Genomic DNA, 56896 nt, shown 5'->3' on the forward strand with positions numbered 1-56896 from the left:
ATTTCGATCCGGCCGCCATCGCGGGTATCTATCGCCACTATGCCTCCGTCGTGTCGGTGCTGACCGACGAAAAATATTTTCAGGGCAGCTTCGACTTTCTGCCCGTCGTCAGCGCGGCGCTGACCCAGCCGGTGCTGTGCAAAGACTTTATTATCGACCCCTATCAGATCTATCTGGCGCGCCACTATCAGGCGGACGCCATTCTGCTGATGCTCTCGGTGCTGGACGATGAGAGTTATCGACAGCTGGCCTCGCTGGCGCACAGCCTGAAAATGGGCGTGCTGACCGAGGTGAGCAACGAGACGGAGCTGGAGTGCGCTATCGCGCTGGAGGCGAAGGTGGTGGGCATCAACAACCGCGATCTGCGCAATATGTCGATCGATCTCGACCGCACACGTCAGCTGGCACCACGCCTGTCGCATGGCGTGACGGTGATCAGCGAATCGGGCATTCACAACTATGCCCAAGTGCGGGCGCTGAGCCACTTAGCCAATGGCTTCCTGATCGGCTCGGCGCTGATGGAAGAACCGGATCTAGCCGCCGCGGTGCGCCGCGTGCTGCTGGGAGACAACAAGGTCTGCGGCCTGACCCGTCCGGAAGACGCGCGCGCCGCGTATGAAGCAGGCGCTCTTTACGGCGGCCTGATTTTTGCTGAGGGGTCGCCGCGCCGGCTTGACCGCGCGCAGGCGCAGCAGGTTATCGCTGGCACGCCGCTGCGCTATGTCGGCATATTCCGCAATGTCGCAATAAGTGACGTTGTCACGCAAGTCGAAGCGCTGAAGCTCGCCGCCGTCCAGCTGCATGGCGATGAAGATCGCGATTTTGTCGCACAGCTGCGCGTCGCACTGCCTGCTCACGTCGCGATCTGGAAGGCACTGAGCATTAAAACCGCGCTGCCCGCGCGTGATTGGCCGCACGTCGACCGCTACGTGTTCGATAACGGCCAAGGGAGCAGCGGCGCTCGCTTCGACTGGTCGCTGCTGCAGGACCAGGATCTCACCAACGTGCTGCTGGCGGGCGGCCTGAGCGCGGACAACTGCGTCGAGGCGGCGCGTCTTGGCTGCGCCGGCCTGGATTTCAACTCCGGGGTGGAAAGCGCGCCAGGCATCAAAGACCCGGCCAAAATCGCGGCGGTTTTCCGCATGCTGCGCGCCTACTGAACTGACTGGTCAGGCTTGCCGCGAGGAAGATGACACCATGACACTACTGAATCCTTATTTCGGCGAATTTGGCGGCATGTATGTGCCGCAGATCCTGATGCCGGCGCTGCGCCAGCTGGAAGAAGCCTTTGTCGACACGCAGAAAGATCCGGCGTTTCAGGCGGAGTTTACCGACTTGCTGAAAAACTATGCTGGCCGTCCGACCTCGCTGACGCTCTGCAGCAATCTGACCAAAGGCAGCAAAACCCGCCTCTACCTGAAGCGCGAAGATCTGCTGCACGGCGGCGCGCACAAAACTAACCAGGTACTGGGCCAGGCACTGCTGGCGAAGCGCATGGGCAAAAACGAGATCATTGCCGAGACCGGTGCTGGACAGCACGGCGTCGCGTCGGCGCTCGCCTGCGCGCTGCTCAGCATGAAGTGCCGCATCTATATGGGCGCGAAGGATGTGGAGCGCCAGTCGCCCAACGTGTTTCGTATGCGCCTGATGGGGGCGGAAGTGATCCCGGTGCACAGTGGATCCGCCACCCTGAAGGATGCCTGCAACGAGGCGCTGCGCGACTGGTCCGGAAGCTACGAAACCGCGCACTATATGCTCGGCACGGCGGCCGGTCCCCACCCGTTCCCGACCATCGTGCGCGAGTTCCAGCGCATGATCGGCGAAGAGACCAAAGCGCAGATCCTGGAAAAAGAGGGGCGCCTGCCGGATGCGGTCATCGCCTGCGTCGGCGGCGGATCCAACGCCATCGGCATGTTCGCCGATTTTATCGGTGACGAAGGGGTCAGGCTGATTGGCGTGGAGCCTGCGGGCCACGGCATTGAAACCGGCGAGCATGGCGCGCCGCTGAAGCATGGCCGCGTCGGCATCTACTTCGGCATGAAAGCGCCGATGATGCAGACCGAAGAGGGGCAGATCGAGGAGTCCTACTCTATCTCCGCTGGCCTCGATTTTCCCTCCGTCGGGCCGCAGCATGCGCACCTCAACAGCACCGGGCGTGCCGACTACGTGTCGATTACCGACAACGAAGCGCTGGCGGCATTTAAAACTCTCTGCCGCGCCGAAGGCATTATTCCGGCGCTGGAGTCCTCGCACGCCCTTGCGCACGCGCTGAAGCTGATCCGCGAAAATCCCGAGAAGGAGCAGCTGCTGGTGGTGAACCTGTCAGGCCGCGGCGATAAAGACATCTTCACCGTTCACGATATTTTGACTGTACAGGGAGAAATCTGATGGAACGTTATCAATCGCTGTTTAAACGTCTGCAGGCGAACCAGGAAGGCGCCTTTGTGCCTTTCGTCACGCTGGGCGATCCGACCCCCGAACTGTCGCTGCAGGTGCTCGACGCGCTGGTCGCGGGCGGCGCGGATGCGCTGGAGCTGGGCATCCCCTTCTCCGATCCGCTGGCAGACGGTCCGACCATTCAGAACGCCACGTTGCGCGCTTTTGCCGCGGGCACCACGACTGCACGCTGCTTCGAGATCCTCAGCCAGGTGCGCCAGAACTATCCCGATCTGCCCATCGGTCTGTTGATGTACGCTAATCTAGTGTTCGCCAACGGCATAGACGCCTTCTATGCACGCTGCGCCGAAGCGGGCGTCGACTCGGTGCTGGTGGCAGACGTGCCGGAAGAAGAGTCGGCGCCGTTTCGCCAGGCGGCGCTGTGCTACGGCATCGCGCCGATCTTTATCTGTCCGCCCAACGCCAGCGACGATCTGCTGCACGAAATCGCCTCGCACGGCCGCGGCTATACCTACCTGCTGTCGCGCGCGGGCGTGACCGGCGCCGAGAACCGCGCCAGCAGCCTGCCGCTGCAGCGCCTGATCGACAAACTGCGCGAGTACAACGCTGCTCCGCCGCTGCAGGGATTCGGCATCTCCGAGCCGGCGCAGGTTAAAGAGGCCCTCGGCGCGGGCGCGGCGGGCGCCATCTCCGGCTCCGCCATTGTGAAGATCATCGAGCAGCATCATGCACAGCCGGACGAGATGCTGGCGAAGCTGACCGCCTTCGTCAGCAGCCTGAAGGCCGCCACGCGCTGATCCTTTTATGCCTTATCGCCGCACATAAGGCATGGTTTTTCACTCTTTTTTACATCCCGACGTTGCCGATTTCGCTTTTCCCGTCCATACTCATTTTGCTTTTTGCTCCGTTATGGTAACGGCGCATCTTGTTTGAGACAGGGAGAAGAGCAATGAAACTGTTTAAAGTCCTGGCAGGCATGCTGACCACAATGATGGTGGCGCTGACTCTGAGCGCCTGTGCGCCTACCGCGAAGCAGGAAGGCACCGGCGGTTATATCGACGACACGGTGATCACCACTAAAGTCAAAGCGCAGTTACTTAACGACGACCAACTTAAATCACGTGAAATTAACGTCGAGACCTTCAAGGGACGCGTGCAGCTAAGCGGATTCGTCAGCTCGCCGCAGATGGCCAGCCGTGCGGTGGAAGTAACGCGCACCGTGAAGGGTGTGACCTCTGTAGTCAACAATATGCAGATTAAGTAAGATCAAAAAGGCCGCGAGTCGCTCGCGGCCTTTTTGTTAGAAGCGGTAGCCTGCGCCGAAGAAGAAGACCCAAGGGGCGATGCGCGTGCTGATATTGTGCTACTCCCCGCCCGCCTTGAATTTCACTTCGGTATCGATATCCATATACCAGAGCGATGCGTTCAGCATCCAGTCGCGGTTGATCTGATAGTCAAGCCCCACCTGACCCGCTACGCCCCAAGAATCTTTCACGCTCAGATCGCTTAAGCCCGCGTTGCGACCGGTCTGGTTGAAGTCGGCATCGTAGAAAGCGGCATAGTTAACACCGACGCCCACATACGGACGCACCCTTTCTGCAGCTGTCAAAAAAGCAGCACTGCGCCATCAGGGTCGGCGGCAGCTGGCGCACCGTGGCCAGCGCGCCGATGGCCGCCAGGCCAACCTTGTGGCGGAACGGCGTCGCCGCCAGCAGCTCCACGCCGATATGATCGGTCGCCATCCAGGTAAAGGTCAGGCCCTGCTGGGTATTGTTGCTGACGTCGAACGACCCCATGCCGAGACGTTGTCGGAGCCTTCGGTAGGACGCACGGTCGCGCTGCCCACGCGCATAAAGAAATCGCCCGCCTCGTGCGCCAGCGCCAGTTGAGGTAATGCCATTGCCAGTAAAAACGCGCATTTTGTCAGTTTCATGATCACGCCTTTGCACCAGAAAAAATCGAAAAATTATGGTGTGATGTTGTTGTGGGCAACGTTCTAGCGCGATTTAAGCAAAATTGCATATCAATCAATCGAGTTTAAGCACTTAAAAAAACAATGGATTGACTTAGGTCAATTTTACTGACTCAGGCAGTCCGCCAATTCCGCTTGAAGAAATTTATCTGCGTGATTATTTTGCTGTTTCCCGTGTTGATTTTGGTTCGATGACTCAAGGAGTGGCGGGCGATCAAATGAGCGATAATCTTAACCCTTGTATGACCTGCGGCGCCTGCTGTGCCCATTTTCGCGTCTCTTTTTACTGGGCCGAAGCGGATGACGCCGGCCGATGCATGCCGGTCGCGCTGACGGAGCCTCTGAGCCTGATGATGCGCAATATGCGCGGCACCAACGACCGCACGCCGCGCTGCAGGGCGAGCCGGGCGGCTGCGTCTCCTGCGGCATCTATGCGCAGCGTTCGTCGCCCTGCCGGGAATTCGCCATGTTCGGCTAGGGGGACGTACTGAATGAAGCCTGCGATCGCGCTCTGCGCGCGCTACGGTCTGCCGCTCCTTTTTCACCCTTCTTTACCTTCCATGACAGAAAGTTATCGCGCGGCGGGTGCCAGCGCCGGGTCAGACCATGTACAATCGCCAAGTTAATTAACCCGGTTCCATCAAGGAGAATACATGACTATCACGGCAAGCTCGTTATACCGTGACACAGGAAATTTCTTCCGCCATCAGCTGCTGACCATCGTGCTGATGTCGTTACTGACCGCGTTTATCACGGTCATTCTGGTGCACACCTTTACGCCCGGCAGCAAACAGATGGCGCAGCTGCAGCAAGGCGACAGCAGCGCCTCGTCGCTGTTCGAGCTGGTGCAGAACATGTCGCCGGAGCAGCAGCGCATTCTGCTGCGTGCCTCGGCGGCGGGCACGTTCGCCGTGCTGATAGGCAACACCCTGCTGCTGGGCGGCATGCTCTGCCTAATCCAGCTGGTTTCCGCCGGTCAGCGCGTCAGCGCGCTGCGCGCCATTGGCGCCGCCGCGCCGCTGCTGCCGAAGCTGCTGCTGCAAACCTTTTTGATTACGCTGGTGGTACAGCTGGGCTTTATGGTGCTGATGGTGCCGGGCGTGATCCTTGCGATTCTACTGTCGCTTTCACCGGTGATCCTCGCCAGTGAAAAGCGCGGCGTGCTGGCCTCAATGCGCGCCAGTAGCCGTCTCGCGTGGAAAAACGTCAGGCTGATCGCGCCGGCGATTATCCTCTGGCTGCTGGCGAAAATGGCCATTCTGTTCGCCTCGTCGTCGCTGACCGCACTGCCGGACAACATACTGGCGGTGGCGATCACCGCCATCGGCAACCTGATTTCGGTGCTGCTGGTAATCTATCTGTTCCGCCTTTATATGCTGGTCCGCTAAGTCCGCCGCGCCTGCGGGCGCGCGGCTTCTGATTTTGCCTTAACTGGAATGTCTATGAAGCAGTTACTCGATTTCTTTCCTTTAGTGGTCTTCTTTATCTTCTATAAGCTGTACGACATCTTCGTCGCCTCCGGCGCGCTGATTGCCGCCTCCGGCCTGGCGCTGGTGGCGAGCTGGGTGCTCTATCGCAAGGTGGAGAAGATGACCATCGTCACCTTTGTGCTAGTGGCGGTGTTCGGCACCCTGACGCTGGTTTTCCACAACGATGAGTTTATCAAGTGGAAGGTGACGGCGATCTACAGCCTGTTCGCGCTGGCGCTGCTTTACAGCCAGTTCTTTATGGCACAGCCGCTGATCAAAAGCCTACTGGGCAAAGAGATCCAGCTGCAGGAAAGCAGCTGGCGTCGTCTCAACGTCGCCTGGGCGCTCTTCTTCCTCGCCTGCGGTCTGGCGAATATCTACGTCGCCTTTTGGTTGCCGGAGGCCTTTTGGGTTAAATTTAAGGTGTTCGGTCTGACCGTCCTTACCCTAATCTTCACCCTGCTCAGCGGACTCTACATTTGGCGACGGATACCGCAACAAGAAGAAAAATAACAAGCCCAATCTTGCCGGGCACGGCTGGCGCAGCGCGCCTTCACCTGCATAAGAAGCGAAGCAATGGACGACAAACAGCAATCATTTTCAATAAGCGTTAATAAATGGTCAGAAATTAGCACCGTTTAACCCCGTCTGCGGCAATGCCATCTTTCGTTTGCACTCTTATTGACAATACTTTACCGTGTTGCCAAAACAGAATGAGCCAATGGGAGCTTGAACATGCTGTACATCATTTATGCCGAAGATAACGCTGATTCTCTGGAAAAACGCACTTCGGTGCGCCCCGCCCATCTGGCGCGCCTGCAACTGCTGCAGGATGAAGGCCGTCTGATCGTCGCCGGTCCGATGCCGGCCGTCGACACCAACGATCCCGGCGTGGCGGGCTTTACCGGCTCCGCTATTATCGCCGAGTTCAGTTCGCTGGAAGCAGCACATTCTTGGGCCGAAGCGGACCCCTACGTCGCGGCGGGCGTCTACAGCAACGTTACCGTGAAGCCCTTCAAACGCGTCTTCTGATCGCTGAACCGGTAAGCTATCGATGGCTTCTGCAGCAGCAGAAGCCATTTTTATTTCCCCTGACGGAGCAGGCAACATGAAATGGCTGATTATGGCGCTGCTGGCGCTGGTTATCACACTGATTATCGGCGCCCTGCTGCTCTGGCGCCGTTATGGCTGGCGGCAGAAAAAGCACCTGATCGTGATGCTGATTGTGATAGCGGCGGCGCTCCAGCTGGTGAATGTGGTGCTGGTAACGAAAGGCACTTGAAAAAAAGCCGCCTTTTCAGGCGGCTTTTTCACATATTCTGCGTGATAAAGAGTATCGAACGGCGCTGCTGCTGCGCCATCTGGTGGCGAATGGCATGAATACGGCTGTAGCGACGCGACTGCCCCTCTAACCAGCAGGCGCGGCGGCGATGCGCCTGACGAAAAATTCTCCAGCGGGACACTTCATTTCTGCTTTTTTTCATAACTTCTCTCCAGCTTTACTCTCACGCGGCCGCATTATAAACATCTGCGCGCCAATGCCAACTCGGATCTCTTATCGAACCGCAACGGCGATTTGGGGTTTCACTGCTGCCTGACAGCACGTAAACTTCTCAGATCAAGCGCGAACAGGATATCCACTTAATGAGCACTTTTTATACATTAATCAGCTGGTTGCTGCTGTTTGGCTACTGGTTGCTGATTGCTGGCGTCACGCTGCGCATCCTGATGAAGCGTCGCACGGTGACCTCGGCGATGGCCTGGCTGTTGATTATCTACATCATTCCGCTGGTGGGCATCATTGCATACCTCTCCTTTGGCGAACTCCACCTGGGCAAGCGGCGGGCGGAGCGCGCGCGCACCATGTGGCCCGCGACGGCAAAGTGGCTCAACGATCTGAAGCAGCGCAGCCACATCTTTGCTACCGAACACAGCGACATGGCGCGCTCGCTGTTTCAGCTGTGCGAGAACCGTCAGGGCATCGCCGGGGTAAAAGGCAACCAGCTGCAGCTGCTCACCAGCTCAGATGACGTGATGCAGGCGCTGATCCGCGATATCCAACTGGCGCGCCACAATATTGAGATGGTGTTCTATATCTGGCATCCCGGCGGGCTGGCGGATGAGGTAGCCGAGTCGCTGATGGCCGCCTCGCGGCGCGGCGTGCACTGCCGCCTGATGCTCGACTCCGCCGGCAGTGTCACCTTTTTCCGCAGTCCGTGGGTCGGCATGATGCGCAACGCCGGCATTGACGTAGTAGAGGCGCTGCAGGTCAGCCTGCTGCGCGTGTTTCTGCGCCGCATGGATCTGCGCCAGCACCGCAAGGTGGTGCTGATCGACAACTATATCGCCTATACCGGCAGCATGAACCTAGTAGATCCGCGCTTCTTCAAACAGGAGGCGGGCATCGGCCAGTGGATCGATCTGATGGCGCGCATGGAGGGGCCGGTGGCCACTACCATGGGCATCGTCTACAGCTGCGACTGGGAGATCGAGACGGGCAAACGCATTCTGCCGCCGCCGCCCGACGGCAATATCATGCCCTTTGAGCGCGAGAGTGGCACGGTACAGGTAATCGCCTCCGGCCCCGGCTTTCCGGAAGATATGATCCATCAGGCGCTGCTGACCGCCGTCTACGCCGCGCGCGAGCAGCTGATTATGACCACGCCCTACTTTGTGCCGAGCGACGACCTGCTGCATGCCATCTGTACGGCGGCGCTGCGCGGCGTCGAGGTCAGCATTATCGTGCCGCATCATAATGACTCGCTGCTGGTAGGCTGGGCGAGCCGCGCCTTCTTCAGCGAACTGCTGGAGGCGGGCGTGCGCATCTACCAGTTCGAGGATGGCCTGCTGCACACCAAGAGCGTGCTGGTGGATAGGCAGCTGAGCCTGGTCGGCACTGTTAATCTCGATATGCGCAGCCTGTGGCTCAACTTTGAGATTACGCTGGCGGTGGACGACGCCGGCTTCGGCAGCGATCTGGCCTGCGTGCAGGATGACTATATCGCCCGTTCGCGTCTGCTGGATGCCGCGCGCTGGTCAAAACGTGCCTGGTGGCAGCGCATCGTCGAACGACTGTTTTACTTCTTTAGCCCTTTACTGTAAAACGAGCGGAAATTGCAACGCGCCCGATGGGCTGACAGGACCGAACATGGATTCAAACAACCGTCTTACCAAAGATGAAACGCTGGAACAGGCCTACGATATTTTTCTCGAACTGGCCGGCGACAATCTCGATCCGGCGGAGATCATTCTTTTCAACCTGCAGTTTGAAGAGCGCGGCGGCGCCGAGCTGTTCGATCCGTCGGAAGACTGGAAAGAGCATGTCGACTTCGATCTTAATCCCAACTTCTTCTCTGAGGTGGTGATCGGTCTGGGCAACGCGGACGGCGAGCAGATTACCGACGTCTTCGCGCGCGTGCTGCTCTGCCGCGAGAAAGACCACAAGCTGTGCCATATTCTCTGGCGCGAATAACATTCGACAGATAAACAGGAGACCGCATGGCGGAAGCTCTCCTCCAGCAGCGGCCACGTTTTGGCGCACTCCGGACCGGTGATGGGACAGCGCGTGCGGAACACGCAGCCCGACGGTGGATTGATCGGCGAAGGCAGCTCCCCCTCTGGCAGCTGGATCTGCTTGTTCTTCTCCAGATCGGGATCGGCACCGCTGACATCAGCGCGCGCGTATAAGGATATGCTGCGGGTTGTTGTACACCGTGTCATAGGTGCCCAGCTCCACTGCATGGCCGAGATACATCACCAGTATGCGGTCGGAGATATGCTTCACCACCGCCAGGTCGTGCGCGATAAAGATCATCGACAGCCCCATTTCGCGCTGCGCAGCTGCTGCTGCAGGTTCACCACCTGCGCCTGAATCGACACGTCGAGCGCCGACACCGGCTCGTCGCAAATAATCAGCTTCGGCTCGAGGATCAGCGAACGGACGATGCCGATGCGCTGGCACTGGCCGCCAGAGAACTCATGCGGATAAAGGTTGATCAGGTTCGGCAGCAGGCCCCCACCTTCATCATCATATTTTTGACGCGCTCTTTGATCCCCTGATGCGCCATCTCTGGATGATAGGTGCGCAGCGGCTCGGCGATGATATCGCCGATGGTCATGCGCGGGTTCAGCGAGGCGAACGGATCCTGTAAAATCATCTGGATATAGCTGCGCGCCTTGCGCCACTCCGCCTCGCTCTGGCCGAGCAGATCGCTTCCCAGCCACGCCACGCGGCCGTCGGTCGCCTTGACTAGGCCGATGATGGCGCGCGCCAGCGTTGATTTGCCACAGCCGGACTCGCCCACCACGCCTAAGGTTTCGCCCTCATAGAGGCGCAGGCTGACGCTATCCACCGCCTTCCGCGATTAGGGACAGCTCTGCGGCAGGCGCAGCAGGTTCGGCGGGTTGCCGGGAATGGTGGTCAGGCTTTCCCCTTCCGCATCCAGACGCGGCATGGCGTTCAGAAGGCCGATAGCGTAAGGGGGCGCCTGCTGGTAGAAGACGTCGCGCGTGCGGCCATACCCCATGGTGCGCCCGGCATACATCACCAGCACTTTGTCGCAGATGCCCGCCACCACGCCGAGATCGTGGGTGATCATGATAATCGCGGTATTGAACTCGCGCTTCAGCTCGTTGAGCAGCGTCATAATCTGCGCCTGCACGGTAACGTCGAGGGCAGTGGTCGGCTCGTCGGCGGTCAGCATTCGGCCGACAGAGCAGTGCCATGGCGATCATCACGCGCTGGCGCATGCCGCTGGAGAACTCGTGCGGGAACATTTCCTACAGGTTGAGGATCTCCTTGCCGTTGAAGAGCCGCCGATGCGGCCGTTTTTCGCCAGCAGTCCCATCAGCGCAAAGGCTGTCTGCGACTTGCCGGAGCCGGACTCGCCGACGATGCCTAGGGTTTCGCCGGCACGTAGCGAAAAGTTCAGGTCGTTGACCGCGGTAACGTTGCCGTCGTGCGTCTGGAAGGTGACGCGCAGATCCTTCACCTCCAGTAACTGGTCGCTTCCCGCGCGGGCCGCCATCGCTGGCTGGAATTCATGGATAGTCATCGGGAAACTCCTTAAAGATCTTTCGGGTCGAGGGCGTCACGCAGGCCATCGCCGATAAAGTTGAAACAGAACAGCGTCACCACTAGAAAGCCAGCCGGAAACAGCAGCAGCCACAGCGAGACCTCCATCGAGTTGGCGCCGTCGCTGAGCAGCGCGCCCCAGCTGCTGAGCGGCTCCTGAGTGCCGAGGCCGAGGAAGCTCAGGAAGGATTCGAACAGGATCATGCTCGGCACCAGCAGCGAGGCGTAGACCACCACCAAGCTGAACACGTTCGGCACGATATGGCGCAGCACGATGCTGCCTGTGGAGACGCCGCCGACGTGCGCCGCTTCGATAAACTCTTTGCGCTTTAGGCCCAGCGTCTGGCCGCGCACGATACGCACCATGTCGAGCCACGACACCATGCCGATCGCGGCGAAAATCAGCAGGATATTGCGCCAGAAAAAGGTCACCAGCAGGATGACGAAAACATAAACGGAAAGGAATTCAGGATCTCCAGAATACGCATCATAACCGAGTCGGTTTTGCCGCCGAGGTAGCCGGCAATCGAGCCGTAGAGCGTGCCGACAATCACCGCGATCAGCGCTAAAGCGATGCCGACCATCAGCGAAATACGGCCGCCGATGGCGACGCGCACCAGTAGATCGCGCCCCGAGGAGTCGGTGCCGAACCAGTGGCCAGAAGTGGTTGTCCGGCGCGGCTGACATCATGCCCCAGTCGGTGTCGTCATAGGCGAACTGCGAGAACAGCGGCGCGAAAATCACGAACAGTGTAATCACCAGCAGCACCAGCAGGCTGATCAACGCCGCGCAGTTATGGATAAAACGGCGGCGCGCATCCTGCCACAGGCTGCGCCCTTCCACTTCCAGCTTTTCGCTGAAGGCATCCAGAGCGTCGCTGTTTTTCTTACTCAACATCATCGCGAGCTCCTCTCTCAGTAACGGAGTTTCGGATCGATTACGGCATAGAGCACGTCGACGATCGCGTTGAAGATAATGGTCAGTACGCCCACCAGAATGGTCAGGCTCATCACCAGTTCAGCGCGCCGTTGACAAACAGCTAGCCGATGCCCGGCAGGCCATAAATCGACTCGATCACCATCGAGCCGGTGATAATGCCGACAAAGGCCGGGCCGAGACAGGAGAGCACCGGCAACAGCGCGGGCTTGAGCGCATGCTGCACACGATACAACGCAGCGGCAGGCCTTTGGCGCGCGCGGTGCGGATATAAAGTTAGAATGCATCACCTCAATCATCGAGCCGCGGGTAATGCGTGCGATGCTGGCGATATAGGCGAGCGAAAGCGCGCCACCATCGGTAGCACCGCACCATATAGCGCAGCTGGCCGCCGGGCAGCTATTTCAGGGTAATGGCGAACAGTAGCACCAGCAACAGCGCCACCACAAAACTGGGTATCACCACGCCGGTCATGGCGAGCCCCATAACCCCATAGTCCCACAGGCTGTTCTGCTTCAACGCCGCGATCACCGCCAGCACAAAGGCCGCGAGGCCGAGCTTGGGGACACCGGGAAGGCGTGCGCGACCAGGTAGTTAACCGAGTAGTCTTTGTATTTGAACGACGGCCCGAAGTCGCCGTGCGCCAGCTGGATAAGGTAGTCCAAGTATTGCTTGCCGATGGGATCGTTGAGGTGATACTTCGCCTCGATATTGGCCATCACCTCGGGCGCGAGTGTGCGTTCGCCGGTAAAGGGGGCTGCCGGGCGCCAAGCGCATCATAAAGAAGGAGATGGTGATGAGCACGAAGAGCGTGGGATGGGAAACGCTTCAAGCAGTCGACGCAGGATGAATTTTAACATTGCCATATCTACAGGCTTATTGCTTCACAAAACGTACAAAGTACATAAAGGCGGCGCGCCAGGCGCCGCCATTGCCGGTAGCCTGAGTGCTATTAGTATTTGATAATGTAAAAGTTCTTGTCGAGCGTCTTGTCCAGCGGATCTTTGCCGGTGTAGCCGCCAACGTAAGGCTTCACCAGACGCGCGTTCACGTAGTAGTAAACCGGTACGATGGTGCTGTTCTTGTCCATGATTTGCTCCGCTTTGGCATAATGCGCTTCACCAAGATTTTTTCGTTGATCACCCTGTCGCTGAGCAGATAGGCGCCGTTGCCGACATAGCCAGGCATCGCCCCACTTTTCCACCGTTGCTGCGTTGACCGGCGACATCGCCGTGTTCGCCAGCATGAAAATAAAGTACGGCACCGGCTCGCTGAGGGTAACCTGCAGATGACGATCGTCCAGCGCCTTCATCCCAAGGCTCTCCGGCCCAGAATAGCGTCAATCTGGCTGATATGCGCCGCCTGCAGGTAGCTGGCGTAGGGCGAAGCGGTTTTTGGATCGGCAAGGCGTCGCCAGCTGTAGACAAAATCGCGCGCGGTCACCGGATCGCCGTTGCTCCAGCGGGCGTTATCGCGCAGGGTAAAGGTCCAGACTTTGCCGCCCTCGTTTTGCCAGCTCTGCGCCACACCCAGCACGATCGCGCCGTTATTGTCGGTAGTGACCAGCCCTCCTTCTAGCAGATTCGAAATAATGCGCGACTCCGGCACACCTTCATTTTTTGCGGATCTAGCGTCGATACTTCCGTGCTGTTATTAATCACCATCTGCTGCGTGACGGCTAATACTGTTCCCGGTGGTACCGCGGCGGCGTGCCCGGCACCGGAGGCCATTATCAAAGCGAGAACCAGCGGCGTTATCTTCCATTTCATCAAAAAAGTTAACCTTATTCATAAACCCTTTAGCCCATAAGCAAGAAGTGTTCTCACTTTGAGACCAAATGGAAAAAACTTGTGCGCCGAAAATTAGCAGAACGCTAGGCCCGCCGACAAAGTAAAATAACAAAAATGTTAACTAATTCTCTTTTATCATGTCTCCATGACAAAAGGTAGCGTTAATTTTTACGCTGAGATAATGTCTAGCATGATGTTAATCAAGGCTATTTTAACAGGCGGCGTCGCTTACGCTTTGTTCTGCGCGCTTTTTTGTCGCCTTTGCGCAACCCTTATGCGGTTTTCTGATTTGGAAAGATAAAAGCGTCTGTTCACGCGCCCGGCGCTATTTTTTGTCACAGCATTTGCACGATGGGCACATTTTTATGGTGTGAAAATATTCACATAGCGGCGGCGTTTTTTATGCGCCCGTGAGTTAAGAAACAAAGCTAATAACGGCAGGGCTGAGTTAAGCAACAGGAATAAAAACGCGGTAATGGTGCAAAAGTTTTACACTTTTGCACCAAAATAATGCAAAGGCAATTTCCAGCTGAAAATTAAGCGGCCATCAGGCCCGGGAAAAGCGCCCGAATACCGGTAACGACAAATTCGATGCCCAGCGCCATCAGCAGCAATCCCATAATACGTGTAATCACGTTGATGCCGGTCTGGCCGAGTAAGCGCACCATCAGAGGCGCGGCGCGGAACAGCAGCCAGCAGCAAAAGGCGAAGAGCGCAATCGCCACGCTGAAGCCCAGCAGGTTTTGCCAGCTGTGGTAGCGCGTGCTCCAGACGATAGTGGAGCTAATCGCGCCCGGCCCCGCCATCAGCGGCAGGGCGAGCGGCACCACGCCGATGCTCTCTCGGATCGCCGTTTCCGACTTCTCCTGCTTGTTCTGCTTATCCTCACCCAGCTTGCCGCTGATCATTGACATGGCGATGGTGACCACCAGAATGCCGCCCGCAATGCGGAAGGAGTCAATGGAGATGCCAAAGATATGCAGAATGGCGTCGCCGAGAAACAGCGAGGTCCAAAGAATAACCGCCACCGCCAGGTTGGCGGTCATATTGGTTTTATTGCGTTCTGCCACCGCCTGGTAGCTGGTCATGCTGATAAACACCGGAATAATGCCGACGGGATTCACCAGCGCGAACAGGCCAACAAAGAATTTGATATAGCCCGAAAGATCAAGCAAAGCAGGGTTCAAGGTTCGCTCCGATGAGAAAAGGGAAAACGCGCTTAATTTACGCAAAAATCGGCCGGTTAACCAGCCACAGGAACAGAAAATTCTGCTGTGACAGCGCCGCAGCGCGAGGCGGTTATGCCAGAGGAACGCGTGGGCGAAGAGGAAAACGGGCACGTCCGGCGCGTTAACATTCATGAACAATGTAGGGGCGCCCTTCTGGATCGAGCCGCCAAACAGTTCGCCGCGGAAGTCGGTGCGCAGCCCATAGCAGAGCACCGGAATATCGAGATCGTCCACGACGTCGGAGAGCGCCTTGACCTGCTCACGCGTCAGAAACTGACACTCATCTACCAGCACGCAGTGAACGGGCTGGCGCGCATGCTCTGCGGTAATCTCCTCATCCAGACGCGTTTGCGTATTAAACAGCGCCGCCAGCGATGAGAGGCCAATACGCGAACTGACTTTACCGCTGCCTAATCGATCGTCGATTTCGGAAGTGTAAACCAGCGTTCTCATTCCGCGTTCCTGATAATTGTAAAAAGACAGCAATAATACTGTGGATTCACCGGCATTCATTGCGGAGTAATAAAAATAGAACTGAGCTATTAACAGGGTTTCTCAAAGCATTGCTGACCTAATGTGATGGCAGAATTCTACCACAGCCTCGCGAAATTATGCCGTCGATTATATTACGCAAATTGCTTACAATTTCGTCACTCCCATTCGCAGAGGAAAATCGCTTCGGCTTTTTTTTAATCTTGCCTACGGCGGTTATCTTATTTTGATTAAAGGTCAAAAAAGAAATTAATTATCACTATTTTTCGCCTGCTTTATTTTTACTATTGCAGTAATTTTTCGCCAACACTATTATTAGCTAGCATAACACCGCTTCATTAATATATTCAGAGAACTGAACAATGAGCGAAGCCCTAAAAATTATTAATAATATCAGCACATTACTCGCACAGGCTAGAGAGTGTTCACTTGAAACGCTGGAAGAAATGCTGGAAAAACTCAAAGTCGTGGTTAATGAACGCCGCGAAAAAGAGAGTCATGCAAAAGCGGAAACCGAAGAGTGCGCGCGTAAACTTGAGCAATACAGAGAAATGCTGCTGGACGATGGAATCGATCCCAATGAACTGCTGAGCACAATATCTGAAACCAAAGCGCAGGAGAAAACTAAACGCGCTGCACGCCCGGCGAAATATAAATATGTCGATGAAAACGGCGAAACCCGCACTTGGACCGGCCAGAGACGCACGCCAGCCGTAATCAGAAAAGCAATTGAAGAACAAGGTAAACAGCTGGACGATTTCCTGCTGCAATAATTACAGGGCTTCTGATATTTGGGTCACCATTGAGTGCGTGACCCACAGAATTATCCAAGGAAAGGAAAGGAAAGGAAAGGAAAGGAAAGGAAAGGAAGCGAGCGCTTCCTTTTTTCAGACCTTATAAAATTCCCGATACCACTCGACGAAGCGTTTTACGCCCTCTTCCATGCTGGTGTGCGGTTTAAAACCGATAGTGTCGAAAAGCGCCTGCGTATCGGCGTTGGTCTCCAGCACATCCCCAGGCTGCATCGGCAGCATGTTCTTTTGCGCGGTCACGCCCAGCGCTTTTTCAATCGCTTCGATATAGGTCATCAGACTGAGCGGCTGGCTGTTACCAATATTATAGACGCGGTAAGGTGCTGAACTAGTTGCCGGCGAACCGTTCTCAACCGTCCAGCTCTCATCTTTTTGCGGGATGACATCCTGTAGCTGCACGATTGCTTCGGCGATATCGTCGATATAGGTAAAGTCGCGCTTCATCTCGCCGCGGTTATATACGTCAATCGCTTCGCCCACAATCATGGCGCGCGTAAATTTAAACAGCGCCATATCGGGACGTCCCCACGGACCGTATACGGTAAAAAAGCGCAGCCCGGTAGTTGGCAGCTGATAAAGATGCGAATAGGTGTGCGACATCAGCTCATCGGCTTTTTTCGTCGCCGCATAGAGCGATACCGGATGATCGACGCTGTCATCGGTGGAAAACGGCATCTTGCGGTTCAGGCCATATACGGAGCTGGAGGAGGCGTAGAGCAGATGCTCGATTCTATGGTGGCGACAGCCTTCAAGAATATTTAAGTGGCCGATCAGATTCGCGTCGGCATAGCCGTGAGGATTATCGATGGAATAGCGTACGCCCGCCTGGGCGCCCAGATGAATAACGCGTTGAAAAGCATATTGCTCGAACATCGCGGCAATCGCGGCGCGATCGGCCAGCTCCATCTGGATAAAGGTAAAGCCAGGGTGCGAGTTTATTAGATCGAGCCGGGCCTGTTTCAGACTGACATCATAGTAATCGTTAAGATTATCTATGCCGACAATCTGGTGACCGGCGGCAAGCAAGCGTTGAGTGACATGGAATCCAATAAATCCTGCGGCGCCGGTGACCAGAATGTTCATAAATCCCTCGTTAATTACGCAATTTGAATAGACGCTCCGCGGCCGATTGCATAATAAACGAAACCGCGTTTGCTGATACGTTCTGGATCATACAGGTTACGACCATCAAAAATCACGGGTTGCTTGAGGCAATTTCTAATAACATCGAAATCAGGCACGCGGAAATTCTGCCATTCGGTACAGATAACCAGTCCATCCGCGCCCTGCAGCGCCGCCTCTTTGGTGCCCATCAGCTTCAGATCGCTGCGGTGGCCATAGATACGCTGCGCTTCGTCCATCGCTTCCGGATCGAATGCCTGCACGTTCGCGCCCGCGTCCCACAGCGCTTCCATCAGCACGCGGCTGGACGCTTCACGCATGTCGTCGGTATTCGGCTTAAACGACAGGCCCCAGAGCGCAAAGGTTTTGCCGCTTAAATTATCGCCGAAGTGGCGTTTGATAAAGGTTGGCAGTTTGTTCTTCTGGCTGTCGTTGACATCTTCTACCGCCTGCAGCAGGCGCGGCTTATAGCCAATGGATTCAGCCGTGCGGATCAGCGCCTGCACATCTTTCGGGAAGCAGGAGCCGCCGTAGCCGCAGCCAGGGTAGATAAAGTGGTAGCCGATACGCGAGTCAGAGCCGATGCCCTGACGCACTTTCTCGACGTCCGCACCCAGGCGCTCAGCCAGGTTAGAAATCTCATTCATGAAGCTGATTTTGGTCGCCAGCATGCAGTTCGCCGCGTATTTGGTCAGCTCCGCGCTGCGGATATCCATCACGATCATGCGATCGTGGTTACGGTTGAAGGGCTCGTAGAGTTCACGCAACAGCTCTTCGACTTCTTCGTTATCCGTGCCCACAACGATGCGCTCAGGACGCATACAGTCGTTAACGGCTGCGCCTTCCTTGAGGAATTCTGGGTTAGATACCACGTCAAAGGTCAGGTTAACGCCGCGATCGCGCAGGGTCTCTTCTATTACGCTACGCACTTTATCCGCCGTTCCCACCGGAACCGTGGATTTATCGAGCACAACCTTGTGATCGTTCATATGCTGCGCGATGGTGCGCGCAACTGCGGTCACATATTTAAGGTCAGCCGAACCGTCCTCATCTGGCGGCGTGCCCACGGCGATAAACTGCATGACGCCGTGATTGACACCCTCTTCCGCGTCGGTGCTGAACTTAAGGCGACCCACCTCGTAGTTCGACATCACCAGCGGCGTCAGACCGGGTTCGAAAATAGGGATGATGCCTTTTTTCAGATTTTCGACTTTTTTCGCGTCGACATCAATGCAGAGAACGTCATGTCCGACTTCGGCCAACACCGCAGCCTGAACCAGACCGACATAGCCGATACCAAATACAGTGACTTTCATCGAGTTATCCTGTGTTTATGAATTACTTTTTATTGCCAACTGAGCTATCGAGCCACTGAAAAAAGTCACTGCCCAGCACCGGATGGCGAACACCGTACTCAACAAATGCCTGCATATAACCAAGTTTGTTACCGCAGTCATGGCTTACGCCTTTGAGGTGGTAGGCTTCAACTGTCTCTTTTTCCATCAGCATGGAGATGGCGTCGGTCAGCTGAACTTCGCAGCCTGCGCCCGGTGGCGTTTTTGCCAGCAGCGGCCAGATGTCTGCAGAAAGAACGTAACGGCCAACAACGGCAAGGTTGGAAGGCGCTTCAGACGCTTTCGGTTTTTCCACCACGCCCACCATCGGTGCGCTGTCGCCTGGCTGCAGTTCTGCGCCCTGGCAGTCAACCACGCCGTAAGCGGTCACATCGGCAACCGGCTCAACCATGATCTGGCTGTGGCCTGACTCGTCGAAACGGCTCAGCATTTCCGCCAGGTTGTCTTTGGTCTGGTTGGATTCATATTCGTCGATGATGACGTCCGGCAGGATAACCGCAACCGGCTCGTCGCCAATCAGCGGATGTGCGCACATGACCGCGTGGCCCAGGCCTTTCGCGATGCCCTGACGCACCTGCATGATGGTGACGTGCGGTGGGCAGATGGACTGGATTTCATCCAGCAGCTGACGCTTTACGCGTTTTTCCAGCATCGCTTCCAGTTCGAAGCTGGTATCGAAATGGTTTTCAATCGAGTTTTTAGAAGAGTGCGTAACTAGCACAATTTCGTTAATCCCTGCTGCGATGCACTCGTTAACGACATACTGAATTAACGGCTTATCAACCAGCGGCAACATCTCTTTCGGAATCGCTTTGGTGGCAGGGAGCATACGGGTGCCTAAACCTGCTACCGGGATTACCGCTTTTTTTACTTTGGACTTATAGGCAGACATTAAGATACCTCTGTTATAGGCCGTGTTAATACTTTAATATGTCGGTTGAAATTCGAAAATGAGTATATCAGTTACCATCGAACGGATTTATCCTGGAAGGCATCAATCCGCAGAATTTAAGACTATTACTCAAGTGTAATAGCTAAGCTCTGGACCTATCTCCAGCCCCCCCGAAGGAATTAAATTAATTCGCTTATTCTTCAGTCGATAACATCAGACGGATCCTGCCGCCAGCGCCCCAGACGTGGCACTGCCAGCTGTCAGCGTGTTGGCTGATTTGGTTAAGATGAGTGCTTCCCATAGTGCCAAGGGGAACCCCATTGCTGAGTTGAATTTGTTGGGCGTGAACGTGAAGCATGGCGTTTAATCCCGCCGAAACCAGAATCAGGTTTTTATACGCGCAATGGTAATAGCCGACCAGCAGCGGAAACTGTCCGTTGAGATTGGCCTGCCGCAGCAAAAGATTGACCTGACGCAGCAGCCCGTTTAATTCCGGCAGCTGCTGTTTTTGTCCCGAGAGCTGCTCCTGAAGCATCCCGTTGAATAATGCACGCAGCAGCAGCGCGGCCAGCACACCGTTGTCGCCGGCGCGCGTTACGTCGAGACAGTAGAACGCAAGATCCTTATCGGAAAGCGCAGCGATATCCAGCACCAGCCCTGGCTGCTCCGCCATGGTGAGCTGACGATAGTTGATGCGACAGTTGGCGATGGTCTGCTGCACCGGCGGCTGTAGCTGCTTCAGTAGCTTGGCCGCGGCGGCGGGATCGCGCACCAGCGCGTCCCAGTCCTGAAACAGCCGCTCATCCTCCTCCACCTTGGAGGTAAACATAGAAGGATAGAGACATTCATACACCGCTTCGCGGAAGCGCTCGAAATTTTTCAGCGGTTTAAGCAGCACGTCCTGCACGCCCAGACGCAGCACATGCGCGATATCCGCCATGTTTTCCGTCGCGGAGATGATCAGAACCGGCACGCTGTTACCGCGCGTGCGGATATGTTCAATAAACTGAATGCCGTTCATGCGCGGCATTTCCAGATCGCAGATCACCAAATCCACATCCTGCTGCTGCAGATGGGCGATCCCGTCAATGCCGTCACCGGCTTCTAACGTGCTGGCGCCCAGCGCCAGCAAGAAGTTGTTTACCATAGAACGGAAAACGACCTCATTTTCGACAATGAGTATCTTTTTGCCGATTAGTGGTTTCTCCATTCTTTCCCCCTACCTGCCAGATCAATCAATAGTGGTTCATAAAACGCAGTTGCGCCTTTCAGAATTAGCCGAAGTAACCCCTGTGAATGAACAACCTGATTATCTGTTTCGTACAGCGGTAATAGTTCATCCATTTTTTCTCAACGGCGGCCTTGCCTGCCTCGATAGCCTCACCCGCGCGATGAAAGTCCAGCGTCGATATCTGCGGACAGAACGGTTAAATCAGTACATCTGGCGGATCGCCTGCCATTCGGTTGCGCTTCAAGCGATTTTCCAGCACCTAGATAGATGTCGACATGATCTCCATCGTACCCGGTGTTTGCGTCGCGCGCCGCTGGGTCAGGCCCACCAAGCGCTGGCCGATTTTTTAGCCTAGCTTTGCTCGGCTGCGGACATCGCATCGCTGCCACTCTGTGGCGTCATCGACAGCATATCTTGCTGCATCAGGTGCGCATCGTGCTGCAGGTCGACGGCGATAACAATATCTGCGCCTAACGCCCGTGTAAGCGAAACGGGTACGGGATTCACAACGGCGCCGTCGACCAGCCAGTAACCATTGTAGCCGACGGGCGGCAATAAGCCTGGCATACTACAGGACGCGCTCACCGCCTGATGCAGATCCCAGTCAGCCAGAGCTCGCGCCCGGTGCTCAGGTTAGTGGCCATCACGCCAAAACGTCTGGCGCTGCCCTCCAGGGTAGCATGCGATAAGCTGACGAACATGGTTAAATACACGCTTGCCGCGCAGCAGAACGCCGCGTTGCTGACAGGGAGGCCACTTTTACGCACCGGGCCCCCTGCCGCCCCCGAGAGCTGTTTACCGCGGTGCGCCGGGTTTCCCCGGCGCACCTCTTAACTCAGCATATTACGAATCAAATAGTGCAGAATGCCGTCGTTGCAGTGGTAGTAGCTCAGCTCGTTGCCGGTATCGATGCGGCAGCGCGTTTCCAGCACCTCTTGCGTGCCGTCCGGGCGCGTCATCGTCACCTTCACCGTGCAGCCAAGCTGCAGCTGCGACAGATTATCGACGTCAAATAACTCCTCGCCGGTCAGACCGAGCGTTTTGCGCGTCACGCCAGGCGCGAACTCCAGCGGCAGAATGCCCATGCCGATCAGGTTAGAACGGTGAATACGCTCGAATGACTCAGCGATCACCACGCGCACGCCCTGCAGGCGCGGCCCTTTCGCTGCCCAGTCGCGGCTGGAGCCGAAACCATACTCTTTACCAGCGATGACCGTTCCCTCTTGCTGATATTTCATCGCCGCGTCGTAGATAGCCAGCTGCTCGCTGCTGGGAATACGGCGGGTATAGCCCCCCTCCATACCCGGCACCATCTCATTGCGCATACGGATATTGGCGAAGGTGCCGCGCATCATCACCTCATGGTTGCCGCGACGCGAACCATAAGAGTTAAAGTCAGCGCGATCGACGCCGTTTTCCATCAGGTAACGGCCTGCCGGACTGTCCGCTTTGTGCTGCCCGCCGGGGAAATATGGTCGGTGGTGACAGAGTCGCCCAGCATCGCCAGCCAGTTGGTTTTCATTAGCGGATGGATACGGCCTTCGAAGTTGCGCTCGTCGACCTGCAGCGTTTCCTGACTCTGCTCGCGTAGGGTTTCCGACATAGCTCCTCCTTTTCTAATCGTGTTCGCGTTAACCTCAGAGAGAACAAGGTTTATATTAAAGATAGACTACATTTTCTTTAACGTTTTGATTACAATACGAAATGCTAAACTTTTCAGGCAGCCAAACGACAATGCCCCGCAGATTGTGCGGGGCGTTATTAAAAGAAGGTGTTTATTACAGCGCGTTTACAGGGTCATCCGTACCGCCGCTGCCCAGAAGTCGAAAGAGAAGGCATAAATGCTGAACCCACGTCAGTCGAATCACGTCCCAGTAGCGAAAGGCGCTGACCCACTTTTTCATCTGCGGCAGACAGTTATTAACGTAGGCGGCACCCACCAGCGAGCCAACGGAACAGCCCGCCACCACGTCGATCTCGATGCCTGCCCGCGTCAGCGCATTGATTACCCCAATATGCGCCTATCCTTTGGCCACTCCTAAGCCCAGCGCCAGACCAATTTTAACCTGTCTCATTTCCCCTCTGCCGCCGACGTCTCCGCGTGGATTCGCAGCGCCTGGTCGGCTACCATATGCGCTAACCCGTTTTTATCGCTCACGCTATACCGCCTATGTCAGACAGGATGCCGCTTGGCTGCTCGCCAGCGGGCATCCCAGCAAGCGCATACCCGATATGGCGCAGCGATTGTCTGAAAGTTTTGCCGGTACCGAATGGCTAAGCCTGAATGTAACCTGTTGTAATCATATAAGCCACGAGAATGAGGCTTTCGTAACTTTTCTTGCGCGTTACCGCGAAAATATGCAGACAGGCGCCATCCACGAGCGTTCTCGCTTTCTCCGCGAGGATCAACGCTGGTACTATGTCGACGGAACGGTGCCTCAGGTGGGGCGCAACGATCGCTGTCCCTGTAGCGCCGATAAAAAATACAAGAAATGTTGCGGCTGACCAGCACAGCGGCCCAACAGTTTTACCCATTCGCTTTGACAGGACTCTGATCGAGATGCAAGCGCAAACCATGCAAAGAAAAGTTTTACGTACCATTTGCCCTGACGCGAAAGGTCTGATCGCTAAAATCACCAATATTTGCTACAAGCACGAGCTAAACATCGTGCAAAACAATGAATTCGTTGATCATCGCACCGGGCGCTTTTTTATGCGCACCGAACTTGAAGGCATTTTCAACGACAATACGCTGCTGGCCGATCTGGACAGCGCGCTGCCGGCAGGCTCGATGCGCGAACTGCACAGCGCCGGTCGCCGTCGCGTAGTGATTCTGGTCACCAAAGAGGCGCACTGCCTGGGCGATCTGCTGATGAAAAGCGCCTTCGGCGGGCTGGATATGGAAATCGCCGCGGTGATCGGCAACCACGACACCCTGCGTTCGCTGGTAGAGCGTTTCGATATTCCTTTCGTGCTGGTGAGCCATGAAGGGCTGACGCGCGAAGAGCACGACAACCGTATGGCGGATGAGATCGACCGCTACCAGCCCGACTATGTGGTGCTGGCGAAATATATGCGCGTGCTGACGCCAGCGTTTGTACAGCGCTACCCGAACCAGATCATCAACATCCACCACTCGTTTCTGCCCGCCTTTATCGGCGCGCGTCCCTATCATCAGGCCTACGAGCGCGGCGTGAAGATTATCGGCGCTACGACGCACTACGTGAACGACAATCTGGATGAAGGTCCGATTATCATGCAGGATGTGATTAACGTCGATCACAGCTACACGGCGGAAGAGATGATGCGCGCCGGGCGCGACGTTGAGAAAAACGTACTGAGCCGCGCGCTGTATAAGGTGCTGGGTCAGCGCGTCTTTGTTTACGGCAACCGCACGATTATTCTGTAACCGCACAGGCGCTGGATTGTCTGAGAATCCAGCGTCGCGGGTAAAAAGTGGGCAAACGATTCACATTTTGCCGCTGGGCGCTTTACACCCTGAATGCATTTGGTATGATGCGCCCCGCTTTCAGGCGCAATAATTCAGGCCAGTGGTGGGATTCCCGAGCGGCCAAAGGGAGCAGACTGTAAATCTGCCGTCACAGACTTCGAAGGTTCGTGTCGAGCGCAGCGCGGCCCGCAGGGTGAGGCGCAAGGCGCCGAATCATCCTTCTCCCACCATCCTGTATATTCTCCTGTATTACATTCCCTCTCCTTTTCTACCCGAAAATACGGGGAATTTCAGATAAGCGGGTTGGTGCCGAGCACCTTCTCGTCGCGCGCGCACACTGCAGCATCACGCCCTCTGACTTTACCACCGCACCCTCGCTGTAGCTGCGATTGTCGAAAATGCAGAACTGCTGGCAGCTGAGCGCGCTGTTCTGCCCCTGGCTCCAGACCTCTGGCGGCAGTCAACCACCACATCGGCGCTGCCGCCGCTGTTGTAGGATTGCTGACGCGCGTCGTGCGGCGCGAGGCCGTAGCTGCCCCGCCGACCAGCGCCAGCGCTAATCCGAGTCCGACGCAATAACGCATTACTGGCTCCCCTTCACTTCTCGTTTGATGGTCTTTTTAAAACGTCTCTTTTGCCCAGACGAGGGCAAGCCGCGAAACGCCATCGCGCCCGGCTGCTCGCGCGCCTGCTGGATCAGGCCCGTCAGGGTGCTGACCAGCGGCTGCATAAATTTGTCGTAGCGGCACGCCTTTTCACTGATGCGCGTTAGGGTGGACTCCCACTGCGCCGTCATATCGGGGCGCGCAGCCATTTCCGGCAGCGAGTGGATCAGCGCCCGTCCCGCTCCGGTCGACTGGATGGCGCGCCCTTTTTTCACCAGAAAGCCGCGGCGAAACAGCAGCTCAATAATCCCGGCGCGCGTCGCCTCCGTACCTAATCCATCGGTCGCGCGCAGCACTTTCTTTAAGTCTTTATCCTGCACGAAGCGCGCGATGCCGGTCATTGCCGACAGCAGGGTCGCATAGGTAAAGGGGCACGGTGGCTGCGTCTGTTTCGCCAGCACCTCGCCGCACTCGCACATCAGCACGTCGCCCTTCGCCACTACCGGCAGCAGCGTGCCGTCATTCTCCTCGTCGCGCTCTTTGCTGCCCAGCAGGGCGCGCCAGCCCGCCTCGGCGAGAAAGCGCGCTTTGGCGACAAATTTGCCGCCGGCGATATTCAGCTCTATCACGCACTTGCGGAAAACGGCGTCCGGACAGAACTGCATCAGATACTGACGCGCGATCAGCGCGTAGACGTTTTGCTCATTTTCTGTAAGCCGCACCGCGCTGGCGCGCGCGGTGGGAATAATGGCGTGGTGGGTGTCGACTTTTTTGTCGTTCCAGCAGCGGCTGCGGCGATCGGCGCTGAAGTCATCGGGCGGCGTCATGCTGCCCGCATGCGCCTGGATCGCCTTCAGCAACGCGTGACGCCCGGCAAAGTGCTCTTCCGGCAGATAGCGGCAGTCTGAGCGCGGATAGGTGACCAGCTTGTGGGTTTCATACAGTTTCTGACAGGTGTCCAGCACCGTCTGCGCGCTCAGTCCGTAGCGCTTCGCCGCCTCAATCTGCAGGCTGGAGAGAGAGAACGGCAGCGGCGCCGCCTCGCTTTCTCGCTTGTTGTTGTAGCTGGTGACGTTGGCCGGATGGCCGGCGATGCGCGCCACCACGTGGTCGGCCAGCGCCCGGTGCAGCAGCCGTCCCTCCTCGTCCTGCCACGGCTCGCAGGCATCGCTCGGCACCCAGCTGGCGAGAAAGCGCTGCTCATCCGGCGTGACGATATGCGCCTTCACCTCGAAATAGTCTTTGGGAATAAAGTTTTCGATCTCTTCATCGCGGCGCACCACCAGCCCGAGCACCGGCGTCTGCACGCGGCCAACCGACAGCACACCGTCATAGCCGGCGCTGCGTCCCAGCAGCGTCCAGGCGCGCGTCATATTAATGCCGTAGAGCCAGTCGGCGCGCGCGCGCGCCAGCGCGGACACGCACAGCGGGATAAACTCGCGGTTTTCCCGCAGGCGTCTCACCGCGCGCGTCACCGCCTGCGGATTGAGATCGTTGATCAGGCAGCGCTGCACGCGGCTGCGCTTGTCGGCGGGCAACTGCAGGTAGTCCAGCACTTCATCCACCAGCAGCTGGCCTTCGCGATCTGGGTCGCCCGCATGCACCACTTCGCTCGCCTGCCCCAGCAGCTTCTCGATCACTTTAAGCTGTTTCGCCACCGACGGGCGCGGCTGAAGCTGCCACTTTTGCGGGATGATCGGCAGGTCGGCCAGCGACCAGCGCGCATAGCGGCTGTCATAGCTGTCCGGCTGCGCCTGCTCCAGCAGATGGCCGACGCACCAGGTGACGATCTGATTGTCGCCGCAGGCGATAAAGCCTTCGCCGCGGCGATGCGGCTTGGGCAGCACATCGGCGATCGCACGGCCAAGACTGGGTTTTTCCGCAATAAACAAACGCATAGGTCAGAGAGATCCTTTACTTCAGGCAGGGGACAGGGGGCCATTGGGCGGCGCATCGCAGGCGCTGCGCTATTTTAGACGTTTCTGGTGTCGGAGGTAAGCATCGGCAGGTTACTTCTGGATCGGTCGCACAGGATCCTCGCAACCCACCCGGCGGCGAAAAACGGGGTGCCGTGCGCTAGAAGCTAGAAGTAGCGCACGAACGGCGTGGTGTCGGGTGGACTACGGTGGTGCTGGATTTAAGCTGCGGCGTGCCCAAGTAGAGAAAGCCGACGATCGCATCCTGTTCGCGACAGCCGAACGCGCTGCGCCAGATGCCGTTAAAGCCCTGCGCCGCCGCTGCCATCTGCATCGCTATCACGGCGCAGCTCGCCGACACCAACTGCTCCCAGCGCGGCACCTTCGGGTGCGCTTCGCCGTGCGCAATAACGGTGATGATCATCGGCGCGCTATTAGGGAAACTGCGTCGCCTTCTCGATTGCTTTCTCCTCCAGCTGCGCCTCGCGCGCCGCCTGCGCCAGCAGTGCACTCAGCCGATCGCGTCCCTCGTTTTCGACGATGACGAAGCGCCAGGGCTGCAGCGTACCGTGGTCCGGCACGCGCATCCCGGCGCGGATGATATTTCCAGGCTTTCGCCAGCGGGCGCAGGCTCAGCCAGTCGCGAAGCGGAGCGGCGATTGACCAGTAATTCAAGTGCATTCATGATTTTCTCCTAATGTGGTAACGTGTTGGCTAATCTTGGCACAGCCTGATCTTTTGTAACAGTCCGCCGCAATTTCCTGCTGACATTTCCAACGCCGCTCTTTAGGATGAGGCCGTAATGGAAGGCGGAGCCGCACGGCGACCGCGTTCCGCTAGCGAATATGGAGAGTCTGATGCGCACACTGTGGCGAATAATTGCCGGCCTGTTTAGGTGGAGCTGGCGCGTGCTGAATTTTATCCGGGAATGTATTCTTAACCTCTTCGTGATCCTTTTGATTCTGGTCGGCGTGGGGATCTGGCTGCAGGTCAGCGGATCCGGCAGCAGCTCGACGCCGGTGCAGCAAGGCGCGCTGAAAGTCGATTTGACCGGGGTGCTGGTGGATAAGCCGTCGGTCAGCAACAAGCTGAGCAAGCTGGGCCGTCAGCTGCTGGGCGCCAGCATCGACCGGCTGCAGGAAAACTCGCTGTTTGACGTGGTCGACGCCATCCGTCAGGCGAAAAGCGATAAAAATATCACCGGCATAGTGCTGGATCTGCGCGATTTCGCTGGCGGCGATCAGCCGTCGCTGCAGTATGTCGGCAAGGCGCTGCGCGAGTTCCGCGACAGCGGCAAGCCCATCTTCGCGCTGGGGGACAGCTACAGCCAGGCGCAATACTATCTCGCCAGCTACGCCAGCAAAATTTACCTCTCTCCACAGGGCACCGTCGATCTGCACGGCTTCGCCACCAACGGCCTCTACTATAAGACGCTGCTGGACAAGCTGAAGGTCAACTCCCACGTTTTCCGCGTCGGCACCTATAAGTCCGCCGTCGAGCCGTTCCTGCGCGACGACATGTCGCAGGCGGCGCGCGAGGCAGACAGCCGCTGGGTAGGCCAGTTGTGGCAGAACTACCTCAACACCGTCGCGGGTAACCGTCAGATTACGCCGGAGCAGCTCTTCCCCGGCGCGGCGGTGATCATTGCCGGACTTCAGGCGGTGAACGGCGATACCGCCAAATATGCGCTGAACAACAAGCTGGTGGACGTGCTGGACAGCCGCGCGGCGGCCGATCAGGAGCTGGTGAAAACTTTCGGCTGGGATAAGGCTAGCAACGACTATCACAGCGTCAGCATCTATAACTACAGCGACTACAGCGTCAAGCAGCCGACGCAGCGCGACGGCAATATCGCCGTAGTGCTGGCGAGCGGTGCAATCATGGACGGCGAAGAGACGCCTGGCAACGTAGGCGGCGATACCACCGCCGAGCAGATCCGCGACGCGAGCCTCGATCCGAAAATCAAAGCGCTCATCCTACGTGTCAATAGCCCAGGCGGCAGCGTAACCGCCTCTGAGGCGATCCGCGAAGAGCTGGCGGCGGCGCACGCGGCCGGCAAGCCGGTGGTGGTCTCCATGGGCGGCATGGCGGCGTCAGGCGGCTACTGGATCTCGACCCCGGCGGACTATATCGTCGCCAACCCCAGCACCCTTACCGGCTCGATCGGCATCTTCGGCGTGATCAACACGCTGGAAAACAGCCTGGATTCCATCGGCGTGCACACCGACGGCGTGGTGACGTCGCCGCTGGCAGACGTCTCGTCGACTAAGGCGCTACCGAACGAAGTGCAGCAGCTGATGCAGCTAACGATTGAAAACGGCTACCGCAACTTCGTCGGTCTGGTGGCCGCATCGCGTCACAAAACCCCGGCGCAGATTGACACCATCGCGCAGGGCCACGTCTGGACCGGCAGCGACGCGAAAGCCAACGGTCTGGTGGATGCGCTGGGCGACTTCGACGACGCGGTGAAGAAGGCGGGCGAGCTGGCGAAGGTTGCCAACCCGCAGCTCACCTGGTATCAGGATCAGCCCAGCATGTTCGATATGCTGCTCAGCCAGGTTAACGCCTCGGCGCAGGCGGTGCTGCCGAATTTGCTGAAGGTCTGGCTGCCGACGCCAGTGCGCGACGTGATGGGTGCCATGGCGGCGCAGCCCGGCCTGCTGAATAACCTGAACGATCCGCAAAATCGCTACGCCTTCTGTCTGAACTGCGGCGAAGTGCGATAAAGCTCGCAGCCCGAGCCCGGTCACCGATCGGGCTACTTTCCCCCCTCTTTCCCCTTATAATGCGCGTTTTACGGCAAGTCTGAGTTTCTGATGCAAAAGAAAAATATCTATGTCGCCTATACCCTATACCGGCGGCACCATTGGCATGCAGTGCTCTGCGCAGGGCTATATTCCGGTTTCTGGCCATCTGCAGCAGCAGCTAGCGAATATGCCGGAATTTCATCGCCCTGAAATGCCATCTTTTACGATTAATGAAGACCATCCGCTGATCGACTCCTCCGATATGACGCCGGAAGACTGGCAGGCGATCGCCAAGGATATCCGCCAAAATTATGATCGTTACGATGGATTTTTTATTCCGCATGGAACCGATACCATGGCGTTCACCGCCTCGGCGCTGTCGTTCATGCTGGAGAACCTGGCGAAGCCCATGATCGTCATCGGTTCGTAGAACCCACTGGCGGAGCTGCGCTCCGACGGCCAGCAAAACCTGCTGAACACGCTCTACGTCGCCGCGAATTACCCGATTAATGAAGTCTCGCTGTTTTTCAACGATCCGCTCTATCGCGGCAACCGGACGACCAAAGCCCACGCGAACGGCTTCAACGCTTTTGCGTCGCCGAACCTCTCCGCGCTGCTGGAGGCGGGCATTCATACTCGCCGCCTGAATACGCCGCCTGCGCCGCAGGGCAACGGCCCGCTGAAGGTACACACCATTACGCCGCAGCCTATCGGCGTAGTGACCATCTGTCCGGGCATTTCGGCGGATGTGGTGCGTAACTTCCTGCGGCAGCCGCTCAAGGCGCTGATCCTGCGCTCTTACGGCGTCGGCAATGCGCCGCAGAACGCGGAGTTTCTCGCCGAGCTGCAGCAGGCCAGCAACCGCGGTATCGTGGTGGTGAATCTGACCCAGTGCATCTCCGGCAAGGTGAATATGGGCGGCTACGCTACCGGCAACGCGCTGGAGCACGCCTGCGTGATCAGCGGATTTGATATTTGATTTAACCCTGGAAGCCGCGCTGACTAAGCCTCACTTTTTACTAAGCCAGGACCTTTCCTGCGACCAGATTCGCGCCAGGATGCAGCAAAATTTGCGCGGTGAACTGACCGAAGACTAATTCTGATCCACCTGTTATGAAGCAGGCCCTCATTATCATCGATATACAAAACGATTTCTGTTCGAGCGGCCCGATGGCTGTGCGCGAAGGCGATATGACCGTCGCGGTCGCCAACCGCTACGCCCGTAAATTCCGCGTGCGCGGCAAAGGCAAATATGTGCTGGCGCTGCAGGACTGGCATAGCACTAACCATGGCAGCTTCGCTTCCCGTCTCCGGCGAGCCGGTCTACCCGCTGGGCGAGCTGAACGGCCTGGCGCAGATCTGGTGGCCGGATCACGGCATTCAGGGTTCAACCGACGCCGAGTTGCATCCCGATATCGATCGTAGCCTGATCGATGCGGTGTTTCACAAAGGACAGGATATCGACGTCGACAGCTATAGCGCCTTTTTCGACAACGGCCACTGCCGGAAGACCGAGCTGGACAGCTGGCTGCAGGCGCGCGGCATTACCCACCTGGTGATGCTGGGCATCGCTACCACTACTGCGTTAAGTATAGCCGTGCTGGACGTGCTGGAGCTGGGCTATCAGGTCACGGTGGTGAAAGAAGGCTGTAGCGGCGTCAATCTCAATCCGGAAGACAGCGAGATTGTGTTCGCGCAGATAAAGGCGCAGGGCGCCGTGCTGATTTAACAAACTAGGCCGACGGAACGTCGGCCTGTTGCTTAGTGCAGGTTAATGCGCGTCACCTCGGACTCGATGCCGAAATCTTCCTTCAGCTCGCGCCTCGATTTGGTCACCATTTCCCCGCCCTTGCCGATGGTCATATGCTGAGGTGCCTCGTTATGGCGCGCCTGATATAGCATCACCAGCTGCATGCAGTTGTCGCGCTGCACCTGCGTCAGCGCCACACCGTCCGGCCATTTGCCGGTTTCGACCGCCGCCGACAGCCGCGCGTAAACTTCCGGCGTCATGGCGTCGAGCATCGCGTCAAGTTGCTCTTTCATCGGTTACCCCCTGCGTCTGATCGCCCTGTTCGTCTGTAAAAATCAGCGACGCCGGGTTCATACAGTAGCGTTCGCCGGTCGGCTGCGGGCCGTCGTGAAAAACGTGCCCGAGGTGCGCATCGTCGCTGACCGGCTTATAGAAGCTCGGCCAGCCGCAGGAGTCATATTTTGTTTCGGAAAGAAACAGCGGCGCATTGCAGACTAGGCAGTAATAGATGCCTTCCTGTTTGTTTGTTGTGCAAAAGCGCGTCGCTGAACGGCGGCTCCGTGCCGCGATTCTGGGTTACATAGCGCTGCATTTCAGACAATTGCGAAATTTTTGCTTCGGGTGCGGTTTGTTTAGCCATTTGCGTGCTTCCGGAGAGTGTCATTCTGAAAATTTCGACTAGTATTCTAACAAACGAATAACATCGCCGGACCTTTATTTCGTGCTCAGCGGCTGGAATTTGCCGCGACAGCACAAATTTGTGATTCCGTTCACCTTTTGCCAGCAGCATCCCTTTATATTCATATTCAGCAATCGAGTTTTCGCAGCGCCTCAACGCAGTTGTTGCGCGAACGGTTGCGCAACAAATTATTCCTGTCGGGCGGATTGACCTGTCGCAACGATTGACACGATTCCGCTTGACGCTTGGTAAGGTTTTTGTAATTTTACAGCCAATCTTTTTATTCACTAACAAATAGCTGGTGGAATATATGACTATCAAAGTAGGTGTCAACGGTTTTGGTCGTATCGGCCGTATCGTTTTCCGTGCTGCTCAGCAGCGTTCTGACATCGAAATCGTTGGCATCAACGACCTGTTAGACGCCGACTACATGGCATACATGCTGAAGTACGACTCAACGCACGGCCGCTTCAACGGCACCGTTGAAGTACAGGACGGCGCGCTGATCGTTAACGGCAAAAAAATCCGTGTTACCTCTGAGAAAGACCCGGCTAACCTGAAGTGGGACGAAGTGGGCGTTGACGTGGTTGCTGAAGCGACCGGCATCTTCCTGACCGACGAAACTGCGCGTAAACACATAACTGCTGGTGCGAAGAAAGTCGTGCTGACCGGTCCGTCTAAGGATGACACCCCGATGTTCGTGCGCGGCGCAAACTTCGACAAATATGCGGGTCAGGACATCGTTTCTAACGCTTCCTGCACCACCAACTGCCTGGCGCCACTGGCAAAAGTCATCAACGACAAGTTCGGCTTCGTTGAAGGCCTGATGACCACCGTTCACGCCACCACCGCTACCCAGAAAACCGTTGACGGCCCGTCTCACAAAGACTGGCGCGGCGGCCGCGGCGCATCTCAGAACATCATCCCGTCTTCTACTGGCGCAGCGAAAGCCGTGGGCAAAGTCCTGCCGGAGCTGAACGGTAAACTGACAGGTATGGCGTTCCGCGTACCGACTCCGAACGTCTCTGTGGTTGACCTGACCGTGCGTCTGGAAAAAGCCGCTTCCTATAAAGAAATCTGCGAAGCGATCAAAGCGGCTGCCGAAGATGAAATGAAAGACGTACTGGGCTACGTGGAAGACGACGTGGTTTCTACCGATTTTAACGGCGAAGTGCTGACCTCTGTATTCGATGCCAAAGCTGGTATCGCGCTGAACGACAACTTCGTGAAGCTGGTTTCCTGGTACGACAACGAAACCGGTTATTCCAATAAAGTTCTCGACCTAATCGCGCTGGTTGCTGCTAAATAAGCCAATATGTCTCGACAGACAACAAGGGCGACTTCGGTCGCCCTTTTTTATCGTAGCAACAGGAAGGATTCGGCCATGCAAGATAAAATTTTCTCCCTGCCCGTAGTGAAGCAGATCACCCCTTATCTGTCGCAGCGCCAGCTGGGCGAGCTGCCGGTGATCGTGGTGAGCCATCCCCAGTTTCGCGCCGCCGTCACGCTGCAGGGCGCTCACCTTATCGCCTGGCAGCCAAGCGGAGAAAAGCCGGTAATCTGGCTGAGCGAGAAGTCGCCCTTCGCGGCGGCGTGCCGATCTGCTGGCCCTGGTTCGGTCCGGCTTGCGAACCGGCGCACGGCTTTGCCCGCAATCAGACCTGGACGCTGTCGGCCCACGACGAAAACGTTATGCTGACGTTCGTGCTGGAAAGCAACGCGCAGACCAAAAAGCTCTGGCCACATGACTTCACCCTTTTTGCCCGTTTCCGCCTGGGCAAACACTGCGAAATCGAACTGGAAGCGCACGGCGACTATCACGCCACCGGCGCGCTGCACAGCTATTTCCATGTGGCCGATATCGCAGGCGTGGAGGTGAGCGGGCTGGGCGGGCACTTTATCGACAAGGTGGACAACAACAGCGAGCTCACCTCCGACGGCAAACAAACCTATCCTGGCCGCGTTGACCGGGTGTTCACCCAGCCGGAAGACTGCGCAACGATTCAGGATAAGCAGGGTCAGCGCATCATCGAGGTTTACCATCACCATCACAGCGACGTGGTGACCTGGAATCCCGGCGTGGAGCTCTCCTGCAGCATGGCAGATATGGCTAACGACGGCTACAAGAGCATGGTCTGCATCGAGAGGGCGCGCATTACTCGCCCGATGGAAAGCGCGGGCGAAAAGCCGGCGAGACTGGCCACCACCTTCCGTCTGCGCAAGCGGGCGTAACACGTTACCCGTCTGAGCGGGCTTAAGGCGGTGCTGTGCAAGCGGCCGTGACGAATTGCCAGCCTGAGCAGACGTAACGCGCCGCATCCGCCCTGCCCTCAGCGCAGATGAAAAAAAGAGCGAGTAATCGCTCTTTTTTATGCGGCCTGTGGGACTTAGCGGCTGGTATCCAGCGCCGGGAAGCTTTTGACCAGATCGTTGATCGCCTTCATCTGCACCAGGAACGGCTCAAGCTTGTCGAGCGGCAGCGCCGACGGGCCGTCGCACTTGGCGTGGTCCGGATCCGGATGCGCCTCGATAAACAGGCCGGCAATGCCGACCGCCATACCGGCGCGCGCCAGTTCGCCGACCTGCGCGCGACGGCCGCCGGACGCGGCGCCAAACGGATCGCGCGTCTGCAGCGCATGGGTCACGTCGAAGATAACCGGACTGTTGTTGGTGACCTTTTTCATCACGTTGAAGCCCAGCATGTCGACCACCAGATTGTCATAACCGAAGTTGCTGCCGCGATCGCACAGGATCACCTGGTCGTTGCCGCCCTCGGCGAACTTATCGACGATATTGCCCATCTGGCCCGGGCTGACGAACTGCGGTTTCTTGACGTTGATCACCGCGCCGGTTTTCGCCATCGCCTCAACCAGGTCGGTCTGGCGCGCCAGGAAGGCGGGCAGCTGGATCACGTCCACCACGTCAGCCACCGGCTGCGCCTGAGCGGCCTCGTGCACGTCGGTGATGATTTTCACGCCGAACGCCTGCTTCAGATCCTGGAAAATCGTCATGCCCTCTTCGAGGCCGGGGCCGCGATAGGATTTGATGGAAGAGCGGTTCGCCTTGTCAAACGACGCTTTGAACACGTAGGGGATACCGAGCTTATCGGTGACCTTGACGTAGTGCTCGCAAATACGCATGGCGAGATCGCGCGATTCCAGAACGTTCATGCCGCCAAACAGCACAAATGGCAGATCGTTAGCGACCTTGATATCGCCAATAGTAACGACTTTCTGAGTCATGCCCTTTCCTTAACTTTGTGGGTGCGCTTAGTGCAGCGTCACCTGTTTTTGTTCAATTGCGTGAATTTGCACTTTGATCATTTCGCTGACCGGATCCTCGGGACACTGCTCAACGAAGTAGGTTAAATCGTTTAGCGCAATATGTTCGCACTCCAGCTGCGCATAGATCAAACCACGGTCGCGGATTTCATATGGATCGTCAGGATCGATCTGCAGCAGCACCTGACTGACGCCGAGCGCCAGCTCCATCTGCTTCTCCTCCATCAGCGCCGCCTTCATTGTGTCGAGCATCTTACGCATCACGCTGATGGTCTTCGCCTCATCCAGATCGTCATCGTAGAGTTTCGCCGTCGGGCTGATATTGCCCTTCAGCCACACTTCCAGCGTATGCGTATCTAGCGTCTCGCCGTTGAACGGGTTGATCAGCCACATCTCGCCGTCTAACCAGTCGGCGCGCAGGATAAGCTGCGTCGGGAAAATCACCGGCATCAGCGGAATCTCGAGCTGCTGCGCGATATGCAGCAGGATGACGCCCAGCGACACTGCCGCGCCCTGGCGTGTCTTCAGCACTTTATCCAGCCACAGCGCATCGGAGAGGTTGTAAACGCCGCTGGCGCCGCCGAATCTCCACTGGAGGTAAAACAGTTCCAGCAGCTTCTCCAGCTGCATATCGGCGTCCTGTTCGCTGCTGACGTACTGACGCGCTTCCGCCACCAACGACGCCAGCTGCGCCTGCACGGAGGAGGTAGGAAAATCGGCGCGGATCGCGAGCGTCGCGCCGATCACCGCTTCGCACAGCGGTGTCTGGCTAAAATCTAATTGTTCGGTCGAGGTCATACTATCCCCAATAACGGCATTTTGGTCACCGCCAGCTTAATCACTGTCATCAGCGCGACCAGCGCAATCAGGAAAGCGATCCAGCGAGTGCGGCTGGTACGCGGGCGACGACTCAATGCCACGGAACCTAAGGCGATGTAGATGATAACGCCTAAAAGCTTCTCCGTCAGCCAGCTTCCTTGCGGCGTGAAGGGGTAAAAATGCGTAATCAGCACCAGCAGCACGCCGCTGAGCAGTAAAACGGTGTAGTTAACGTGAGGAGTAATACGCACCCAGCGGCGCTTCAGCGCGGCCGAGCCGCTGCGCAGCCAGTAAAAGCGCAGAATAAACAGGGAGATGCTGATAAATACCGTCAGCAGATGCAGTTGCTTAATCAGCGGATAGTAGCGGCCATGATGCGTCCTTATCAAAATGGGGTTTGACCAAAAGTCACACGGGGGTTGCCGCCGTAGTCATTGACGCTGGCGACCTGAAGAAATCCCTGCTGCTGCATCAGGTGACGCACCGCCGCGTCCTGTTGCCAGCCATGCTCCAGCAGCAGCCAGCCGCCGGCCGTCAGCCACTGCGGCGCTTGGGCGATCAGTTGGTGCAGGTCCATCAGCCCGGCCTTGTCGGCCACCAGCGCGCTGAGCGGCTCAAAGCGCACGTCGCCTTGCGTCAGGTGGCGATCCTGGGCGTCGATATAGGGAGGATTGCTGACCACGACGTCAAAGCGCGCGGCAGGCAGGTTATCGAACCAGTGGCTGAGCGCAAACGCGGCGTTGGGGATGGCCAGCCGTTCAGCGTTGCTTTGCGCCAGCGCCACAGCCGCCTCGATGCGATCGACGCCCAGCACCTCGCAATCGGGGCGTTCGCTCGCCAGCGCCAGCGCAATCGCGCCGGTGCCGGTGCCGAGATCGAGAATGCGCGACGGCGCGGCGGGAATGCGCGTCAGCGCCTGCTCCACCAGCACTTCGGTATCGGGGCGCGGGATTAGGGTGGCGTTGGACACGCGCAGCGGCAGCGACCAGAACTCACGCTCGCCGATCAGGTGCGCTACCGGCTCGCCGCGCACGCGCCGCGCCAGCAGCGCCTCAAGGCGCGCCAGCTGCTCGGGCAGCAGTTCGGTTTCGCCGAACGCCACCAGCCAGCTGCGCGATTTTCCGGTGACGAAACCCAGCAGGATCTCCGCGTCGCGCTTCGGGCTGTCGCCCCCCTGCAGGGGGGCGACAGCCTGTTTCAGCCAGCGTTGATACTCCATTACTCCTGACCAGCCAGCGCGGCCAGCTGATCGGCCTGATGCTCCTGCACAATCGGCTCAATCAGGTTGTCCAGCTTGCCTTCCATGGTTTCGTCGAGACGATAGATGGTGAGGTTGATACGGTGGTCGGTGACGCGGCCCTGCGGAAAATTGTAAGTGCGGATACGATCGGAACGATCGCCGCTGCCCAGCAGGTTTCGGCGCGTGCTTGCTTCCGCCTCGTGACGCTTCGCCATCTCCGCGGCGTGAATGCGCGCGCCCAGCACCGCCAGCGCTTTGGCCTTGTTTTTGTGCTGCGAGCGCTCATCCTGGCACTCCACGACGATGCCGGTCGGCAGGTGGGTAATGCGGATGGCGGAGTCGGTGGTGTTGACGTGCTGACCGCCCGCGCCGGAGGAGCGGAACGTATCGATTTTCAGATCGGATGGGTTAATATCCGGCAGTTCCGCTTCCGGCAGCTCCGGCATCACCGCGACGGTGCAGGCGGAGGTATGGATACGGCCCTGCGACTCGGTTTCCGGCACGCGCTGCACGCGATGTCCGCCCGATTCGAACTTCAGGCGACCATAGGCCCCCTCGCCCGTCACGCGCGCGATCACCTCTTTGTAACCGCCGTGCTCGCCTTCGTTGGCACTGACGATTTCCACGCACCAGCGGCGGGCTTCGGCGTAGCGGCTGTACATGCGGAACAGATCGCCGGCGAAGATCGCCGCCTCGTCGCCACCGGTGCCGGCGCGCACTTCAATAAAGCAGGCGCGCTCATCGTCGGGATCTTTCGACAGCAGTAGCACCTGCAGCTGCTGCTCCAGCTGCTCGCTCGCTTCGTGCGCCTGCTGCAGCTCTTCCTGCGCCATATCGCGCATCTCCGCGTCGTCCAGCATCAGCTGTGCGGTGTCGATATCTTCCTGCGTCTGCTGCCACGCTCGGAAACATTGGGTCACGTCGGTTAACTGGGCATATTCGCGCGAGAGCGCGCGGAAACGGTCCTGATCGGCAACAACGCTAGCGTCGCCGAGCATCGCTTCCACTTCTTCGTGGCGCTCCTGCAGCGCTTCCAGTCTGGCAACAATAGAGGTTTTCATGTCGTGATGGGATTCTCGTCACAGAGGGCAACAGCCCCGCAGTCTACTCGAGACCGAGGCTGTCGCGAAGCAATTGCAGGCGTTCAGTGTCGCCGTCGCGGGCGGCCTGCTGCAGAGATTTGGTTGGTGCGTGAATTAAACGGTTGGTCAGCTTATGGGCCAACTCCTGCAGCACTTTCTGCGGATTGGCGCCCTGCTGCAGCGCGGCCAGCGCACGCGATTCGAGATCGGCACGCACGCTTTCCGCCTGCGAACGGTATTCGCGAATGGTCTCGACCGCGCTCTGGGCGCGCAGCCAGGACATAAATTCGCCGCTTTCCTGCACCACGATGCTTTCAGCCTGCACGGCGGCGGCTTTGCGCTGCGCCATATTTTGGTCGATAATCGCCTGCAGATCGTCCACGCTGTAGAGATAGGCGTTGGGCAGCTTGCCTACTTCCGGCTCGACGTCTCGCGGCACGGCGATATCCACCAGCAGCACCGGCTTGTTGCGGCGCGCCTTTAGCGCGCGCTCCATCATGCCTTTGCCGATAATCGGCAGCGGGCTGGCGGTAGAAGAGATCACGATATCCGCTTCGGCGAGGCGCGCGTCGATATCGGCCAAGCCAATCACCTCGGCGTCGACCTCTTCCGCCAGTCGCTCGGCGCGCTCGCGCGTGCGGTTGGCGACGATCAGCTTCTGCACCTTGTGCTCGCGCAGATGACGCGTCACCAGCTCGATGGTTTCGCCCGCGCCCACCAGCAGCACGTTGACGGTCGAAAGGGATTCAAAGATCTGGCGCGCCAGCGTACAGGCGGCAAAGGCTACCGAGACCGCGCTGGCGCCGATTTCGGTTTCGGTGCGCACCCGTTTGGCCACCGAGAAGGTTTTCTGGAACATGCGCTCCAGCTCGCTGCTCAGCGCATGGCCGCGCTGCGAGTCGGCAAAGGCCTTTTTTACCTGGCCGAGTATCTGCGGTTCGCCTAGCACCAGCGAATCGAGGCCGCTGGCTACGCGCATAAGGTGGCTGACCGCCGCGTTGTCCTGATGCCAGTAAAGACTTTGACGCACGTCCTCTTCGTTGAGGTGGTGATAATCACACAGCCAGCGCACTAGGCGCTCCTGCAGGTCCGCCTGCTGCTCTACGCTGAGGTAGAGTTCGGTGCGGTTGCAGGTGGAGAGAACGACGCCGCTCTGCACCATCGGCTGGGAGAGCAGGAGGTCAAGCGCCTGTTCCAGCACGTCCGGCCCGAACGCAACGCGTTCACGCAGGGCAACAGGTGCAGTTTTATGGTTAATTCCGAGAGCAAGCAGCGTCATGGCGATTAGAGATTGGGTTTGTCCCAATAATGTCAGGGTTTTGTGAGGCGCATTCTACAAGATGCGGCAGATCATAAAAAGCCATACAAAGATACAAAGGCTATGACTGTAATAAGATTACACTGATCGTGCGCAATTTTCCTGTTGTCAGCATTGACGGTTTCAAAGCGGATGGTTAGCGTTACCCATTACGAAGTATAAACGTGTTTGAGGAGATGACCACGTGATGACTTTTGCACCCCGCACTTTGTTGCGCCTTTTGCCGCTGGCGAGCTTCCTGCTGGCTGCCTGTGCAGTTAATCAACCGCAAGGCCCCGGGCCGAGCACCACTGCGCCGCAGTGGCAGCAGCACCAGCAGGCCGTGGCGAAGGTCACGCACTATCAGACACGCGGCGCCTTCGCCAACCTTTCCGTCAAGCAGAAGGTCTATGCGCGCTTTAACTGGCAGCAGACCGCCCCGGATCGCTATCGCCTGCTGCTGACCAACCCGCTGGGCAGCACCGAGCTGCAGCTCGACGCGCAGGGCCAGACCGTGCAGCTGGTGGACAACAAAGGCAAGCGTTACGTCAGCAACAACGCCGAGAAGATGATCGCCCAGCTGACCGGCATGGATATCCCGCTCGCCAACCTGCGCCAGTGGATGATGGGCCTGCCTGGCGACGCCAGCGACTATCAGCTCAACAGCAATTATCAGCTGAAGAGCCTGAACTACAGCCGCAACGGCCAGCAGTGGCAGGTCAGTATTCAGGACTACGACAGCAAGGTGACTCCACCGCTGCCGGCGAACCTGGAGCTGCGCGAAGGCGATCAGCGCATCAAGCTGCGTATGGATAGCTGGACCGCTCAATGATCACCTCCTGGCCCGCGCCGGCAAAGCTTAACCTGTTTCTCTATATCACCGGCCGTCGCGCAGACGGCTACCACAATCTGCAGACCCTGTTTCAGTTTCTCGACTACGGCGATACACTGCATATCACGCCGGACGGCAGCGGCCGCGTCACCCTGACCACGCCGGTCGAGGGGGTCGTCCATGACGACAACCTGATCGTGCGCGCCGCGCGGCTGCTGCGCCAGGCGGCGCATGCGCAGGGAGCCCTGCCTGCCGACGCGGGCGCGCAGATCGCCATTGAAAAACGGCTGCCAATGGGCGGCGGCCTCGGTGGCGGCTCCTCCAACGCCGCCACGGTGCTGGTGGCGCTGAACCACCTGTGGCGCGCTGGCCTCACCACCGACGCGCTGGCTGAACTGGGGGTTCAGCTCGGCGCCGACGTACCGGTGTTTGTCAGAGGTTTCTCCGCCTTTGCGCAGGGGGTCGGCGAGCAGCTGCAGCCCGCCGATCCGGCGGAGAAGTGGTATCTGGTGGCGCATCCCGGCGTCAGCATTCCCACGCTCCTGGTGTTTAACGATCCGCAGCTGACGCGTGATACGCCGGTGCGCTCATTAGCGGCGCTTTTATCGACGCCCTACCACAATGATTGTGAAGCAGTGGTAAGAAAACGTTTTCGCGAGGTTGATGCGCTTGTTTCCTGGCTGCTAGAATATGCGCCGTCGCGCCTGACTGGCACTGGCGCTTGCGTGTTTGCCGAATTTGACACCGAGTCAGCCGCTAGTCAGGTGCTGGAACTTGCCCCGAAATGGGTCTGCGGATTCGTCGCGCGAGCCGTTAACGTCTCGCCTCTGCATCGCACTCTTTCCGGGCTGTAAGCGACTGTGTGACAGCGTCGCCCCGTTCCAGACGCTGCGCATTTCGCATTAACACACCCGTATGAACATGTGTGCCGGTATGTGCCGGTTACCGTCACGCCGTTCATTCTCTGGACGCAAAGCCTGAGGTTCTTCTCGTGCCTGATATGAAGCTTTTTGCTGGTAACGCCACCCCGGAACTAGCACAACATATTGCCAACCGCCTTTACACCAGCCTCGGAGAAGCCGCAGTGGGCCGTTTCAGCGATGGCGAAGTGAGTGTACAAATCAATGAAAATGTACGCGGTGGTGATATTTTCATCATCCAGTCCACCTGTGCTCCCACCAACGATAATCTGATGGAACTGGTTGTGATGGTCGACGCGCTGCGTCGAGCTTCTGCTGGTCGTATTACTGCGGTTATCCCCTACTTTGGGTATGCCCGCCAGGACCGCCGCGTGCGTTCTGCGCGCGTGCCGATCACCGCTAAAGTGGTCGCGGATTTCCTCTCCAGCGTGGGTGTTGACCGCGTTCTGACGGTTGACCTGCACGCCGAGCAAATCCAGGGCTTCTTTGACGTCCCGGTTGATAACGTTTTCGGCAGTCCGATCCTGCTGGAAGATATGCTGCAAATTGGTCTGGAAAACCCGATCGTGGTTTCTCCGGACATCGGCGGCGTTGTGCGCGCCCGCGCCATCGCCAAACTGCTCAACGATACCGATATGGCTATCATCGATAAACGTCGTCCGCGCGCCAACGTTTCTCAGGTCATGCATATCATCGGCGACGTAGCAGGCCGCGACTGCGTGCTGATTGACGATATGATCGACACCGGCGGCACGCTGTGCAAAGCGGCGGAAGCGCTGAAAGAACGCGGCGCGAAGCGCGTCTTTGCTTACGCGACCCACCCGATCTTCTCCGGCAACGCGGTGGAAAACCTGCGCAAGTCGGTTATCGATCAGGTCATCATCTGCGACACCATCCCGCTGTCGGAAGAGATGAAGTCGCTGCCGAACGTGCGCACCCTGACGCTTTCCGGCATGCTGGCTGAAGCGATTCGCCGCATCAGCAACGAAGAGTCTATCTCGGCGATGTTCGAGCACTGATCCCTCAGAGAGACGGGGCGCTGCGCCCTGCTTCCGCCAGCCAGCCCGCTTTTCTCTCTGCGCTTTTCCTGACGCTTGCTTATTTCAGGCCCGATTTCCTGCCGCCGCTTTTTTGATTCAGGCTGCCGACAAGGCTTTAGCTAGGGCACATTTAGTGCTATTTTGCAGCCCATCCTCAGGCATCAGAGATCCGACCACTATGTCCCTCGACATTTATACCCTGTTCGTCTGCGAGCTTTGCGTGCTCGGGATTCTGAGCATTGTGATGCTGTTCGCCTGGATCGGCGCCCGCTATGACCGGGTGTTGGACTTTACCTCGCTGGGGCTGGTGGCGACGCTGGCCGCGTTGTTCCTCAGCAGCCTGCGCAGCAGCGGGCTGGTGTTTCTGCCCATCGCGGTGGGAAATACCCTGATGATGCTGGCCTACGGCGCGCTGCTGTGCGCCTTTCGCACCTTTTGCCAGCACCCGGTGGGCTTAGGCTGGCTGCCCGGCCCGGCCATCTGGGCGCTGCTCTGCTGCTTTCCTGACTTTTACGCCTCGATGCCGCAGCGCGTGCTGGCGATCTGCATACTGTGCGCCATCTACACCACTGCGCTGATCTAGCTGCTGTGGCAAGCGCGCGCCGCGCTGCCGGTCACCTTCTGGCCCGCTCAGCTGCTGCTGCATCTGATTTTTCATATCGGGCGCATCTGTCTCGACGACACCGTCGCCACGCCGCAGCGCGGCGCCATTGGCGGCTCACTGTTTTCGGTCTGGGTTATTCTGGAGTCGATTCTATTCGTTATCGGCCTGACGTTTACCATTATGGCGATGGTCAACGAGCGCACACAGATAGTGCATCAGCAGGCGTCGCTGCACGATCCCCGCTCACTAGCGCCTGGAACCGATGCGCCCTGTTCAGCTAGGCGGACAAGCTGGTGGCGCGCTGCCTACGGCAGCTGCAGCCCTGGACGGCGGTGCTGTTTGATTTAGACCACTTCAAGAGCATCAATGACCGCTTTAGTTATCTGCAAGGCGACCGGGTATTGCAGGATTTTTGCACGGTCGTGGTTGCCGCCTCACGGGCTGTTCGCACGGTTAGGCGGAGAAGAGTTCGCCGCTATGTGGAAGCGCTGCTGGAGCTGGCTGACGAAGCGCTCTATTGCACCAAGGCCAGCGGTCGCAACCGCACCGAACAGTTTTTGACGCTGGCGTCGACAGCTTAGTGCTGCGAATGATGCGAGGTTCGCTGGCAGCGTTTGTCATAGTGACGGTGCCCAAGTAGTAGCGGTCTTCGATTTTCTCCCGTCCGCTGACGCGAGCGCCCACCAGCCATAACAGCGCGCCGATAAAGATGCCCAGAATAGCGCCCTACGCCAGCAGTGCAGGCAGCTGAACGCTGGGAAGCTGGTTTACCACGGAAAAGCCGATGCCGGCCAACATAACTATCATTCCGGCGATCATCAGCGCATTGCCCGCGTGTCGACATCGTTGATGTTTCATAAGTCACCTCCATCCATATGAACAAGCCAAACCCACCGCACATAATGTTAACTTGTTATAAGTTTAGGCAATGACCCGGCGATGATTTTTGCGCCCAGGATCACACAACTGCAACGAAGACTGACACAACTTTACCGCCATCCGGTTGATTTGGTTAATAAAATCATTAATCACGTGACGTAACTTATTCCGCCCAGCGCCGTTTGTTCTCTTCTCCGCCGCGCAGTACACTAACGCCTTTTCCTATCTGAGCAGGACAATCATCGTGAGCAGCATTAAACTGATTGTGGGCCTGGCGAATCCGGGCGCGGAGTACACCGCCACGCGCCACAACGCAGGCGCTTGGTATCTCGATTTACTGGCGGAGCGCCATAATCAGTCACTTAAGGAAGAGACGAAGTTTTTCGGCTACACCGCGCGCATCAGCCTGGCGGGAGAAAATGTGCGGCTGCTGGTGCCGACCACCTTTATGAACTTGAGCGGCAAGGCGGTCGCGGCGATGGCGACCTTCTTTCGCATTACGCCGGAAGAGATTCTGCTGGCGCATGATGAGATGGATCTGCCGCCTGGCGTGGCGAAATTCAAACAGGGCGGCGGCCACGGCGGCCATAACGGCCTGAAAGACACCATCAGCAAGCTGGGCAACAACAACAATTTTCACCGTTTGCGCATCGGCATCGGTCATCCGGGCGACCGCAACAAGGTTACAGGTTTCGTACTCGGCAAACCGCCTGCCAGCGAGCAGAAGCTGATTGACAACGCCATCGATGAGGCGGCGCGCTGCACCGAACTGTGGCTGAAAGAGGATCGCCTGAAGGCGATGAACCGGCTGCACGCGTTCAAGGCGAGCTAAACACCCTGCTCGCGCCATTTCCGTGTATAATGTGCCAACTTTTTTACGTTTCCGGCAATGCCTGTCGCCAGTCGTTGCACTTCAAGTTAGAAGGGTAATCACCATGGGATTCAAATGCGGTATCGTGGGCCTGCCGAACGTCGGTAAGTCCACCCTGTTCAACTCGCTGACTAAAGCGGGCATAGAAGCGGCTAACTTCCCCTTCTGCACCATTGAGCCCAACACCGGCGTGGTGCCGATGCCGGATCCGCGTCTTGATCAGCTAGCGGAGATCGTCAAGCCGCAGCGTCTGGTGCCGACCACCATGGAGTTCGTTGATATCGCGGGCCTGGTGAAAGGCGCGTCGAAAGGCGAAGGTCTGGGCAACCAGTTCCTGACCAACATCCGCGAGACCGAAGCGATTGGCCACGTGGTGCGCTGCTTCAAGAACGAAAACATCATTCACGTCGCGGGCAAAGTAAACCCGGCGGAAGATATCGACGTGATCAACACCGAGCTGGCCCTCTCCGACCTAGAGACCTGCGAACGCGCCATCCAGCGCGTGCAGAAGAAAGCCAAAGGCGGCGACAAAGACGCCAAAGTTGAGCTGGCCACGCTGGAGAAGTGCCTGCCGCATCTGGAAAACGCCGGCATGCTGCGCGCCCTGAAGCTGGATGCCGACGAAAAGGCGGCGATCCGCTACCTGAGCTTCCTGACGCTGAAGCCGACCATGTATATCGCTAACGTCAACGAAGATGGCTTCGAGAACAACCCCGACCTCAACCAGGTGCGCGCCATTGCCGAAGCAGAAGGCTCTGTGATGGTGCCGGTCTGCGCGGCAGTGGAATCGGATATCGCCGAGCTGGACGACGAAGAGCGCGACGAGTTTATGGCCGAGCTGGGCCTGGAAGAGCCGGGCCTGAACCGCGTGATCCGCGCCGGCTATGCGCTGCTGAATCTGCAGACCTACTTCACCGCTGGCGTAAAAGAAGTGCGCGCCTGGACCATTCCTTTTGGTGCCACCGCGCCGCAGGCGGCGGGTAAAATCCACACCGACTTCGAGAAGGGCTTCATCCGCGCCCAGACCATCGCGTTTGATGACTTTGTCGCCTATAAAGGCGAACAGGGCGCGAAAGAGGCGGGCAAGATGCGTTCAGAAGGCAAAGAGTATATCGTCAAAGATGGCGACGTGATGAACTTCCTGTTTAACGTCTAATTCCAGCGGCTCGCTCAAGGCCTATTGTGCCGTGCGGCAAACCGGTTAAATCCACGCCTCGGCGTGTTTTTTTACCGTGTCGCGCCTGTCATCGCGCTATCCGGCCTGAGCCCCCCTCAGGCCTTTTTGCTAAAAACCTTTGCAAAAGGATAATACCCCACCCTGTTTCTGTAAAGGCCCGACGATGCGCGATACCCTGCAAGGCAACCTGAGCCGCCAAAAACATATGAAGCTGAGCACCCGCGTGACGCTGATGATCGGCGCGGTAGTCACCTTTGTGCTGCTCAGCGTGCACCTGCTCTACTTCTTTCAAATCGGCAACGCCACGCAGAACCAGCTGGAAGACAAGGCGATAGCGGTGGCGCGCACGCTGGCGGACGCGAACATTATCCAGCCCATAGCCCGCGCGGCGCAGCAGCACAACAACCTGCTGTTCGTGGTGGTCACCAATATGCAGGGCTCGCTACTCCCACCTCAATCCGGCGCTGATCGGCCACCACTTTAATCGGCGACGAAATCCTGCCCGCCCTGCAGGGCAAAGATAATGTCTCGGTGAATCGCGGCTCGCTGGCGGAGGCGGTAAGCGTGCAGATCAACCAGAGCCGCTGGAGCATCATCTGGACGATTTTGATTGGCGCGCTGGCGCTGGTCAAGACCCTGAAGCGCATTCTGTTCGGCCTAAAGCCGCGTGAAATCTCCTTGCTGTTTGAGCAGCGCCAGGCGATCCTGCAGTCGGTCAAAGAGAGCGTGGTCGCCGTTGACGCCCACGCGGAGGTGTCGCTGTTCAACGAGGCGGCGTAGAAGCTGCTGACGAACAAGGCGGAGAACTGCATGGACGACGCCAGCATTATTCACGCCCAGCTGCGGGAAACGCTGCGCACCGGCCGCGCGTACCGCGACGAAGAGTTCAACATCAACGGCCACGTGCTGCTGAGCAATACGGTGCCGGTCTACAGCCAGCAGCGGCTGATCGGCGCGGTCTGCACCTTCAGGGACAAAACCGAGATTGCGCAACTGCTGCAGCGCCTGAGCGGCATGGGTAAACTACGTTGATGCGCTACGAGAGCGCTCGCATAAATTTATGAACAAGCTGCACGTCATTCTTGGCCTGTTGCACATGAAAAACTATGCGCAGGTCGAAGCCTATATCCTGAAGACGGCGAACAATTATCAGACCGAAATCGGTTCACTGCTCGACAAGATCAAATCGCCGGTGATCGCCGGTTTCCTGCTGAGTAAAATCAATCGCGCCTCGGACAGCGGCCATCGCCTGACGCTGAGCGACGCCAGCTTTTTCCCCGATATCGGCAACGAGCAGCAGAAGGCTTCTCCACCAAAGGGGAAGATCGCGGCGTCGGGCTCTATCTGCTGAAGCAGCAAACGGAAAGCCTCGGCGGCAGCGTCATCGTGGGAGTCGGAACCCGGCGTGTTCACCCAATTTTTTGTACAACTTCTCTGGGATGGAGGCAATAAAACTGCATGATCAATGTGTTAGTGGTTGATGACGACGCAATGGTGGCCGAGCTGAATCGCGTCTATGTGGGACAGGTGACGGGCTTTCACTGCGTCGGCACCGCCTCGACGCTGCAGCAGGCGAAAGAGATAATCCTCGACGGCGAGCAGCCGGTGGTTCTGGTGCTGCTGGATATCTACCTGCAGCAGGAAAACGGTCTGGATCTGCTGTCGGAGCTGCGCGAGGCGAAACAGCCCGTTGAGGTGATCGTCATTTCATCCGCCGCCGATGCCGCCACCATCAAAACCTCGCTGCACTATGGCGTGGTGGATTACCTGATCAAGCCGTTTCAGTTTCCACGCTTCGAAGAGGCGCTTACCAACTGGCGGCAGAAAAGTCGCTGATGGACAATCATCTCTACTATCAGCAGGCTGAGGTAGGTCAGCTGATCCACGGCAACCCTCCCGCCAGCCAGGAGAGTAAACGGCTGCCGAAAGGGCTGACGCCGCAGACGCTGCGCACCCTCTGCCAGTGGATCGACGCCCATCCTGGCAGCGAGTTCTCCACCGACGAGCTGGCGGCGGAGGTCAATATCTCGCGCGTCTCCTGCCGCAAGTACCTGATCTGGCTGGCGCAGATCAATATCCTCTTCACCAGCATCCACTACGGCGCCACCGGTCGTTCGGTTTAACGCTACCGCCTGCAGCCGGAATATCACTCGCTGCTCAGACAGTACTGCCAGTAACCAGCCGGTAGCGGTTCGCCACCCTAGTGGCGCTGGCGGATGGCCTGGCGCGCGTCGGCTTTATCGCCTGGCTGGGCAAAGAGGGCGGCATGCTGCTGCAGGGCTACGATCCGCAGGTCTCTGCCGTGGTGGTGCTGATCGCCTATCCGTGGATGGTAATGATGTTCTAAACCAAGCGACGAGACAGGTTAATAAAGTGTAAAATCTTTTCCCTTCTGCTTACGTCGGCCGCGCCCCGCGCGGCTGACGAAATAAAAACCAACAATCTTTGCGGCGGTTCGCCTCGACTCGCGCGAGCCGATAACGCCAGATTAAGTGAGCCGAGATGTCGAAAAAACCTTTCTTCTACCAAGAGCCTTTTCCGCTTTTCCACGACGATACCGACTACTACCTGCTGAGCCGAGAGCACGTCTCCGTTGCCTGCTTTGAGGGCGAAGAGATGCTGAAGGTCGATCCAAAAGCGCTGACCCTGCTGGCGCAGCAGGCGTTTCACGACGCCTCTTTTATGCTGCGCCCGGCGTACCAGCAGCAGGTTGCCGCTATCCTCGCGGATGATGAAGCGAGCGAGAACGACAAATATGTAGCCCTGCAGTTTCTGCGCAACACGGAAATTGCCGCCAAAGGGGTGCTGCCGACCAGCCAGGATACCGGCACGGCGATTATCATGGGTAATAAAAGGCCTGCGCGTCTGGACTGGCGGCAGCGACGAGGCCGCACTGTCGCAGGGGGGGGTCTACAACACCTTTATTCAGGACAATCTGCGCTACTCGTAGAACGCCGCCCTCGATATGTATAACGAGGTGAATACCGGCACCAACCTGCCGGCGCAGATCGATCTCTACAGCACCGACGACGATGAGTATAAGTTTTTCTGCATCGCCAAAGGCAGCGGCTCGGCCAATAAAACCTATCTCTACCAAGAGACCAAAGCGCTGCTCGCGCCCGGCAAGCTGAAGAACTATCTTGTAGATAAGATGATGTCGCTCGGCACCGCCGCCTGCCCGCCCTATCACATCGCCTTTGTGATTGGCGGCACCTCGGTGGAGAGCACACTGAAAACGGTGACGCTCACCTCGACCCACTGCTATGACAGCCTGCCCACCAGCGGCAACGAGCATGGCCAGGCGTTCCGCGATCTGGCGCTAGAGCAGGAACTGCTGGAGGCGGCGCAGCAGCTCGGCCTCGGCGCTCAGTTCGGCGGCAAATATTTCGCTCACGATATCCGCGTCATCCGCCTGCCGCGCCACGGCGCGTCGTGCCCGGTGGGATGGGCGTCTCCTGCTCGGCAGACCGCAATATCAAGGCGAAGATTAACCGCGACGGTATCTGGATTGAGAAGCTGGAAGACAATCCGGCGCAGTATAATTCCGGAAGCGCTGCGTCAGCAGGGCAAAGGCGGGGTGGTCAGCGTCGATCTGAACCGGCCGATGAAAGAGATTCTGGCGCAGCTCTCCGCTTACCCGGTTTTCACCTGTCTCTCGCTGAGCGGCACCATTATCGTAGCGCGTGATATTGCCCACGCTAAGTTGAAAGAGCGCATCGACCGCGGCGAAGGGCAACCGCAGCCAGCAGGTCACCGATGCCTGCCACAAGCACGGCGGCTTCTACCTCGGCAGTATTGACGGCCCGGCGGCTTTGCTGGCGCAGCAAAGCATAAAAAGCTGGAGTGCGTGGAGTATGCCGAGCTGAGCATGGAGGCGATCTGGAAGATTGAGGTGGAAAACTTCCCGGCGTTTATCCTGGTGGACGACAAAGGCAATGACTTCTTTAAGCAGATTCAGGAGAGCAGCTGTGCACGCTGCGTGAAATAAACATTTTTCAGGTGCGACAGTAGCGTAAGGCGCTACGCGAATGGTTGGGTTCACTCGCAAAGGCGCGTTATGCATCCCTGCTCGCTTGTCCCGCGAGGATAGGCACCTCATTCCTGAGGTGCGCGAGTAAACAGGCCAGCGCACCGCATTATTGTTCAAAAAACACTCCCGGCGTTTTTGTCCCTGTCTCGAGACGCTTTGCTCCTCGAGCTCTGCCAGCCGCGTAGTAAGCCTGTGCGCTGCCTGCAAGAATCTGTTTCAGGCGCCTTATTCCCCCTGTAACACTACAGCGGGTTATCAGGAACGCGGCGCGTCCGCCGCGTAGCCTGCCGCCTGGCGATAGGCGTCGCGATCGCGCAGGGAGAGCGCCTTGCGGTCCGGCAGATTAACGGCAATGATGCTGTACTCAGCCCGTCCAGTACGTCGTCATGTTCAGTCAGCGCATTATAGATTTCGCTCATCAACGTTCCTTATTTAGTTCGGCCTCAAGCCCGTCAGGCGTTATTGACCTGACCATGCCACGGAAATTTTACGCGCTTATGACAGCGCGCAATGTTTAGAAGAAACCGAGCGGCTGCACGCTGTAGCTCACCAGCAGGTTTTTGGTCTGCTGATAGTGATCGAGCATCATCTTGTGGGTCTCGCGCCCGATGCCCGACTTTTTATAGCCGCCGAACGCGGCGTGCGCCGGATAGAGGTGATAGCAGTTGGTCCAGACGCGCCCGGCCTTGATGGCGCGTCCGACGCGCCAGGCGCGATTGATGTCGCGCGTCCAGACGCCGGCGCCCAGCCCGTAGATCGAGTCGTTGGCGATGGCGATCGCCTCCGCCTCATCCTTGAAGGTGGTTATGCCAATCACCGGCCCGAAAATCTCCTCCTGGAAGACGCGCATGCTGTTGTTGCCCTTCAGCAGCGTTGGCTGAATGTAGTAGCCGCTGGCCAGCTCGCCCTCCAGCTTCTCAACCCTGCCGCCGATCAGCACCTCGGCGCCCTCCTGCTGGGCAATCTCCAGATAGGAGAGGATCTTGTCAAACTGCTGCTGCGACGCCTGTGCTCCCACCATCGTCTCGCTGTCCATCGGATCGCCGCGCTTGATAGTTTTGATGCGCTTCATCACCGCCGCCATAAAGGGTTCGTAGATCGACTCCTGCACCAGCGCGCGCGACGGGCAGGTACAGACTTCTCCCTGATTGAGGAAGCCGAGTACTACCCCTTCGGCGGCCTTCTCGATAAAGCTCTCCTCCGCCTGCATGATGTCCTCGAAGAAGATATTGGGCGATTTCCCGCCCAGCTCCACGGTGGAGGGGATCAGGCTTTTCGCCGCCAGCTCGAGAATATGCCCGCCGGTCGCCGTGGAGCCGGTAAAGGCGACCTTGGCGATGCCGGGATGGGAAGCCAGTGCTTCGCCTGCCTCTTTGCCGTAGCCGTGCACCACGTTCACCACCCCCGGCGGCAGCAGATCTTTGATCAGCTCGACGAACAGCGTAATGCTGAGCGGCGTCTGTTCCGCGGGCTTCAGCACCACGGAGTTGCCCGCGCCCAGCGCCGGCGCCAGCTTCCAAGCCGCCATCAGCAGCGGAAAGTTCCAAGGGATAATCTGCGCCACGACGCCCAGTGGCTCATGGAAATGGTAGGCGGCGGTAAACTCGTCGATATCCGCCGCGCTGCCCTCCTGAGCGCGCACGCAGCCGGCGAAATAGCGGAAGTGATCCACCGCCAGCGGCAGATCGGCTGCGAGGGTTTCCCGCACCGGCTTGCCGTTATCCCAGGTTTCGTTCACCGCCATATATTCCAGGTTCTGCTCCAGACGATCGGCGATCTTCAGCAGCACCAACGAACGCAGCTGCGGCGAGGTTTTCCCCCAGGCGTCAGCGGCCGCCTGCGCGGCGGCGACGGCGTTGTCCACGTCCGCCCGGTCGGAGCGTGGGAACTGGCCCACAACTGAACCGTTGACCGGCGAGGTGTTGGTGAAATAGTTGCCGTTCACCGGCGTGACAAATTCACCGTTGATAAAGTTGCCGTAGGTTGATTGCAGCTGAACAAGAGAACCCTGTTCTCCGGGAGAGGCATAGCGCATGGTGAATCTCCTTGTAGGATTCGGAATGAAACAACAATGAAACTTGTCATTAACAATGATCGAACAACCGTAGCCTGTCAGATATCGCCGTCGGAAACTGTGACCGCCGCACAGGAAAAGCGCGCCCGCGCCCGGAAAATTCCGAGAATCGGCCGCACGGGCAAAGAAAAGCGAAACCCGATGGACGCAAGCGGTCAAAGGAGATTAACAACACGAGAGTGACATGGCACCGACAGCGCCTGTGGCGAATAGCGCAGGCTCTGACAGTGGTCTTTCGCCGATGCCGCCAGCACCTGCGCCTGCGGCGCGATCACCGACTGGCGATGGGAAAGCCAGGCGCTGAACCGGGGCCCGCACCCAAGCCGCGCAGCGCTCGCTCCAGTCGGCGTGATCGGTCACCATCGCCCAGGAGCCGCTGATTATGGCGCCACTGATCTGATCGAACTGTGGCAGCGACTCGCCCAGATGAGGGCAAACGATAAGATACTCTTCCGGCTGCAGGCCAAGCACCTCGATAAACCAGCGCGGCTGTTCGCCAATACGCGCCACCACGTCGGCGAGCGGAACCTCTAACTGAATCAGCGCAAGGGGCAAAAAGGCGGGGGAAGCCATACCGAATCCTGTCCTTAGTCGATGAACGTCTCGGTTAGTCAGTCTGACAGCAAAGCGGCAGCTTGTCTTATGCTTTTCCCGCGCGGGTTATAACAGAAAAATATTACCGCCTGTCTGTCAGCCCTTCCCCGCTTCATGCCATTATTAGGCGTGGCGAACAATAACAGCGAAGGACGGGATCGTGGCGTTGCGGCATTTTTTTCTAGTGTTAATGGTGGTGTCCATCTGGGCGTTTAACAATGTGGCGATCAAATGGGGCCTGCTTGAGCTGCCGCCGCTGTTTCTCACCTTTATGCGCTTTGTGGTGGTGGCGATCGTGCTGATCCCCTTCTGCCGCATCACGCGACAGCAGCTGCCCTGGCTGGTGGCGCTCGCCTTTACCTTCGGCTTTATGCACTTTTCGCTGCTGTTCGTCGGCATGCGCTACACCGACGCCGGCACCGGCGCGATTGTGGTGCAGCTGGGCACGCCAATCGCCATGCTGCTGGCGATGGCGGTGCTGAAAGAGCGGCTAAAGCCGGTTCAGTTGGTAGGTATCGCTATCTCTCTCAGCGGAGTGGCGGTGCTCTCCGGTAGCCCGACCATTCCGGCGTGGTGGGTTCTCTGCATTCTGCTCTGCAGCGCTACCGGCTGGGCGGTCAGCAACCTTATCGTGAAAAAGTCGCCGCCGATTAAGCCGCTCACCATGACCGGCTGGCTCGCCTTTCTGGCGGTGCCGATCGTTGGCCTCTCCAGCTATATCATGGAGTCGAGCCAGCTCTACGCGCTGAGCCACGCAGGCTGGCGCGGCTGGTTCGGCATTCTTTACAGCGCGCTCGCCTCGTCAATCGTCGCCGATACCATCTGGTATTCGCTGCTGAAGAAGTACAACGTCAATCTGATCATGCCCTACTCGCTGCTGACGCCGGTGCTGTCGGTGCTGATGGGCATTGTGGTGCTGGGCGACAGCCTGAACAGCTTTAAGATTATCGGCGCTTCGCTGGTAGTGTGCGGCACGGCGGTCGCCGTACTTAACCTGCGCAATCTGCGCATGCACGCGCGCTTCCCGCGACTGCGGCGCCGTTAAAAAGCGGGGCTATGCTCTGGACCGCCCTTTTCTGGAGAAGCACCATGGACTATCAGCCCGTCGCATCGCTGTAGCAGCAGCTGTGGCAGGGATTGCGTGGCGCAGGCGAGACACGGTCGCCGCCCCTACCTTTCTCGATACCGCCACGTTCTCACCCGCCTTTGCCGTCAGCGAGCTGGCGGCCGCCAGCATCGGGCTGGCGACCCAGGCCACCGCCACATTAATCGATAATCCCCAGCCGGTCAGCGTCAACGTGCGCCTCGCCTCGCGCGGGTTCCAGTCCAGCTTTGCTCCCCGCAATAGCTCTACGCCCGCGCTCTGGGACCCCTTTGCCGGCGACTACCGCAGCGCCGACGGCTGGATCCCGCCTGCACACCAATGCGCCGCACCACCGCGCCGCGATGGCGCGCGTGCTGGGGTAGCCTCCAACCACGATGCGCTGGCGCAGCAGGTAGCGCGCTGGCAGGGAGAAACGCTGGAGCAGGCCATCGTCAAGGCGGGCAGCATCCGCAGGGGCCAGGCGACGGCCGGGGAACCGCTGATTGCCTAGCAGCGCGGCACGCCGGCTGCTGGCCACGGCGCGCCCGCTGCTCGGCGTGCGCGTGCTGGATCTGACTCGCGTGATTGCCGGCCCGGTGGCGACCCGCTTTCTCGCCAGCCTCGGGGCGCAGATATTGCGCCTCGATCCCCCCCCGGCTGGCGCGAGCCTGGGCTGGACGAGGAGATCGCCTGCGGCAATCGCCGCGCCGTGGTCGATCTCAAAAGCGCCGCGGGGCGCGAAACGCTGCGCGGCCTGCTGCAACAAGGCGGATGTACTGGTGCACGGCTACCGCGCCGACGCGCTGGAGCGGCTCGGCTTCGACGCCGAGGCGCGCGCACCTGGCGCCGGGGCTGGTGGACGTCAGCCTTAACGCTTGGGGCTGGCAGGGACCGTGGCGCAACCGACGTGGCTTTGACAGAGTCTGGTGCAGATAGCGTGCGGCATCGCCCAGCGCGGCATGGACTGGGCGCAGCGGGACATCCCGACGCCGCTGCCGGTCCATGGCGCTGGATCACGCCACCGGCTACCTGATGGCGGCGGCGCTGGAGGGGCTGCGCCAGTGCCATATCAGCGGCTACGGCGTTCAGGCGCGCACCGCCCTGCTGCTGCAGCAGCATCCCAGCGCGGCGGAAAGCGCGGCCGCGGGCATTACCGCACACCGCCACGACGCCTTGCCACCGGTGGAAATTACTCCCTGGGGCGTGGGCGAACGCCTGCCCGGCACGCCGCAGCTCTGCGCCACCGCCGGTTGCGAGCTGGGCACCCATCCGGCGCGCTGGTAGTCGACGCAAGAGATCGGAAAAAAGCGCTATGCGGTCTGCGCACTGCGCAGGTCAGGGAAGACGTTAAGAGTTGGCAGGCGGCGCGAAACGGTTTCGGCAGAGAAAGCGAACCGGCCGCTGCCCGGCTCGCGCAGGTGGGATCAGGCCTTGTCCGCGTCGCGTTCGTCGGCGGCTTCGTTCAGCTCGTACCACATCGCCTGAATCGCTTCGCGGCTCAGCGCCGCCAGCGTGCGGTAGAAGGCGGTGGTGGCGTGCCCCTCTACCTTGCCGAGAAACACGCCGCGCTCTCATCCTCTGCCGACTGATCTTCCAGCCATGACGCCGCCAGCATCAGCACGCCGAAATGGTCAGCTGGTGACCCGCTGAGCGGCATGCCGCGCGAGGCGAGAAAGGCGCGCACCTAAGCTTCCTGCTTGCCTTCCGGCCAGTGCAACGCAAAAGGCTATACCTCGAGTCGGGACCGACAAACAGCGCGTTGTAATCCGCCGCCAGCGCCTGCGGATCGCTGTTCCGCAGCAGCGCATCCTGCTCCAGCGGCCACTGCGCACTGAGTTTGCCCTCGTGCAGCTGCGTGAAGAGCGGCACTAGCAGCGGATCCTGCGGCTGACGGTTAAATAGGGAGCCGATCACGCGGCAAAGGATAGAAAACTCATTCATGCATAATAACCCAGAGCAAAAGGGTCAGAAATCCGCCAGTTCGGCAATTTGTTTGCCGGTGTGCTGTTCAAGAAAATCGAGCAGGCGGCACGGCGTGACATTTAACACGCGATCGTCGGGAAAATCCACTTCGCGCGTGATGCGCAGGCAGTGCGCGAAATCGCCGAGGGTAAAGACTGTATGGGAATCGGAGCCGAACGCCAGCTTGCCACCCGCGTCACGGACCGCTTCGGCCACCGCGCGGCAGTTCGGCTCGCTGCCGGGACGCGAGGTGGTAAAAGAGGAGTTATTGATCTCCAGCGCCACGTTGTAGTGGGCTGCTGCTTGGCGACGGCGCGGATATCCACCGGGAACTTTGGGTTGCCCGGATGGCTGATAATATGCGCCAGCCCGTTGGCCATGGTCGCGATCATCGCGTCGGTGTGGTGCGACTTGTCGCCCGGCGCGTAAACCGGCTCGTGAAAGCCGGCAATAATCAGATCCAGCGAGCCGAGCATCGGGCCGGAGCAGTCGATCTCCCCCTGCTGGTTTTTGATATTGGCCTCAATGCCGCGCAGAAAGTCGTCAAGGGCGTCGCGTCTGGCGAAGCTGGCGACGCCATCGATCTGCTTAGGGGTACGGCTCCAGACGCGCAGCGGAAAGCCCCAGGGCTTCAGCGCCGCAACTACGCTCTGTCCCAGCACGCCGACCGTGAAGTCGTCGCGCGGTGTCAGCGTCATCGGCTGCCAGTGCGCCTGCTGCTGCTGTCGGCGGTAGTCGTCGAAGCGGCGAAACCAGCCGAGCACGCAGCAGAGCTCCATACTCCTGAATCTGGCGCGCCATGCCGGTGTCCTCCAGTCGTATCAGCGGCACCGATGCCGCCAGCATCTCAGGATCACGCGCCAGCCGACCCAGAATATCGTCAACTCCCGCGTCTATGGCGAACACGCTGCGCAACCCTGGCCGCTGCACCAGCAGCTCGCGCGGCGACTGGCACACAACGGCGTAATCGGCGTGGGCGTCATCGCCCGGCTGCCAGCGCCGCCCAAGGCCCTCCAGCCAGACTGCGCCGGGTGATACCAGATAATTTCCATAGCATTCCTCATTTTTTGCCCTCCAGCCTCCGGCAAAAGCGGCGTCAGGGCCAGAAAACCGCCGCGCCGTGATGCGTCCCACTGCTACGCTGCGTCACATTTCCGCAACATCGCAGCGCGAAGCGGTCAGATTACGACT

General features: G+C 58.4%; 42 protein-coding genes, 1 tRNA gene and 25 pseudogenes (1 of these 68 running past the window's edge). 35 read left to right on the forward strand and 33 right to left on the reverse strand.

The annotated features are described in order from the left end of the window. The 4 genes from trpCF to EIO60_RS02295 all read left to right on the forward strand — a co-directional run. Positions 1–1160: the 3' portion of a bifunctional indole-3-glycerol-phosphate synthase TrpC/phosphoribosylanthranilate isomerase TrpF gene (gene trpCF / locus EIO60_RS02280; RefSeq protein ID WP_258575803.1), read on the forward strand. Its footprint begins 202 nt before the window's first position; only the last 1160 of its 1362 coding nucleotides appear in the window; its start codon lies off the left edge, out of view; its stop codon occupies positions 1158–1160. A gap of 37 nt (positions 1161–1197) precedes the next feature. After that, positions 1198–2388, forward strand: coding sequence for a tryptophan synthase subunit beta (gene trpB, locus EIO60_RS02285; protein ID WP_258575804.1), 1191 nt, complete (start codon positions 1198–1200; stop codon positions 2386–2388). Then, the gene (trpA, locus tag EIO60_RS02290) at positions 2388–3194 is read left to right on the forward strand and encodes a tryptophan synthase subunit alpha (RefSeq protein ID WP_258575805.1); all 807 of its coding nucleotides are present in this window, start codon (positions 2388–2390) and stop codon (positions 3192–3194) included. Before trpB ends, trpA begins: the two co-directional genes overlap by 1 nt. A gap of 152 nt (positions 3195–3346) precedes the next feature. Continuing rightward, on the forward strand, positions 3347–3661 hold the full coding sequence (locus tag EIO60_RS02295) for a BON domain-containing protein (RefSeq protein ID WP_258575806.1): 315 nt from the start codon (positions 3347–3349) through the stop codon (positions 3659–3661). Between the two features lie 36 nt (positions 3662–3697). On the opposite strand, the pseudogene ompW reads toward EIO60_RS02295, so the two are convergent. Continuing rightward, positions 3698–4330, reverse strand: a pseudogene (gene ompW, locus EIO60_RS02300) (outer membrane protein OmpW). A gap of 257 nt (positions 4331–4587) precedes the next feature. Here ompW and EIO60_RS02305 point away from each other — a divergent pair. From EIO60_RS02305 to EIO60_RS02325, 5 genes and pseudogenes are all read left to right on the forward strand, one after another. After that, positions 4588–4995 (forward strand): annotated as a pseudogene (locus EIO60_RS02305) (YkgJ family cysteine cluster protein). A gap of 27 nt (positions 4996–5022) precedes the next feature. Next, positions 5023–5757, forward strand: coding sequence for a YciC family protein (locus EIO60_RS02310; RefSeq protein WP_258575807.1), 735 nt, complete (start codon positions 5023–5025; stop codon positions 5755–5757). Positions 5758–5811: 54 nt separating this feature from the next. Next, positions 5812–6351: a septation protein A gene (locus tag EIO60_RS02315; RefSeq protein WP_258575808.1), complete on the forward strand. Its 540-nt coding sequence runs from the start codon at positions 5812–5814 to the stop codon at positions 6349–6351. Positions 6352–6573: 222 nt separating this feature from the next. After that, positions 6574–6870 (forward strand): YciI family protein, encoded by a 297-nt coding sequence (locus EIO60_RS02320; RefSeq protein WP_258575809.1) that lies wholly within the window; start codon positions 6574–6576, stop codon positions 6868–6870. Positions 6871–6946: 76 nt separating this feature from the next. Continuing rightward, a complete protein-coding gene (locus tag EIO60_RS02325; RefSeq protein ID WP_258575810.1) occupies positions 6947–7120 on the forward strand; it encodes a hypothetical protein in 174 nt (57 codons plus the stop codon). 28 nt (positions 7121–7148) lie between these two features. On the opposite strand, the gene EIO60_RS02330 is transcribed toward EIO60_RS02325, so the two are convergent. Beyond that, positions 7149–7322 (reverse strand): YciY family protein, encoded by a 174-nt coding sequence (locus EIO60_RS02330; protein WP_258575811.1) that lies wholly within the window; start codon positions 7320–7322, stop codon positions 7149–7151. A gap of 160 nt (positions 7323–7482) precedes the next feature. Here EIO60_RS02330 and cls point away from each other — a divergent pair, with 160 nt between their 5' ends. Both cls and EIO60_RS02340 read left to right on the forward strand, forming a co-directional pair. After that, a complete protein-coding gene (cls, locus tag EIO60_RS02335) occupies positions 7483–8940 on the forward strand; it encodes a cardiolipin synthase (RefSeq protein WP_258575812.1) in 1458 nt (485 codons plus the stop codon). 46 nt (positions 8941–8986) lie between these two features. Further along, complete coding sequence (locus EIO60_RS02340) at positions 8987–9310, forward strand: HI1450 family dsDNA-mimic protein (protein ID WP_258575813.1); 324 nt, start codon at positions 8987–8989, stop codon at positions 9308–9310. A 2-nt stretch (positions 9311–9312) separates the two neighbouring features. Here EIO60_RS02340 and oppF read toward each other — a convergent pair. From oppF to EIO60_RS02380, 8 genes and pseudogenes are all read right to left on the reverse strand, one after another. After that, positions 9313–10196 (reverse strand): annotated as a pseudogene (oppF, locus tag EIO60_RS02345) (murein tripeptide/oligopeptide ABC transporter ATP binding protein OppF); the annotation flags it as partial. Positions 10197–10205: 9 nt separating this feature from the next. After that, a pseudogene (locus EIO60_RS02350) lies at positions 10206–10892 on the reverse strand (ATP-binding cassette domain-containing protein); the annotation flags it as partial. An 11-nt stretch (positions 10893–10903) separates the two neighbouring features. Then, positions 10904–11812: pseudogene (gene oppC / locus EIO60_RS02355) on the reverse strand (oligopeptide ABC transporter permease OppC). A 14-nt stretch (positions 11813–11826) separates the two neighbouring features. Further along, positions 11827–12708 (reverse strand): annotated as a pseudogene (oppB, locus tag EIO60_RS02360) (oligopeptide ABC transporter permease OppB). A gap of 92 nt (positions 12709–12800) precedes the next feature. Further along, positions 12801–12938 carry a hypothetical protein gene (locus EIO60_RS16440; protein ID WP_374058105.1) on the reverse strand — a complete coding sequence of 46 codons (138 nt, stop codon included), beginning with the start codon at positions 12936–12938 and terminating at the stop codon, positions 12801–12803. Positions 12939–12961: 23 nt separating this feature from the next. Then, positions 12962–13617, reverse strand: a pseudogene (locus tag EIO60_RS16445) (ABC transporter substrate-binding protein); the annotation flags it as partial. Positions 13618–14174: 557 nt separating this feature from the next. Then, positions 14175–14825: a YchE family NAAT transporter gene (locus EIO60_RS02375; RefSeq protein ID WP_258576042.1), complete on the reverse strand. Its 651-nt coding sequence runs from the start codon at positions 14823–14825 to the stop codon at positions 14175–14177. A 210-nt stretch (positions 14826–15035) separates the two neighbouring features. Further along, positions 15036–15416: pseudogene (locus tag EIO60_RS02380) on the reverse strand (thymidine kinase); the annotation flags it as partial. A gap of 305 nt (positions 15417–15721) precedes the next feature. Between EIO60_RS02380 and hns the strand changes: the two are divergent. Continuing rightward, a complete protein-coding gene (gene hns, locus EIO60_RS02385) occupies positions 15722–16132 on the forward strand; it encodes a histone-like nucleoid-structuring protein H-NS (protein WP_258575816.1) in 411 nt (136 codons plus the stop codon). 114 nt (positions 16133–16246) lie between these two features. On the opposite strand, the gene EIO60_RS02390 is transcribed toward hns, so the two are convergent. The 7 genes and pseudogenes from EIO60_RS02390 to EIO60_RS02420 form a co-directional block, all read right to left on the reverse strand. Continuing rightward, the gene (locus EIO60_RS02390) at positions 16247–17254 is read right to left on the reverse strand and encodes an NAD-dependent epimerase (protein WP_258575817.1); all 1008 of its coding nucleotides are present in this window, start codon (positions 17252–17254) and stop codon (positions 16247–16249) included. A gap of 14 nt (positions 17255–17268) precedes the next feature. Further along, entirely contained in the window at positions 17269–18609 is a 1341-nt protein-coding gene (locus EIO60_RS02395; RefSeq protein WP_258575818.1) for a UDP-glucose dehydrogenase family protein, read from the reverse strand. Between the two features lie 22 nt (positions 18610–18631). After that, positions 18632–19540 (reverse strand): UTP--glucose-1-phosphate uridylyltransferase GalU, encoded by a 909-nt coding sequence (galU, locus tag EIO60_RS02400; protein ID WP_258575819.1) that lies wholly within the window; start codon positions 19538–19540, stop codon positions 18632–18634. Positions 19541–19733: 193 nt separating this feature from the next. After that, complete coding sequence (rssB, locus tag EIO60_RS02405; protein WP_258575820.1) at positions 19734–20750, reverse strand: two-component system response regulator RssB; 1017 nt, start codon at positions 20748–20750, stop codon at positions 19734–19736. Positions 20751–20863: 113 nt separating this feature from the next. Then, positions 20864–21512: pseudogene (gene rssA / locus EIO60_RS02410) on the reverse strand (patatin-like phospholipase RssA); the annotation flags it as partial. 89 nt (positions 21513–21601) lie between these two features. Continuing rightward, a pseudogene (locus tag EIO60_RS02415) lies at positions 21602–22278 on the reverse strand (aconitate hydratase); the annotation flags it as partial. Positions 22279–22627: 349 nt separating this feature from the next. Beyond that, positions 22628–22786, reverse strand: a pseudogene (locus EIO60_RS02420) (patatin-like phospholipase family protein); the annotation flags it as partial. On the opposite strand from EIO60_RS02420, the gene EIO60_RS02425 reads away from it, so the two are divergent. The 3 genes from EIO60_RS02425 to EIO60_RS02435 all read left to right on the forward strand — a co-directional run bounded on the left by EIO60_RS02425 (position 22752) and on the right by EIO60_RS02435 (position 24452). Further along, positions 22752–23276 (forward strand): YchJ family metal-binding protein, encoded by a 525-nt coding sequence (locus EIO60_RS02425; RefSeq protein WP_258575821.1) that lies wholly within the window; start codon positions 22752–22754, stop codon positions 23274–23276. The pseudogene EIO60_RS02420 and the gene EIO60_RS02425 overlap by 35 nt on opposite strands. Before the next feature lie 55 nt (positions 23277–23331). Continuing rightward, on the forward strand, positions 23332–24180 hold the full coding sequence (gene purU / locus EIO60_RS02430) for a formyltetrahydrofolate deformylase (protein ID WP_258575822.1): 849 nt from the start codon (positions 23332–23334) through the stop codon (positions 24178–24180). 144 nt (positions 24181–24324) lie between these two features. Continuing rightward, a tRNA-Tyr gene (locus EIO60_RS02435) sits at positions 24325–24452 on the forward strand. A 60-nt stretch (positions 24453–24512) separates the two neighbouring features. Here EIO60_RS02435 and EIO60_RS02440 read toward each other — a convergent pair. The 3 genes and pseudogenes from EIO60_RS02440 to EIO60_RS02450 all read right to left on the reverse strand — a co-directional run bounded on the left by EIO60_RS02440 (position 24513) and on the right by EIO60_RS02450 (position 27428). Continuing rightward, positions 24513–24806, reverse strand: a pseudogene (locus EIO60_RS02440) (DUF1496 domain-containing protein). Beyond that, the gene (locus EIO60_RS02445; RefSeq protein WP_258575823.1) at positions 24806–26725 is read right to left on the reverse strand and encodes a DNA topoisomerase III; all 1920 of its coding nucleotides are present in this window, start codon (positions 26723–26725) and stop codon (positions 24806–24808) included. Before EIO60_RS02445 ends, EIO60_RS02440 begins: the two are co-directional and overlap by 1 nt. A 185-nt stretch (positions 26726–26910) precedes the next feature. Further along, a pseudogene (locus EIO60_RS02450) lies at positions 26911–27428 on the reverse strand (NAD(P)H nitroreductase). A 172-nt stretch (positions 27429–27600) separates the two neighbouring features. Here EIO60_RS02450 and sppA point away from each other — a divergent pair. The 3 genes and pseudogenes from sppA to pncA all read left to right on the forward strand — a co-directional run bounded on the left by sppA (position 27601) and on the right by pncA (position 31219). Continuing rightward, positions 27601–29469, forward strand: coding sequence for a signal peptide peptidase SppA (sppA, locus tag EIO60_RS02455; RefSeq protein WP_258575824.1), 1869 nt, complete (start codon positions 27601–27603; stop codon positions 29467–29469). A gap of 90 nt (positions 29470–29559) precedes the next feature. Next, positions 29560–30587 (forward strand): annotated as a pseudogene (gene ansA, locus EIO60_RS02460) (asparaginase). Positions 30588–30603: 16 nt separating this feature from the next. Next, positions 30604–31219: pseudogene (pncA, locus tag EIO60_RS02465) on the forward strand (bifunctional nicotinamidase/pyrazinamidase). A gap of 32 nt (positions 31220–31251) precedes the next feature. Here the strand turns inward: pncA and EIO60_RS02470 are convergent. Further along, entirely contained in the window at positions 31252–31533 is a 282-nt protein-coding gene (locus tag EIO60_RS02470; RefSeq protein ID WP_258575825.1) for a YeaC family protein, read from the reverse strand. Further along, positions 31517–31880, reverse strand: a pseudogene (gene msrB / locus EIO60_RS02475) (peptide-methionine (R)-S-oxide reductase). Before msrB ends, EIO60_RS02470 begins: the two are co-directional and overlap by 17 nt. A gap of 349 nt (positions 31881–32229) precedes the next feature. Between msrB and gapA the strand changes: the two are divergent. Both gapA and EIO60_RS02485 read left to right on the forward strand, forming a co-directional pair. Then, complete coding sequence (gene gapA / locus EIO60_RS02480) at positions 32230–33228, forward strand: glyceraldehyde-3-phosphate dehydrogenase (RefSeq protein WP_258576043.1); 999 nt, start codon at positions 32230–32232, stop codon at positions 33226–33228. Positions 33229–33303: 75 nt separating this feature from the next. Continuing rightward, a pseudogene (locus tag EIO60_RS02485) lies at positions 33304–34151 on the forward strand (D-hexose-6-phosphate mutarotase). Positions 34152–34306: 155 nt separating this feature from the next. Here the strand turns inward: EIO60_RS02485 and kdsA are convergent. Genes kdsA through hemA form a run of 6 tightly spaced genes read right to left on the reverse strand, consistent with a single transcriptional unit; the run spans position 34307 to position 39620 of the window. After that, positions 34307–35161 carry a 3-deoxy-8-phosphooctulonate synthase gene (gene kdsA, locus EIO60_RS02490; RefSeq protein ID WP_258575826.1) on the reverse strand — a complete coding sequence of 285 codons (855 nt, stop codon included), beginning with the start codon at positions 35159–35161 and terminating at the stop codon, positions 34307–34309. A gap of 27 nt (positions 35162–35188) precedes the next feature. Continuing rightward, positions 35189–35998, reverse strand: a complete 810-nt coding sequence (sirB1, locus tag EIO60_RS02495; protein ID WP_258575827.1) for an invasion regulator SirB1 — start codon at positions 35996–35998, stop codon at positions 35189–35191. Next, on the reverse strand, positions 35995–36405 hold the full coding sequence (locus EIO60_RS02500; protein WP_258576044.1) for a SirB2 family protein: 411 nt from the start codon (positions 36403–36405) through the stop codon (positions 35995–35997). The genes sirB1 and EIO60_RS02500 overlap by 4 nt, the downstream gene beginning before the upstream one ends. Further along, entirely contained in the window at positions 36405–37238 is an 834-nt protein-coding gene (gene prmC / locus EIO60_RS02505; RefSeq protein WP_258575828.1) for a peptide chain release factor N(5)-glutamine methyltransferase, read from the reverse strand. The genes EIO60_RS02500 and prmC overlap by 1 nt, the downstream gene beginning before the upstream one ends. Further along, the gene (gene prfA / locus EIO60_RS02510) at positions 37238–38320 is read right to left on the reverse strand and encodes a peptide chain release factor 1 (protein WP_258575829.1); all 1083 of its coding nucleotides are present in this window, start codon (positions 38318–38320) and stop codon (positions 37238–37240) included. Before prfA ends, prmC begins: the two co-directional genes overlap by 1 nt. A 43-nt stretch (positions 38321–38363) precedes the next feature. After that, complete coding sequence (hemA, locus tag EIO60_RS02515; RefSeq protein ID WP_258575830.1) at positions 38364–39620, reverse strand: glutamyl-tRNA reductase; 1257 nt, start codon at positions 39618–39620, stop codon at positions 38364–38366. A 226-nt stretch (positions 39621–39846) separates the two neighbouring features. Between hemA and lolB the strand changes: the two genes are divergently transcribed. From lolB to EIO60_RS02535, 4 genes and pseudogenes are all read left to right on the forward strand, one after another. Beyond that, complete coding sequence (lolB, locus tag EIO60_RS02520) at positions 39847–40470, forward strand: lipoprotein insertase outer membrane protein LolB (RefSeq protein WP_258576045.1); 624 nt, start codon at positions 39847–39849, stop codon at positions 40468–40470. Beyond that, positions 40467–41324 (forward strand): 4-(cytidine 5'-diphospho)-2-C-methyl-D-erythritol kinase, encoded by an 858-nt coding sequence (ispE, locus tag EIO60_RS02525; RefSeq protein WP_258575831.1) that lies wholly within the window; start codon positions 40467–40469, stop codon positions 41322–41324. Before lolB ends, ispE begins: the two co-directional genes overlap by 4 nt. A 137-nt stretch (positions 41325–41461) precedes the next feature. Beyond that, positions 41462–42409: a ribose-phosphate diphosphokinase gene (prs, locus tag EIO60_RS02530; RefSeq protein WP_258575832.1), complete on the forward strand. Its 948-nt coding sequence runs from the start codon at positions 41462–41464 to the stop codon at positions 42407–42409. 199 nt (positions 42410–42608) lie between these two features. Then, positions 42609–43615 (forward strand): annotated as a pseudogene (locus tag EIO60_RS02535) (GGDEF domain-containing protein). On the opposite strand, the pseudogene ychH reads toward EIO60_RS02535, so the two are convergent. Beyond that, positions 43612–43892: pseudogene (gene ychH, locus EIO60_RS02540) on the reverse strand (stress-induced protein YchH). The pseudogenes EIO60_RS02535 and ychH sit on opposite strands and share 4 nt — an antisense overlap. A gap of 265 nt (positions 43893–44157) precedes the next feature. Between ychH and pth the strand changes: the two are divergent. The 9 genes and pseudogenes from pth to EIO60_RS02570 all read left to right on the forward strand — a co-directional run bounded on the left by pth (position 44158) and on the right by EIO60_RS02570 (position 49949). Continuing rightward, complete coding sequence (gene pth, locus EIO60_RS02545; protein WP_258575833.1) at positions 44158–44745, forward strand: aminoacyl-tRNA hydrolase; 588 nt, start codon at positions 44158–44160, stop codon at positions 44743–44745. 103 nt (positions 44746–44848) lie between these two features. Beyond that, positions 44849–45940, forward strand: coding sequence for a redox-regulated ATPase YchF (ychF, locus tag EIO60_RS02550; RefSeq protein WP_258575834.1), 1092 nt, complete (start codon positions 44849–44851; stop codon positions 45938–45940). A gap of 184 nt (positions 45941–46124) precedes the next feature. After that, on the forward strand, positions 46125–46445 hold the full coding sequence (locus EIO60_RS17205) for a hypothetical protein (RefSeq protein WP_508278731.1): 321 nt from the start codon (positions 46125–46127) through the stop codon (positions 46443–46445). 47 nt (positions 46446–46492) lie between these two features. Then, the gene (locus EIO60_RS17210; RefSeq protein ID WP_508278732.1) at positions 46493–46741 is read left to right on the forward strand and encodes a hypothetical protein; all 249 of its coding nucleotides are present in this window, start codon (positions 46493–46495) and stop codon (positions 46739–46741) included. A 30-nt stretch (positions 46742–46771) separates the two neighbouring features. Next, positions 46772–46993: a hypothetical protein gene (locus EIO60_RS17215; RefSeq protein ID WP_508278741.1), complete on the forward strand. Its 222-nt coding sequence runs from the start codon at positions 46772–46774 to the stop codon at positions 46991–46993. Between the two features lie 28 nt (positions 46994–47021). Then, the gene (locus EIO60_RS17220; protein WP_508278737.1) at positions 47022–47312 is read left to right on the forward strand and encodes a hypothetical protein; all 291 of its coding nucleotides are present in this window, start codon (positions 47022–47024) and stop codon (positions 47310–47312) included. Positions 47313–47419: 107 nt separating this feature from the next. Continuing rightward, a pseudogene (gene dcuR, locus EIO60_RS02560) lies at positions 47420–48084 on the forward strand (two-component system response regulator DcuR). 80 nt (positions 48085–48164) lie between these two features. After that, positions 48165–48308 (forward strand): hypothetical protein, encoded by a 144-nt coding sequence (locus EIO60_RS02565; protein WP_309484673.1) that lies wholly within the window; start codon positions 48165–48167, stop codon positions 48306–48308. 155 nt (positions 48309–48463) lie between these two features. Then, positions 48464–49949 (forward strand): annotated as a pseudogene (locus tag EIO60_RS02570) (fumarate hydratase). A gap of 556 nt (positions 49950–50505) precedes the next feature. Here EIO60_RS02570 and exaC read toward each other — a convergent pair. Then, the gene (gene exaC / locus EIO60_RS02575) at positions 50506–52026 is read right to left on the reverse strand and encodes an acetaldehyde dehydrogenase ExaC (RefSeq protein ID WP_258575835.1); all 1521 of its coding nucleotides are present in this window, start codon (positions 52024–52026) and stop codon (positions 50506–50508) included. Between the two features lie 218 nt (positions 52027–52244). Then, positions 52245–52638, reverse strand: a pseudogene (locus tag EIO60_RS02580) (type 1 glutamine amidotransferase family protein); the annotation flags it as partial. A 181-nt stretch (positions 52639–52819) separates the two neighbouring features. Between EIO60_RS02580 and EIO60_RS02585 the strand changes: the two are divergent. Both EIO60_RS02585 and EIO60_RS16450 read left to right on the forward strand, forming a co-directional pair. Beyond that, the gene (locus EIO60_RS02585; RefSeq protein WP_258575836.1) at positions 52820–53704 is read left to right on the forward strand and encodes a DMT family transporter; all 885 of its coding nucleotides are present in this window, start codon (positions 52820–52822) and stop codon (positions 53702–53704) included. An 80-nt stretch (positions 53705–53784) separates the two neighbouring features. Then, positions 53785–55027, forward strand: a pseudogene (locus tag EIO60_RS16450) (CoA transferase). A gap of 140 nt (positions 55028–55167) precedes the next feature. Here EIO60_RS16450 and EIO60_RS02605 read toward each other — a convergent pair. Together EIO60_RS02605 and EIO60_RS02610 are read right to left on the reverse strand one after the other, a co-directional pair. After that, positions 55168–55684, reverse strand: a pseudogene (locus EIO60_RS02605) (TorD/DmsD family molecular chaperone). Between the two features lie 24 nt (positions 55685–55708). Then, a pseudogene (locus tag EIO60_RS02610) lies at positions 55709–56403 on the reverse strand (phosphatase). Positions 56404–56896 lie beyond the last annotated feature (493 nt).

It is taken from the genome of Candidatus Pantoea persica, from assembly GCF_013753875.1.
Lineage (GTDB): Bacteria > Pseudomonadota > Gammaproteobacteria > Enterobacterales > Enterobacteriaceae > Pantoea > Pantoea persica.

Bases quoted from the DNA above. Each gene is read 5' to 3' on its own strand.
- trpB (WP_258575804.1), top strand. From the start codon at position 1,198: ATGACACTACTGAATCCTTATTTCGGCGAATTTGGCGGCATGTATGTG.
- trpA (WP_258575805.1), top strand. From the start codon at position 2,388: ATGGAACGTTATCAATCGCTGTTTAAACGTCTGCAGGCGAACCAGGAA.
- EIO60_RS02295 (WP_258575806.1), top strand. From the start codon at position 3,347: ATGAAACTGTTTAAAGTCCTGGCAGGCATGCTGACCACAATGATGGTG.
- EIO60_RS02310 (WP_258575807.1), top strand. From the start codon at position 5,023: ATGACTATCACGGCAAGCTCGTTATACCGTGACACAGGAAATTTCTTC.
- EIO60_RS02315 (WP_258575808.1), top strand. From the start codon at position 5,812: ATGAAGCAGTTACTCGATTTCTTTCCTTTAGTGGTCTTCTTTATCTTC.
- EIO60_RS02320 (WP_258575809.1), top strand. From the start codon at position 6,574: ATGCTGTACATCATTTATGCCGAAGATAACGCTGATTCTCTGGAAAAA.
- EIO60_RS02325 (WP_258575810.1), top strand. From the start codon at position 6,947: ATGAAATGGCTGATTATGGCGCTGCTGGCGCTGGTTATCACACTGATT.
- EIO60_RS02330 (WP_258575811.1), bottom strand. From the start codon at position 7,322: ATGAAAAAAAGCAGAAATGAAGTGTCCCGCTGGAGAATTTTTCGTCAG.
- cls (WP_258575812.1), top strand. From the start codon at position 7,483: ATGAGCACTTTTTATACATTAATCAGCTGGTTGCTGCTGTTTGGCTAC.
- EIO60_RS02340 (WP_258575813.1), top strand. From the start codon at position 8,987: ATGGATTCAAACAACCGTCTTACCAAAGATGAAACGCTGGAACAGGCC.
- EIO60_RS16440 (WP_374058105.1), bottom strand. From the start codon at position 12,938: ATGGACAAGAACAGCACCATCGTACCGGTTTACTACTACGTGAACGCG.
- hns (WP_258575816.1), top strand. From the start codon at position 15,722: ATGAGCGAAGCCCTAAAAATTATTAATAATATCAGCACATTACTCGCA.
- EIO60_RS02390 (WP_258575817.1), bottom strand. From the start codon at position 17,254: ATGAACATTCTGGTCACCGGCGCCGCAGGATTTATTGGATTCCATGTC.
- EIO60_RS02395 (WP_258575818.1), bottom strand. From the start codon at position 18,609: ATGAAAGTCACTGTATTTGGTATCGGCTATGTCGGTCTGGTTCAGGCT.
- galU (WP_258575819.1), bottom strand. From the start codon at position 19,540: ATGTCTGCCTATAAGTCCAAAGTAAAAAAAGCGGTAATCCCGGTAGCA.
- rssB (WP_258575820.1), bottom strand. From the start codon at position 20,750: ATGGAGAAACCACTAATCGGCAAAAAGATACTCATTGTCGAAAATGAG.
- EIO60_RS02425 (WP_258575821.1), top strand. From the start codon at position 22,752: ATGCCTGCCCGCGTCAGCGCATTGATTACCCCAATATGCGCCTATCCT.
- purU (WP_258575822.1), top strand. From the start codon at position 23,332: ATGCAAGCGCAAACCATGCAAAGAAAAGTTTTACGTACCATTTGCCCT.
- EIO60_RS02445 (WP_258575823.1), bottom strand. From the start codon at position 26,725: ATGCGTTTGTTTATTGCGGAAAAACCCAGTCTTGGCCGTGCGATCGCC.
- sppA (WP_258575824.1), top strand. From the start codon at position 27,601: ATGCGCACACTGTGGCGAATAATTGCCGGCCTGTTTAGGTGGAGCTGG.
- EIO60_RS02470 (WP_258575825.1), bottom strand. From the start codon at position 31,533: ATGAAAGAGCAACTTGACGCGATGCTCGACGCCATGACGCCGGAAGTT.
- gapA (WP_258576043.1), top strand. From the start codon at position 32,230: ATGACTATCAAAGTAGGTGTCAACGGTTTTGGTCGTATCGGCCGTATC.
- kdsA (WP_258575826.1), bottom strand. From the start codon at position 35,161: ATGACTCAGAAAGTCGTTACTATTGGCGATATCAAGGTCGCTAACGAT.
- sirB1 (WP_258575827.1), bottom strand. From the start codon at position 35,998: ATGACCTCGACCGAACAATTAGATTTTAGCCAGACACCGCTGTGCGAA.
- prmC (WP_258575828.1), bottom strand. From the start codon at position 37,238: ATGGAGTATCAACGCTGGCTGAAACAGGCTGTCGCCCCCCTGCAGGGG.
- prfA (WP_258575829.1), bottom strand. From the start codon at position 38,320: ATGAAAACCTCTATTGTTGCCAGACTGGAAGCGCTGCAGGAGCGCCAC.
- hemA (WP_258575830.1), bottom strand. From the start codon at position 39,620: ATGACGCTGCTTGCTCTCGGAATTAACCATAAAACTGCACCTGTTGCC.
- lolB (WP_258576045.1), top strand. From the start codon at position 39,847: ATGACTTTTGCACCCCGCACTTTGTTGCGCCTTTTGCCGCTGGCGAGC.
- ispE (WP_258575831.1), top strand. From the start codon at position 40,467: ATGATCACCTCCTGGCCCGCGCCGGCAAAGCTTAACCTGTTTCTCTAT.
- ychF (WP_258575834.1), top strand. From the start codon at position 44,849: ATGGGATTCAAATGCGGTATCGTGGGCCTGCCGAACGTCGGTAAGTCC.
- EIO60_RS17205 (WP_508278731.1), top strand. From the start codon at position 46,125: ATGCGCGATACCCTGCAAGGCAACCTGAGCCGCCAAAAACATATGAAG.
- EIO60_RS17215 (WP_508278741.1), top strand. From the start codon at position 46,772: ATGGACGACGCCAGCATTATTCACGCCCAGCTGCGGGAAACGCTGCGC.
- EIO60_RS17220 (WP_508278737.1), top strand. From the start codon at position 47,022: ATGAACAAGCTGCACGTCATTCTTGGCCTGTTGCACATGAAAAACTAT.
- exaC (WP_258575835.1), bottom strand. From the start codon at position 52,026: ATGCGCTATGCCTCTCCCGGAGAACAGGGTTCTCTTGTTCAGCTGCAA.